A 57,671-nucleotide genomic window follows, 5' to 3' on the forward strand; every position below is an offset into this window, starting at 1 on the left:
AACAAAAGAAAGTTATCATTTGGGGAACTATTGGAGCAATTGCCATTAGAGCCCTCGCTACCTTAGTTGTCGTTTGGTTATTAAAAATACCTGGATTACTCCTAATTGGTGGTGTACTTCTTATTTGGATCGCTTACAAGCTGATCGCTGAGGGCAAAAATCATGATATTAAAGCCGAAGAAGGATTTTGGTCTGCTATTAAAACCATTATTATTGCTGATGCGTTAATGGGCATTGATAATGTACTCGCTGTTGCAGGAGCTGCCCATGGTAACTTTTCTTTAGTAATCATCGGATTATTAGTGTCTATTCCAGTAGTCGTATGGGGCAGTACATTAATTTTAAAATGGGTGGATCGTTTTCCTGTCATCATTACGATCGGAGCAGCCGTTTTAGCTTATACTGCCGCGAAAATGATTGTAGATGAGAAATGGTTCGCTGGATTTTTCGAAAGTAACCCTTTCGTTAAATGGGCATTTATCATTATTATCATCGTCGGTGTAGTTTTCTTCGGAAAGGCAAAACAAAAAGCAACAGCTGGTTCTGTCTCATAATGATGGTATATTTACAAATAAAAGGCGCTATTCATATGAATAGCGCCTTTTATTATTTATTTAGCTTCCCCTTCCGGAGTCGTTTTTACCTTCGTTTTGTTTTTATCACGGTTGTTATAGTTATACTTCGAACGATCTACTGGAGTGAATCCTTCCGGTGTGTAGAATCGTAATAAGTCACCATTTACGACTTGGTCAGAGTATTTTAGTGAGTTTTGAACCATTTGTTCATTTTTCTTTATTTCATCTGTAAATTCTACAGGTTTTCCAGTAGTTGTATCATAGTATTTGCCGTTTAGTGCAGTAACTGTTGGGCTTACGTAGTTACCGTTACGGAACGCAACGACTTGCTTATGATCTGGTGATAATAAATCAGAACCGAATTGAACATAATTCTTTGTATCTGTACCTAGTAAGTGTAATAGCGTTGGAAGAACGTCAATTTCACCACCGTATTGATGTTGTACGCCACCTTTCACTCCTGGTACACGAACGATTAATGGTACACGTTGTAACTGTGCATTTTCAAATGAGTTCATTTCTTTACCCATTACTTTTGACATTGCTGCATTATGATTATCTGAAATACCGTAATGGTCTCCGTACATAACAATAATTGAGTTATCATATAAACCAGATTGTTTCAAGTAATCGATGAAGCCTTTTACAGATTCATCTAAATAGCGTGCTGTTTGGAAGTACGTATCTACTGATGAATCACCTGTTGTTGCTGGTTCAATCGTTGCTTCTGCCTTATCGATTGGATAAGGGAAATGGTTCGATAACGTAATAAACTTTGTATAGAACGGTTGTTTCAACGTTTGTAATAACGGAATAGATTCATTAAAGAACGGTTTATCTTTTAATCCGTAGTTTACTACGTCTTTTTCATTCATATCGTAGTATGACGCATCAAAGAATTTATTAAAACCAAATGATTTATAAATATCGTCACGGTTCCAGAATGTTTTGTAGTTACCGTGGAATACTGCTGATGTGTATCCTTGTTGTCCTAAAATAGCTGGTGCTGATTGATACGTATTATGAGATTTCGTTGTAAAGACAGAACCTTGCGGTAAGCCAAACATTGAATTCTCTAACATAAACTCCGCATCAGATGTTTTCCCTTGTCCTGTTTGATGGAAGAAGTTATCAAAGTATAGTGTATTCGCATCTTTTGTAAATGAGTTTAAGAACGGTGTAACTTCTTGACCATTTAATTTGTAATCAATTAAGAAGTTTTGGAATGACTCTAAATGAATGTAAATTACGTTCATTCCCTTTCCTTTACCGAAATACTCAGGATTTGGACTTGCATAAGTTGATGTTAAATAATTTCGTACTTCTGTCATATTATCGCCATCCGCTAATGCTCGTTCTGTCGATGCTTTCGCACTTTGAATTCCATCATAAATTGTGTAGTTGTATGCACCTAAATATTTCACAATATAATTACGGTCAAACGTTCTTGTTAATAATTCAGGACGGTCAGACTCTGCAAGACCTAAGTTAACACTGAATAATAAAATACCTACTACAAATACTAGAGATAATTTATGCTTCGCAACACGAATTGGTTTTGGATTTGCAAATTTTGTTGCGACTAACACAATTAATATAATCGTGTCTAAGAAGTATAATGGATCATAAAGATGTAGCAACGCAAGAATACTACCACCTAAATCTCCAAAGTTATTTGTTTGTGTTAATGTCGGGAACGTAATAAAGTCACTGAAAAAGCGATAGTATACTACGTTTGCGTATAAAAGAATCGACAATAACAAATTAATGATAATTAACCAAATATAAGATCGTTTCCCTTTTGCAAATAATGCAAGTCCTAAAAATAGAACTGCTGAACTAAGCGGGTTAAAAAACAGCAAGAATTTTTGGATTGTGTTTGAAATTCCTAAATTGAATTCCGTTACATAAGCTGCATATGTTTTGAGCCACAATAAAATAACGGCAAACAGAAAGAATCCAAAATGATTGCTTAACACACTTTTGCTCTTTAATAAGAACTGTTTCATTTCTCCACCTCTTTTGATCATCCAAGGCTTATTTTTTTATAAGTCTGTCTCTCTATTCAAATTTTCTTCTTCAAATAGATTATCTTTATTTAACTATATGAAGAATATTAGTAATTATAATTTGAAGCTAGTATTTATTCAACTATTTCTTTCTAGACATTTTGACCTTGGTTTCTATTTAACAAAATAAATTTGTAACATTTCCTGTTTTCTCCCAAGATTCATCCACTAATTATGACACCCCATACTATATACCTTTATAAACTCATTCGCAAACTATTCTATCTCCAAATTTGGTACATATTTCACATGACAAAATAATACGATTTGATTATATTACTCCACTTACATTTCCCTTCTTCAACTAACTCTTTAAATCTTAAAGTCATTACATCCCTTCCATACATGAAAGAATTCTCCTGTTCATTAATATTATATTTGAATAATTATTCATTTGATCGACCAGCGATGTTACGTTTTCTCGACAAAAAACTCGCTCTAAAAAGAACGAGTTTTTTCATTATATATTATTGACCTTTGTACATTGCATCTACTTGTTTTTGAAGTTCCTCATTTTCTAAGAACTCATCATAAGTAGCCTCTTTATCAATTACACCGTTTGGTGTTACTTCGATAATGCGGTTTGCAATTGTTTGCACGAACTGATGGTCATGAGATGTGAATAAGATTGTACCTTTGAATGCAATTAAACCGTTGTTTAATGCTGTGATTGACTCAAGGTCTAAGTGGTTCGTTGGATCGTCAAGTGTGATTACGTTCGCACCACTTAACATCATTTTAGATAACATACAACGAACTTTTTCGCCTCCAGATAATACAGAAACGTTCTTCTTAACTTCTTCACCTGAGAATAACATCCGGCCTAAGAAACCACGTAAGAAGCTTTCAGACTCATCTTGTGGAGAGAATTGACGTAACCATTCAACTAAGTTGTAATCACTGTTCTCAAAGTACTTAGAGTTATCTCTTGGGAAGTAAGATTGAGAGGTTGTAACACCCCATTTGAATGAACCGCTATCCGGCTCCATTTCACCCATAAGAATTTTAAATAATGTTGTCATCGCAATATCGTTACGGCCGATAAATGCAACTTTATCACCTTTATTTAAAGTGAAGTACACATTATCTAACACTTTTTCACCATCAATTGTTTTAGAAAGACCTTCAACAGTTAATAAGTCATTTCCTACTTCACGCTCAGGTGTGAAGCCAACGAATGGGTAACGACGTGATGACGGTCTAATATCATCTAATGTAATTTTGTCTAATAATTTTTTACGAGAAGTTGCTTGTTTCGCTTTAGAAGCGTTTGAACTAAAGCGTGCAATGAAGTTTTGTAACTCTTTTACTTTCTCTTCTTTTTTCTTATTAGCATCTTGTGTTAATTTTAAAGCTAATTGGCTTGACTCATACCAGAAGTCATAGTTACCAACATAAAGTTGAATTTTACCGAAATCAAGGTCAGCCATGTGCGTACATACTTTATTTAAGAAGTGACGGTCATGGGATACTACGATAACTGTGTTTTCAAAGTTCATTAAGAAATTTTCTAACCATTGAATCGCTTTTAAGTCCAAGTGGTTGGTAGGCTCATCTAATAATAGAATATCAGGTTGACCGAATAAAGCTTGAGCAAGTAATACTTTTACTTTCTCTGCCCCAGTTAATTCTGACAATTTCTTATCATGAAGATCTTCACCAATACCTAAACCTTTAAGAAGAATTGCAGCTTCTGACTCAGCTTCCCAACCGTTAAGCTCAGCGAACTCACCTTCAAGTTCAGCAGCGCGCATTCCATCTTCATCACTAAAGTCTTCTTTCATGTAAATAGCATTTTTCTCTTGCATTACTTTGTAAAGTTGCGTGTGACCCATAATTACTGTTTCTAATACTGGGAACTCTTCATATTCGAAGTGGTTCTGTTTTAATACTGCTAGACGCTCACCTGGCGTAATATGTATGTCACCTGTTGATGGTTCAATTTCTCCAGATAAAATCTTTAGAAATGTAGATTTACCAGCACCGTTTGCTCCGATCAAACCGTAGCAGTTACCTGGCGTGAATTTTATGTTAACATCTTCAAATAATTTGCGATCCGCGAAACGCAAACTAACGTTACTTACTGTAATCATTTGTGTCCTCCTACTAATACCGCTTATTTCAGCGTTTTCTCACCGATTGTCTTAAAAAATCGCATATTACGACTCAATTATTGTAGACTATAGCTATTATATAGTAGAAGCTGGATGAATAGCAACGGTTGATTACCTTTCTACAATGAAATCGGATAGTTTTTGTCCCTTCCCCTAGCTATTGTATGTATATCATCGACCTCTTTCTCATATAACCTTTCACTGCTCATTCTGTAATATATCGGATTCATTTTCATCTGAAATATTATATACCGAAAAAACTGTAGAGAAATCATTCCCTACAGTCTCTTCTTATTTCGTATTTATTATTTTCTCTTTGTAACTCTTCATTTTACTCGTTAACCCTATTAACGCCGGTAATAATATCGGCATCACAATTAAAGCTAATAGAAGAAGTGCAACGCCAACTACTGATGCAACTTGTATAAGTGTTAATACACCTGATGGAATTAATGCTGCAAATGTCCCGCCTAAAATTAGCGCCGCTGATAATACAACTCCTCCTATATGACGAGATGCAGTTACAATTTTCGTTACCGAATCCCCTTCTATCTCGTTATAGCGCATCATTACGAAAATACTATAATCCACTCCTAAAGCGACAATCATAATGAAGCTAAAGAATGGAACATTCCAGCTTAATGAATCTACATGTAATACATGTGCACTAATTTGTTCGCTTATACCGAGTGATGCGAAGTACGCTAATAGTAATGAGCCAATAATAAATATTGTGTTTAGTAATGAGCGTGTAATTACGATTAATACAATCGCAATTCCAATTAACATAATTGTAGCTGTACGTAAGAAATCTTGCCCTGTTACTTCTTTTAAATCAACGTTTCTAGCTGTTGTTCCGCCAATTGCTGTTTTCGCATCATGTAATTCCGTTCCCTTTACAGTGCCATCGATTGTTTTATTGATTTCTTGAATAATTGGCATCGCTTCTTTTGAATACGGATTTACATCTAAAATGATAGTCATTTTAGCAATTTTTCTATCCTGTGACATGTACGTGTTCAATGCTTTTTGGAAATCCTCTCCCTCTAGCACTTCTTTTGGAATATAAAACTTCTCAGAGCTCTTCGATTCATTGAGCTCCCCTAAATATTTTTGTGCGTCATGCAGGCCATTACTTACTTTTCCAAGCCCTTCTGTACTTTTAGATAAACCGGATTGTAATTGCCCCATCTTTTCTTGCAGGTCTTTAAGGCCCGTTAAAAGTTGTCCTTGCCCATCGTTTATTTTCGTTAATCCAGATTGTAACTCAACTGATTTATTTGCAATTTGTTTTGAACCTGAAGAACCTTCATTTAATCCATTTTTAAGATCGGCTGCTCCCTTTTGTAACTTATTAACTCCATTGCTCATTTCTTTTAAGCCGTTATCCACTTTCAGTAACGATTGATTCGCTTCTTTAAATGAACTCATCGCCGTTTTGTGCTGTGTTGCTAATTGATTTAATTCATTTGAAAGTACGCTTAATTTCTTTTGAGCCTCTTTAGCAATTCCTATCGTTTGTTGTATGTTTGGATCATTCGCTAATTCTGGTTTCGTTTGAACGAAATTGGTCATTAACATTTCAATTTGTTCATATCCCTTTTTCGCACCATCAATCGCTTGAAAAATACTTCCGAAGAATTGATCGTAAGAGTTTAAACCTTTTTCTAACTGTGCATAACCAGCATGCAGCTGCGACGTTGCATTAGATAGAACATTTATATTTTCGTTTACTGAAGCTAAACCACTCTCAATTTGCTGTGCTCCTTGTGCACCGTCGTTTATGCCATTTGATAATTGATGTAAAGCTGTTCCTAATGCTGATACCCCGTTTTTCGCCTCGTTCGTTCCATCAATTAATTTTTGAACATTCGCAAGACTATTTGAATCATTACTTCCCATTTTATTTTTCGCATCTGTTAATCCATCATTAATTTCCTTTATGCCACCATCGGCATCTCCTAATCCTGTATTCAATTCTCCCGCTTGCTTATTTAAATATAATTCTTTTATCTTCTCACCAGTTGGACGTGTTGGTGCATATACTTCTGACACACCTTTAACTTTCGAAATTTTATCAGTTAATTCGTCTAAAATTTGTAGAGAAGTTCCTTCATCCAGCTTTTTATCAGATTGAATGACTAATGTACTCGGTGAAGAGAAACCAGGCGGAAAATGATCCTCTATTACGTTAATACCCATCTTGGATTCATACTTATTATCCACTTCAAATAAATCATTGTAATTAAGTGTATTAGAGTATTTTAATACGAAAGGAATCGATATTACGAATACGATGATTAAAGCGACAAATGGCCTTGCTACTGAGTTTTTCGCAAAGAATCCCCATAAGCGACTATCCTCATGACCTTTAAATGTTTTAACTGGATAAAACATTCCTTTTCCTAAAAGCACCATGAAAAATGGATTTAAAGTCGTTAATACGAGTAATAATACTAAAACACCAATTGCTACCGCTGAAGTCGATTGATATAATTTAAAACTTGCTAAAGCAAGTGATGCAAAACCAATTAGCACCGCTATTCCGCTATATAATACAGTTTTACCTGCTGATTTGAATGTTTCTTTCGTAGCTAAAAATGCATTTTCTTGTTTACTTAATTCTTCTTTAAACCTCGTATATAATAAAATGTTATAATCTGTTCCTACCCCAAACAGGACGACGACTACGAACACTTGTGTAAAGTTTGAGAATGGAAAATTAAATTGATCTACAAGCTGGGCAATAATCCCCATTGAAACTAAATACGATATACCAACTGTAAGAAGAGAAACAATTGGAACAACTGGTGAACGGAATACGAGGATTAATACTACAAGAATGAAAATGATTGAAATAACTTCTGTCTTTTTCACTCCCTCTTGAGAGGATTTAAGAAAATCACCCGCTATTAAGTCACTTCCTGTTAAATACGTTTTTACCCCTTTCGTTTGCACTTTTTCATGAAGATTATTTGAAACTTTTGATATTTCACCATGTTTTTTATCTATCGATATTTGCGTTAAAATAGTCGTATTATCTTTAGAAACTAATTGTTTCTCCAAGTCTTTATTGTCTAAATGTGAAACAACTTCCTTAATTCCTAATTGCTCTTTTTCATTTTGCAGGGCGTTGATTGTTTTTGTTATTTCCTTTTTTTGTTCATCTGTTAAAGCTGCCTTATTGCCACTATTAAAAACGGCTATAATTTCATACTTTTCAACCCCTTCTTTATCCATCTCTTTCATCATCTTGTCAGCAATACTGCTTTGCTTTGTATTAGGGATTGTAATTTTCCCTTTTTCTTTCACTAATTGATCCATATTAGGCATCGTTACGACCATTGTAATAGTAATAACTATCCATAATAGAAAAGATAAACTTCTCCAACTTTTTAACTTGCTCATTTGAATCATCTCCCGTTTTGAAAGTTTCACGTTAGTAACGGAATGAACGTTCATTCCTATTGTTCTATTACATTATTTTGTAAATTCTATTAAACTAGTCTTTCCGGAATGAATGTTCATTCCCTTAGTTACACAAACATCCTTTCCTACTCTCATTTTTTAAATCTATTTAGGAATGAATATTCATTCCTTTCCTTATAAAGCTATAGAATCAAATGATTCTAATAGCGTTCCAAGAGCTTTCTTCTAATTCTTTTACTAACTCTTTCGAGTATTCTAATTGCCCTGTTGCAATTACTTTCGTTAATTTTTCTAGCGGTTGATATACAATAATAATTAAAGCAACTGGAGGCAATGGACGAAGAAAACCTTTTGCGATTCCATCTTCAATAATATTCATAAAGAAGCCTATAAAATCATCAAATATTTTCTTACTCTGTTCATCAAGAAAATAACTATCACAGTGAGAATTTGTAAATAAAAAAGCATCTACATTGTTTCTCGCAAATTCAAATAAACGGTTGTACGTATGACTAAACTGTTCACGAATATTTGCTTCAACAGGAAAATCCGTTTTTATTATTTCAGAAAGCTGTAACATACTTTTTGAAAATAATGAGTTAACAAGTGCCTCTTTATTTTCAAAATAGCGATAAATAGTACCCGCACCGACTTTTGCCTTTTCAGCGATCATTGGAATTGTCGTACCATCGTAACCACGCTCTGCAAAAAGTTGCATCGCAGCATCAAAAATATCCTCTTGTTTGTTTTTAGCCATTTTTTCCACCTCTATTTCCAGGAATGAAAATTCATTCCGTTTTTAATTATAAATTACATGGATTAAAAGTCAAGTGCGTGACAAAGTATAGTTACGTTTTAGTGAAAAAATTATATCAACGATTATTAGAATATATCGGCGCATCTCCAATTATATCAGCGATTTTCAGGATATATCGACTTACCGACAACCAAAGAGAAAGCTGTCCCAAAAATTGTTTTTGGGCAGCCCAATTTTCTATTGAAAACTTAAAAGAAATCATAAATAAATGCTTCTCGTACCGGAACTATTTTCTCAAACGCTTGTATTTCCTCTTCACTTCCGCTAATTAATTCTAATTCATTCAGTTGTAACGGACGTTTATAGCCGAACATTATTGTAGATAACTCGTTTATATCCAGTTTGATGCCTTTATCTATTGTTTTCTCTTTTATTATTGTTATTTCATGATTTGCAAGTCTCACTGTTATGTTATTCCACGGAGCAAATGCGTCTGTAATGTTTAGGATCACTTCTTGCTGTACATTGTTCCAATTCAACTCATATTGTTTTAAGAACTGCTCTACATCTACAATTCTTCCCATAAAATATGGTTTTATTTCTGTCTTCACGCGTGGCTCTTGCAATGAATATAATAACGGTTCGCTTTCACTTACTGTCATTTCAATTTCTTTAATCATAGAATCATGCTGACAAATAAAGTTCCACAGACCATTTCGTGCTTCATTATGCAGTGGTACAAATTCTTCTACTGTCATTTTATAGTTTTCTATTTTGTATAACATGTAACCTGCTGCCTTTTTATTTTCATCATAGTAAATCGCTAATGTTAAATCATCATAAACCGCTTGTAACCACCAGTTCTTCTCTCGAACTAACATACATGAAAAACGTTCTGCAAATGCTTCATAGAGCTTCTCGACTTCTTCTGGATGATTTTCTTTATTAAAACGTTTCACAGTACCATTTACTTGTTTTTTCATCACTAAATCGCTCTTACTTATATGACATTTGAGTAGATTCGCACAAAGTTCCCAGCCGTATTTACGATAAAATGAAACAGCAAATGGATGTAACATAGAGACTGTAAAGCCATCTTTTTTCATTGTTTGAAGTGAATGTTGAAGTAGCTCTTTTACATACCCACTTCTTCTGTACTCTGGATACGTCGCTACTCCTGCAACGCCACCCATTTTAAATTTTTCTTTACCTATGTAAATATGAAACGGGATGAGGTGTAGTTTTGCAGCTAAGTCTTCCCCTTCCATAATGCCGTATATTTCATGACTTTCCTTCATTTTTGTAAGTTGCTGCTGTAATCGTTCCTCATCTACTTTATATTGAAAAGCGTATTCTGATAAACGTAATGCTTCTCTAAACTTATCTTCTTTTAATTGTATGACATTCATATAATTCTCCTCCATTCTCTGTTTGAATTGTATCATAATTCTTACTATTATAGTTCGATAAGTGAAATTACAAGGACGTTTTAACAAAAAAAGCAGATACATCACGTATCTGCTTTCCACCCTTTTTATTTAGCTAACTTTTGAAGTTCGTCAAAGAATGTAGGATATGATACACCTACTGCTTCTGCATCTTCAATAATTGTTTTTCCTTCTGCCAAACAGCCAGCAATTGCAAGCATCATTCCGATACGGTGATCACCATAACTATTTACTGTATTGCCTTTTAGAGCTGATTTTCCGTAAATGATCATACCGTCATCAGTTGCTTCTATGCGAGCTCCTAGTTTCGTTAACTCAGCAACGACTGTATCAATACGGTTTGTTTCTTTTACTTTCAATTCATGTGCATCTTTAATTACTGTAATTCCTTCTGCTTGTGTTGCCGCTAATGCGATTACAGGAATCTCATCGATTAATCTAGGGATAATATCTCCGCCAATTTCAATTCCTTTTAATGAAGATGTTTTGATTGTAATATTTGCAGCTGGTTCTGATGCCCCTTCATTAATTAGATCTACAGTGAACGTAGCACCCATTTTTTCTAAAACATCAATAATACCTGTACGGGTTGGATTCATTCCTACATTTTGTAATACTAGTTTACTATTTGGGATGATTGCACCTGCTACTAAGAAAAACGCTGCTGATGATACGTCACCTGGCACTTGAATGTCTGTTGCTGTTAATTTTTGTCCACCTGACAGCTTCACTGTTTTCCCTTCGCGAGTTACTTTAACACCAAATGCTTCGAGCATTCTTTCCGTATGGTCGCGTGAAATATGTGGTTCTGTAACAGCTGTTACACCTTCTGCACGAAGACCTGCAAGTAAAATAGCCGACTTTACTTGTGCACTTGCAACAGGAGAAATATATTCAATTGCTTTTAAATCGCCGCCACGTATTGTTAACGGTGTAAATGTTCCTTCTTCTCGGCCGTCTATGTTTGCGCCCATTTGTTTTAATGGGTTTGTTACACGCTTCATCGGTCTTTTTGCGATAGATTCATCACCTTGTACGCAAGAGAAAAATGGTGTGTTAGCTAATATACCTGACATTAATCGGATTGTTGTACCAGAATTACCAACATCTAATACAGCTTTCGGTTCTTGTAAACCTTCTAATCCTTTACCAACTACAGTAACCTCATCACCGTTTTGCGTAATTTCTACTCCCATTTCTTTAAAACATGAAATCGTACTTAAACAGTCTGCACCGGGCAAGAAACCTTTAATTATTGTTTTCCCTTCTGCAATAGAACCGAACATAACAGCACGGTGTGAAATGGATTTATCACCTGGGATTGTAATATTGCCATTCAATCCGTTATTAACAGGTTGTATTGTTCTTTCTTTCACGTTTTTCACCTTCTCATTTAAATTGTTTCATAAGTTTGGTATTCTTCTTCTCCAAGCGCTAGCTTTGCTTTCATACGATCTTCTTCCCTTTGGAAGCTAATACGTAATACCCCAAGCAGTCCTTCACGCGCTTCTAATATTTGCAAGTTCGTAATACTAATTTCCTCGCGCGCTAAAATACTCGTAATATGAGCCAATGCCCCCACCTTATCTAATACATCGACGTATAAGTCGTGATAGGCAGGAATTGCCCCTCTCTTTCTTACTGGTAAAGAATCACGGTATTCTTTCGCATCTGCAAAATAGTTTTGAATCTCGCCTGCATCTCCGGTAGAAACTGTTTTATATAAATCTTCCATTTCAGAGATCCACTCTTTTAATAATACCATTAAATGCTCTCGATTTTGCTTTACAATATCACTCCACATTTTTGGACTACTAGATGCGATACGTGTAATGTCTTTGAAACCTCCAGCAGCTAGTTGATGAATGAGCGGATTATCTCCTGCATGTTTCTCAACTTGCTTTACTAAACCTGCTGCGATAAGGTGCGGAAAATGACTAACGATCCCTGTTACATAATCATGTTCTTCCGTATTTAAAACAAGAAAATGTGACCCTGTTCCTTTTAACCATACTTTAAGGTCTTCCACTTGTTTATTTGGCACGTGATTCATCGGTGTTAAAATGTAAAATGCATTTTCAAATAAATGTGCCTTTGCACTTTCAACTCCCGTTTTATGAGAACCCGCCATCGGATGTCCACCAATGAAAGAAACATCCTTTGAAAATAAAGCTTCCGCTTCGTTCATAATAGACCCTTTTGTACTACCAACATCAGTCACTATAACATCTTCTCGTAAACGGAATGACGCAAGTTTGTGTAATAGCTTCTTCGTTTCTTCAACTGGAGAAGCAAAAACAATTAAATGTGCCTCTTCACATGCACGCTGTAAATCAACTCCTATTTCATCTACTACGTGTAATTCTTTTGCACGCTCTACTTGCTCTTTAAATATATCGTACCCTGTTATCGTTACATCGTGCTCTTTCTTAATTGCTAATGCGAGAGAGCCTCCTATTAAACCTGTTCCAATTAATACTACCTTTTTACGCATTTGCCTCATCTCGAGACTTATTTTTTTTATTTTCAAAGTGTTGTTTTAACACTGAAATCACCCCTTCATTTTGCTCCCTTGTTCCAACTGTAATACGGACACCATTCGGGAACGGACGAATAATAAATCCTGCATGTGCACAAGCTTCATAAATCTCTCCAGCATTATCTACCGGTAAGAAGATGAAATTAGTTTGTGACGAATAAAATGGTATACCGTTTTCCTTACAGAAACTCTCGTATTGCTGTAATCCTTCTGTATTCATGTGAACTATTTCTTTAATAAACTCGTCATCACCAAAAGCAATCGTCGCTGCTTTTTGCGCTAATGAAGATACGTTAAATGGTAAACGTACGACATTTAATTTCTCAATTAGCTCTTCCTGTCCGATCGCATATCCAACGCGGAAAGAAGCTAATCCGTATGCTTTAGAAAACGTTCTAAGTACAAGAATGTTTTTATGTTTTTCTAAAAGCGGTAATGTCTTAGGGAAATCTTTTGCTGTTACGTATTCATAGTACGCTTCATCAATGACAATTAACGTATTTTCACTAATGCCTTCAATAAATTGAGTTAATTTTTGCTCATTCACATATGTGCCCGTCGGGTTGTTTGGATTACAAATCCATACGATTTTCGTATTATTATTTACCGCTGACGAAATTTCGTCTAAATCGTATACACCTTTATTTAAAGGAATTTCTTTCACTTCACACCCTTCAATAATCGCATGATGGCGGTACTGCGGGAATGTTGCACCTGCTGTTACAATGTTATCTCCCGCTCGTAATACGGCGCGGCTTATCATTTGAATGATTTCATCTAAACCACTACCACAAAGTACTTGTTCCATTTGCACATGCAACTTATCTGCGATTGTTTGACGGAGCGTTGTAGCACCTCCGTCAGGATATAAAGCATGTTCCAACCAAGAGTTTTGCAACTCTTCTAAAACTCTCGGTGAACAACCAAATGGATTTTCATTCGATGCTAATTTCACAAACGAATGATCTCCGTACACTTCTTTCATTTGTTCTGGTGATTTACCTGGTTTATATGGTTGTAATGATGATAGTTGATCTTTTACTTGCACGTTAAACCCACCTTTTTATTAAAATTCTTTTGCGTAGTTATTGTGTTGCATAATGTTTTGTTTTAATAATTCCATACGATCTTTTCCGAATTGTTCGACTAGTGCATCTGCAAGTTCCCATGCCACAACAGATTCAGCTACTACACCCGCTGCTGGTACTGCGCAACTATCAGATCTTTCAATACTCGCTTGGAATGCTTCTTTCGTATCAATATCAACGCTTGCTAACGGTTTGTATAAAGTAGGAATTGGCTTCATCACGCCTCTTACGATAATTGGCATACCTGTTGTCATACCGCCTTCTAAACCGCCGGCATTATTCGTTTTTCTCGTGTATCCTTTTTCTTCATCCCACAGAATTTCATCATGCACTTTGCTTCCTGGTTGTCGTGCCGCTTCAAAACCTACGCCGATTTCAGCACCTTTAAATGCATTTATACTCATAATTGCACCAGCAAGTTTTGCATCTAATTTACGATCGTAATGAACGTAACTACCAACGCCAATCGGCATACCTTCTGCAATGACTTCCACAATACCACCGATTGAATCTCCACTACTTTTTGCGTTGTCAATCGCATTCATCATTTCTTGCTCTACTTCTTTATCTAAACATCGAACTGGTGAGTTTTCAGTAATTGTTTGAATTTCTTCAATTGATAAGTTTGAAATATGTTTTGCTTTTACTCCACCAATTTCAAGAACATGTCCTGCAATTCCCACGCCTAATTCGCTTAAAATTTGTTTTGCAACTGCACCAGCAGCTACACGAACTGTCGTTTCTCTTGCAGATGACCGCTCTAATACGTTTCTTATATCACGATGACCATATTTAATTGCTCCATTTAAATCTGCATGTCCGGGACGTGGTTTTGTAATTGTACGTTTCATGTCTTTACTTTCTTTTTCCGAAATTGGCTCTGCACCCATTACTTTCGTCCAATGTTTGAAATCATCATTTTTTACAATTAACGTAATCGGTGATCCAAGTGTCATCCCGTGACGAACACCACTTACAATTTCAACTGTATCTGTTTCAATTTGCATACGTCTTCCGCGTCCATGACCTTTTTGTCTTCTTAATAATTCTTTATTAATATGTTCTGCCGTAAGTGTCAAACCTGCTGGTACACCTTCTAAAATAACTGTTAACTGCGGTCCATGTGATTCTCCAGCTGTAATGTATCTCATTTCTCTTGCCCCTTTACTATTTTTTTGTACAAAAAAGTCCCTACTGAGCGCTCAGTAGGGACGATGTTTATCGCGGTACCACCCTAGTTGTAGACTTCTTTCGTCTACCTCTCTTCTTCTTTAACGATCGTTCGACCGTCTTACCCTCCAAAAGTTGTCGGGAAAGATGCTCCAAGGCTGTAATTCATGCTTACCTTTGTACTGATTCACACCGACCATCAGCTCTCTTTAACAGTGAGATAAGCACTACTGTTTCCTCTTCAATGCATATATGATATGGAATTAAGATAATTTATTTTTGAAACCTTTTAACTCATCCATGAATCTATGGAATTCTGGAATGTCCATTTGTTGTGCAGAATCTGATAATGCAACTGCTGGATCTGGATGAACTTCAGCCATTACTGCATCTGCGCCAATTGCAAGTGCCGCTTTCGCTGTTGGTAATAATAAATCTCTGCGTCCAGTTGAATGTGTTACATCAACGATAACTGGTAAATGTGTTTCTTTCTTTAAAATTGGTACTGCAGAAATGTCTAATGTGTTACGTGTTGCTCTTTCGTATGTGCGGATACCGCGCTCACAAAGAATAATTTGATCGTTACCTTGCGCAATGATGTATTCCGCTGCGTTAATGAACTCATCAATTGTTGCTGCTAATCCACGTTTTAATAATACTGGTTTGTTAACTTTACCTACAGCTCGTAATAAATCAAAGTTTTGCATGTTACGTGCGCCAACTTGAATTACATCAACGTAGTCTAATGCCATTTCAACATCGTTCGGATTTAAAATTTCACTAATAATTGCTAAGTCAAACTCGTCTGCTACTTGACGTAAAATTTGAAGTCCTTCTACTCCTAAACCTTGGAAATCATATGGAGAAGTTCTCGGTTTGAATGCACCACCGCGCATTAATTTTAAGCCTTGGTCTTTCATCGCTTGCCCTACTTGACGAACTTGTTCTAAGCTTTCTACTGCACAAGGTCCCATGATGAACGTTTGTGTTCCGTTTCCAATCAATTCACCTTTTACATCAACAATTGTATTTTCTTGTTTCTTTTTACGTGATACTAGTAACGCTTTACGGTTATCATCTTCTTGTAACTCTAAGCTTGCTTTGAAAATCGTTTTGAAAATATGTTGAACTGTTGATGTTTCGAATGGTCCTTCGTTATGCTCTGCAATCATATCAAGTACTTCACGCTCACGTACTGGATCAAAGCGTTTCGTGCCTTGTACTTGCTTTTGCTCTCCAATTTTTTGAACAATTTCACCACGTTTGTTTAAAAGGTGTAATAGTTGTAAGTTAATTTCATCTACCTGTTTACGTAATTGATCTAATTCATGATTTGCCATTTGGAAATCCTCCTCTAATGTTTTAAAAGTATAGTAAGAGAATAAAAAATTCTCTATTTTCTGAACTGACTAATTATACAAATTTATAGTGGAATCGATACCTCTTCTTATTTTAAACTAATAATTCGTACAAAGACATGAACTACTAGTTAAAAACCCACTTTTTTGTACAAAAAAGCCCTACTGATTCAATCAGTAGGGACGATATTTATCGCGGTACCACCCTAGTTGTAGACTTCTTTCGTCTACCTCTCTTCATTGTTAACGATCATCTGACCGTCTTTCCCTTCATAAAGACAATACTATCTTTACTACGAAAAAGATGCTCCAGGACTGTAATTCGCTCTTGTTTATGTACTGGTTTGCACCAACCACCAGCTCTCTGTTACAGGGAAACAACAACTACTGCTTTTCCTTTCAATGCATGACTATTTAATTTTCAAGTTGAACCACTAAAATACAAAAAGTCCCTACTGAATAAATCAGTAGGGACGATATTTATCGCGGTACCACCCTAGTTGTAGACTAACTTTCCGTCTACCTCTCTTCACTGTTAACGATCAATTGACCGCTTTTTCCTCATAAAGACAAACTATCTTTATTACGAAAAAGATGCTCCAAGACTGTAATTCATGATTATCCCTGTACTGGTTCACACCAACCACCAGCTCTCTGTTACAGTAAGACTAACCACTACTGTGATCTCTTCATTGCACTTTGTTTATTCAAATGTTTTTGAAATTGAATAAGTATGATTCGTATTATAGAACGCTTTTCAAAACACTGTCAACAACTTTTTATATATTTTTTTAAATTCCACTTTCGTCCTATAATTCTTTTTGTAAATCACCCATTACAATTCCTATGCGAATTATTTCATTTTCTAGTAAATGTAAAACATATTCCTCTACTTCATACTGAACTAATAATTCTTTTATTTGTATGATTTCTTTTTCAAATAAAACGGCTTCGTGACATGTTTGTAGTAAAATAAAAAACACATTTGCAAACATTTCTTTATGCGCTTTCATACTTTCTTTTTTATGAAGCATTTCAATCAATAACCGCTTCATTTCCTCACCTGTACATTTACCATGTACACTTGAAAATGCACGAGACATAATACATAATCCTTTTTCTAATATTTCATCCATGTATAAAATAATACGTAAAAGCATCACATATTCTCTCGCAGTTATCTCACCCATTTTTGGTCGTTCTCGCAAAAATACACTGAGCCAAGCTGTCCAAAACTTTTGTTGTTCTTTTACACTTAATGTTTTGACGTAATAGCATAAAAACTGCATAAACTTAATTTTATTTTCTTCATTTTCTAGTATGAGTAACGGGTATAACCAATTTGTTTTTTGCTCCCAATATAGTACACATTTAATAAATACAAAGCTAAGCCACTTCAAGAAAGCTTCCCTCGTATGCGGATGTAATACTTCCAAATGTTCTATCGCATACTTAATAAATCGCTTCATTTCTGTAAATAAAGGTAAATTTATTTGCGTGTAACATAAGCCGGCCCATGCATATTCCGTAATCTCATTTTGTTTTTTTAAATCTAAGTATGGTAACAAATATTTTCGGCACCATTGTTTTTCAATATGATATAGAAATGTAATATCTGCTATTAAACGAGCAAACATAAAGTTTGTTCGTTCCGAATTAACCCTTACTTGTTCTTCAAATAAAAATAAATATTCATATACATTACGATCGTATAAATGATCATATGATAACAACTTTAATAATACAGCCGTCATTTTTCCAACTGGATGCTGAATTGATTCATTATAAAAATCTTGTTTCCCAAGCTTAAAGTCTGTATCACTCTTCATAACTTGAGGAAACACTGAAAAAGCAAATCGTTTTACAACACGTATACTGTTCTCTTCTAACTCTTCTAGTCGATTACTAATTTCATATAGAAAACTACTAATTAACCAATGAAAAGCAGTATTTCTAACAAATTTCTGCAATAGCGGAATAATTTTTTGGATTTGCTCATTCGTCAATCCTCGATTATTTCGCCATTCTCTAATACAAACAAACCATACTTCATTACTTATTTCTTGCACTCCTACTAATTGGTATGCAAATGAAATACTCCATTCTGTGTTTAATTTACATGCTTTTGATAACATCTCTAAAAAATGGCGTTGTTCAAAAACACCATCTTGCGAAAATTGCTGAACTTGCTTCATAATTTCAACATCTTTCAGCTGCAATAATCCGTCAGCAGTTACATTACAAGTAATGCTTTTTGCTGTATCCTCTTTCTTTTGTACACTGTATCGTTCAGAATGAAAATGAGGATGCTTTTGCTTCATTAACTCATACCCATTTGCCGTAGATGGGCTATTTGAATCACACTTGAATAATAAGTCTAATACGAGATATGCATCAAATACCCTCTCTTCTGTAAGATGCTTTATTACAGTTCGAGTGACTTCTTCTTTTGTTTTTTCTAAACAATATGCATAATGCCTTTTTAAAAGTTGAAAAACTTCGTGTTTATAAGTGAAATCTAAAAGAAGTCCTTCATGTAACAACCATTTCATTTTGTCATCTACACGAACAAAAATATTTTTATTCATCGCATCAATTGCAATTCGCTTTTGAAGTACACTATTTGCTTCTATCATTTCTGTAATATAATAATCCGCTTTTTTCTCATTGTTTTCGCATAAATAAGTTAGACACTCTTTTACAATTCGTATTAAAAATGCAAGATCATTTTGATGAAACTCTTTCTCTACATTTTCCTTATTTCTTTTTTTCAGTGCCGTTTGTCTTAACGACAACATTCTCAATTTTTCTAATCCAATCATCATAATTGGAACAGCATAATAAGCGATATATGGCCTCATCTTTTCGTTCCAAATTTGCTCCACATGAGAAAATGTAGATACTGGTAAGCGACTCGATTCCTCGAGTTCTATTGATTCTTGCGTATCATTCCCCCATTTTCTTACACGTTTCAACTTCAGTTTTCCGTCTAAAATAAAAGTTAGTAACAATAAGGCAATTTCTTTATGCTCAGGAAAAGAACATTTTTGCAGTAACTTAGAAATCTTTTCTATAGAGCTACTATCTTTTTCAGCTGTTTCTAATAAAAGGAGTGTCCACCTTGCAAACAACAGCGGGTCCATCTTACTCTTCGTTTCGTTTAAGTAGTTACAAATTGTTCTCCATAATAACGGTGATATTTTAGAATAGTTTTTATAAATTAATTGAAATAATTCTTTCTGATGACTAAAAAGAAATTGTTCCACTAACCATTCTGCAAGTAATTCATCTACTTCATTATAGTTTGGCGTAAGCATAAACAAATTTTGTAATTTACCTTCTGCTTCTAACCATTCGACCCATTCATAATCATGAGCAAATTCCACAAAGTAACGTACTGTTTCAATTTTTTTAATCGATTGCTTTATGTATGATAATTGTTCCTGTTCTACTGACGGGGGAACCGTTACAATATCCCGAATACGCATTCTTTTCGTAATATAATTATCACCCATTAATTCAGCCCAGCGTTTTACTGCTTTTACGAGGGGTTGATGGTTATTCACCTTATTCGGATACACAATTGGTCTTATCCCTAAATGTTCCCAATGGTACGTATTTTCTCCTTGTGCGACAAAAGCAAATCGTCTTGTACTTGGTGGTAAACCAGTTGCTAAATATTTCATTACTGGGTCATTATGACTATATCCAATGAATAAAACGGTGTAATTTGAGAATAGATCAACTAAAAATCTTCTCGCCCACCCTTCCGTTAAGTAAGCCCTTCCAAAATCACCATCTGTTAAAATTAAAGCCTCTTTCTCCTGTTCTACATTACCATGTATATAAGCAAGACCTTTAAAAGCTCTCCCAGTCGGTAAAGCTGGAGCGTAATAAACATTGATATCTCTATTTATTTCTTTAATTGCTGTTGTAAAATGTTGATCAAAATTTGTTGTTACAATGCGGATATCTGTATCTAAAGGAAATAGCCTTGGAATTGCATAATGCAATGGATTCGGTTTTGATTTCTCTATATGAACAAGATCTCTTGCGACTTGATGTACATCTTTTGTTTTCGCAATTTTACCAAGATAATAATCATGTGGTTCTGTTATTTCACGTTTTTCGACATATAACGTTTTTGCAATTTCATCAACTAAATCATCAAAATTCGGTAAGTTTGATTTCCCTTTCATAGAAACTCCCGCTCCAACAAATAATACTAACTTTCCTTGCTCAAGGTGATCAATTAACTCATCTGGAATTTCTACTTCTGAAGTAATCCACATCCTGGATTCCCCCTTACCTAAAAATGTCATACACTCTCATTTTACTATAACATTTTTTCGTTGTTTTTATAATATTTAGACTAAATTCCGAACATGAAAAAGTTTTATGTAAATAAATCCGTTACAATGTATGAACTCCAGAATTTATTGAAAAACTATGTATAAATCGGAGGTGTAAATTTTGAATGATTTCACAGTAGTGCTTATCAAGTTTATATCGTGCATTATCGCATTTAGCATTGGGCTTGCTTTATTTTTCCCTGCAACGTTTGTTCAAATTATTTCATTCAGTCTCTTTGTTACAATCGTATCCTACATGTTCGTTGATAAAATCATTTTAAATCGAATTGGCAATACTGGTGCCATTATGTCGGATTTCTTATTAACATATTTAAGCGTATGGATTTTCGGTAATATTTTATTAGACAACTATATGCAAATTGCATGGGGCAGTATCCTTTCTGCCATCGTCTTCACTTTATCTGAAGTAATCGTTCATCGCTTCTCTAACTCTCATACAAGGCACAACAATGATAACATTCGTATTAATCGCCGCTTTGCATATGGTACAGAGTTTGCTGAAGAACAAAATATATTGGATAAAGATAAAAAAAAGTAACGTTTTAATGCAGGAGCGCCCTTTTTAATTATGTGGTGCTCCTTTTTTTATTTTTTCATTATGGTACGTGAAATTATATAAGTGATTATTTCAAAATACCGACCTACTAACAATATTTGACGCTATTTTTTCTAATAAAAAACTGCCTCTTATTTAGAGGCAGCCACTTTTAAGTCTTTTACTGCAACAACATCCGCAAACGCTCCCAATACTGCGTTATGATGTTTCACAATATCTTCAGCACGTAACACTTCTGTATTAAATGTACTATGTGCATCACTCACTAACGTTACTTTATATCCTTCACTACATGCTCTGCGCGTTGTCGTATCTACACAATACTCTGTTTGCATTCCCGAAAGAATAACGTGTTCAATTCCTTTCTCTTGTAACACTTCGCTTAAGTTTGTATTATGGAATGAATCTGGAGTCGTCTTTTCAACTATATGATCTCCTTCTTGCGGAGCGATGGCCGCATGGATTCGCCATCCATCCGTACCTTTTTCTAACGGATGATCTTTAGGACCGTTATGTTGGATATAAATAACTGGAATATCATTTGAACGACATTCCCTAATAAGCTCTTGCAATGTTTGTAAAAACTTTCCCCCATTATGTACTGGCATTCCAGCTGTATACATACCCGCTTGCACATCAATTACGATTAATGCTTTTTTCATTTCACACATCCCCCTTTGTTTGTATAAGCCATTATTATTGTTTATATTCCATCATCCAACAATCTTCTAATTTCCCCTCATGCAACTCATGTTCCTTTAAAATCTTTACTTTTTTAAATCCACTTTTTTCATAACACTTTATTGCTCGTTCATTATTTACTTTCGGATCCATTGCAATTGCTTCTGCTCCCATTTCACCCATAATATATGTAATTGCTGCCTGAACGAGTTTTGTTCCAATTCCCTTTCCCCAATAGGCTGGTTCACCGATAAATTGGTCCATACCCCATACATTTTGTGATTCTTTATAGCCATATAACGCTTTCCACTCTGAATCCACTGGGTACATTTGTATGTAACCAATCGGAATGTTATCAAATTCTATTAAACATCTTTTTTCATTACTGTTTGGACTATGTATAAAATGATCAAGCACCTTTTCTACAGATTGCGGATTATCTCGTCCTTCGTAATACCGCAGGACTGCTGGGTCCATTAACCATTTAGAAATGATAGATGCATCATCTTCCATTACGTATCTAATCAATAAACCTTCTTTTTGAAAAAGCATATTCTACCTCTATTATTCCTTTATATTTTTTCTTGCTGTTACATCTTTCATTGCACCTACTAATGCATATGGTAGTAATGTAATCGCAAAAAATGCTGTAAATACGTTAAATTGCGGGATTGTATAGAGTGTGAACCATTCAGTGAAAAATTGAGAATTTAATATTCTATTAAAAAACTCTCCGCCTGGCCTAAAGTTTGGTACCCACCCAGTTATTTCACACAAAATAAACAGTAACTGAACAATAAAAAATGCCCCTAGATAACGAAACTTACCCCCCTCCTTAAATATCCATCATATTGATTATACACTTTCCTCACTTTATTTGTTAAAATTTTCTATATAATTAATACTGTTGGGGGAATACATTATGTCTAATCCTATATTTACATCCACTTTAATCATTCTTAGAGGAAACTCCGCAAGTGGTAAAACAACGATTGCAAAACAACTACAAGAACATTTCGGACAAGGGACACTTTTAGTATCACAGGATGTTGTACGTAGAGATATGCTTAGAGTACACGACACAATGGGTAATTTATCACATGATTTACTATTTGAAATTACGAAGTACGGAAAAGGAAAATGTGAATTTGTTATTTTAGAAGGTATATTGAACAGTCATAGGTATGGTGAGATGTTAGAAGAATTAATTCGTTATTTTGATGAAAATGCATTTGCATATTACTTTGATTTATCATTAGAGGAAACTATTAGACGACATAACACAAGGGACAAACGACACGAATTTGGTGAAGATTCCCTACAAAAATGGTATAATCCGCACGATACTATTAAGGTTGCCAGAGAAACTATTTTTACAGATAACTTTACGCAAAAAGATATATTTGATGCAATTCTTAATGATGTTGCGATCAAAAAACAAGCCTAACATATTATGTTAGGCTTGTTATGTATTTTGTATTTCAGTTTTTATAATTGAACAATCTATACATAAATAATAGTATATATTCATTTCCCCAAACTGGAAATTAACTACTGAAATAAGTCCACGTTCCTCAATATCTTGAGTAATTGTAGCAACATATTTCATCTCTTTCGCACAAGTTGGACACGCCAAATCCTTTGGAAGATCATCATATAACGGTACCCCTAATAATCTACATACATATTCAGAACCGAACAAGTCAAAAGCTTCCCAGTAACTATCTTCATCTGTAGGTATATCTTCATTTTTCATATTTATAAGCTTTACCGTTGTTTTTGGTAATAAAACTGGTAACTTATATTCCTCTTCCATTATCCATTCTTCTGTATTTTGCTGCTGTATGATTTGAACAGTTTTCCCTCCATCACTTAACTGAAAATATTGCGGTTCCCATACCATCGCGCAGTTTAAACATGAAACGAATGGTAAAATATTTAGTTCATTACTTTTAAGTTCAGCAAGTCTCCCATCTTTTAAATCAAAACAGAGAATTTGATGCATCTTTTCACCGCATAACTTACATACTGGCAAATTACAATCTTGACCGCCAAAATAATGATTATATGAACCTCTTCCTTCAATTACTCTATACCCTTTCCTTTCTTTGCAATGTGCACCATATAATTCTGTTGTCATATTCTATCCTCGCCTTTTATAAGAATGATTCACAAAATGATAATAATTAAGACTAAAAAACATCGTCTTCCTGAATAGTTTCCATAATAAATTCTTTTAAACTCGGAGATATTTCTTCCATTTCGTCATCCGCGTGATACCAAATGTATATTTCATCATCCATTTTTCCATTATTTATTTTAAAGCACAATTTATCCCCTGAACCATCGTCACCAATTATGATAAGGTTTTCTGGCATATACTCATCTCTCATGTCAACATTTTGTCTAACTATATCATCCCAAGTTTTCGTTACATTTCTATTATCTTTAATCGGATATAGTATCCATTCCCCTATTTCAGCATTATTAACTAATTTAATAAGATCCCTATATTGATTTGGGAAAGCAGCACCTAACTTTTCTTCAGTTTCTTTTATTTGCAGCTCCAATACACCTTGTTTCTTTGTTTCAATATATTCTCTTACTTCTTTCATGAAATACACCTATCCTTTGAACTTAATTACACTATTATGAGTGAAAGTGTTTAGTAAACGATTTGATCCAATTTATACATTTCATTATACGTTAATCCTTCGTTTTCAACATACTACTCTTCTCTACTTCTCAATAAACTTCTGTTCTACTTCCTTACCTCATTCTTAATAGTTTTATTTTCTAAACATCATACAATTTTTATGTTTTGTTACAGATTTAGTAATAAGCCATTTAAAAATCCTATTATCCTTCTACTAAAAAAATAAAAGCCAGCCTCAATAAAGAGAACTGACTTCTATTTGGATAATTATTGTTACTATAAAATTTTCACTTTAACAGTTTGTCTTCCCCAATTCATAGCTTTACTTTTTGAACCCATTAAAACATCAATACGATTACCTTTAATTGCACTTCCAGTATCACCAGCGATAGCTTCTCCATAGCCTTCTACCCATACTTTAGATCCTAATGGGATTACTTTCGGGTCAACTGCGATAATTCTCATATTCGGATTTGCCGTTAAATCATGCCCCATCGCAGTTAAAACGCGTCCACCATATGTACCATTTTCACTTGGATCAGCAGTATACGCTGTCGCTACTACCGTTAATTCACGTTTAGCAGACTGTATGTTGTTTTTAGATGCTTCTTTCGCTCTCTCTTCTTCTTTAGCTTTTGCTATTTCTCTTGCTTTTTCTTCTTCTTTAGTTTTTGCTATTTCTCTTGCTTTTTCTTCTTCTTTAGTTTTTGCTATTTCTCTTGCCTTCTCTTTTTCTTTAGCTTTTGCTATTTCTCTTGCCTTCTCTTCTTCTTTAGCTTTTGCTATTTCTCTTGCCTTCTCTTCTTCTTTAGCTTTTGCTATTTCTCTTGCTTTTTCTTCTTCTTTAGCTTTTACTATTTCTTGCGCTTTCGGTTCTTCTTTGACTTTTGCCTCTTCTTTAGGCTTTACTATTTCTTGCGCTTTCGGTTCTTCTTTGACTTTTGCCTCTTCTTTAGGCTTTACTATTTCTTGCGCTTTTACTTCTTCTTTGACTTTTGCTTCTTCTTTAGGCTTTACTATTTCTTGCACTTTCGGTTCTTCTTTAACTTTTACTTCTTCTTTGACTTTTACCTCTTCTTTAGGCTTTACTATTTCTTGCGCTTTCTCTTCTTTTTTAACTTTTACTTCTTCTTTGACTTTTAACTCTTCTTTAGGCTTTACTATTTCTTGTGCTTTCGTTGTTTCTTTCGCTTTTGCTACTTTCTGCGTCTTTACTTCTTTCTTTTCTTTAACTGATTTTTGTCCTTTCGCTACTTGCTTCGTTTTCTCTTCAGTTTTCTTTTCAGTTGGTGCTGTACTTGATAGGAAAGAAACGTTTGCATAAGCAGTTTTTCCTTTATACTCAAATTGCAGCCATCCGTCTTTTACTTGATGCGTTGATTCAATTACATCATCTTTTTTTAGTCTGCCAAGAATTTCTGAATCCGTGTTTGCTTCAGTACGTACATTTAACAAATTCGCCGTTACATGATACACATCTTTTGTAAACTCCGAACTTACAAACACTTCTTTACCGTTCAATTCAATTTTTGACCAGCCATCTTCGGTATTTATGACTTTTAACTCTTGCCCATTCTTTACTTTTTCGACCACTTTTGATTCTGTAGTCGGTTTTTCACGTACGTTAAGTACATCTGCTGTTACAATTGTTTCTGCGGTAGCAGTTGTGGTAAACGCCCCCAATCCAAAAACAGTTGCTGTTGCTGCGCCAATTACTTTTTTCATATTAACCTCCATTAAATTTTTTTGAATTTTATCAAATGCCTCCGTAAAATTGTATAATTTTACATAATATCAAAACATTTGCAACAGTATATTAATATTGTTTAATATACTGTTATTAAAACTCCTTACTCCAATACTATCAAATTCTCATTTCTAATTCTATATATTATAAATCTCCTTATCTTTTATAAAAGCTCCATACCCTTCTTCACACTAAATAGTTGTGGCAATTCCCGCCAAAAATAAACTTACGATTGCTAAAATTTGAGTAGCAACAATAGCCCCTCTTAAATGAAACTTATAATCTTTATATCCTTTCATACCTTCCGTACTAGGAATCACAACAAACCTTGGAGTAATCCAGCAAAAAATTAGCAAATCAATTATAAGTAAATCTACTAAATTGAAAATCATTAAAATACCAAAAGTGTGTAAATAGGCATCCATATACATTAACTTTTCATGCTTATGTAGTATATATGTAGAAACGAAAGGACTACCGAAAAGAATAGTATTATATACAATATTAAAATAAATGCTTTGCTTTTTTTCATGAATCGATTTTGGAAAAACTACTTTTTGAATATCTTTCGGATAATCAGTTAACGATAGTCGAGGATTATAATATAAGGACCCTAAAATCATTACAGATAGTACAATAGACATGATGACACCAACGTACATCATTTGCTCAAATTGATTCATATGCTGTATTCACCCTTTTCTGTAATTACTATGATAGTCATTCACTTAATTACATATTGTATGTACGTACATAATCAAAAATTAACAACTAGCTTTAATAGCGAAGCAAACAGATGTAAACGTACTAAAAGCAATTATCGATCCGAATAATATCCCTTCTCGCAAAATTTTACTAAGTGTAGGTTTTACATCGGAGAAAGTTTGTGAGATTGATGGATTACCTAGGGAAATTTTGAGCACATACATATAATTCCAAAAAGGCAGCGCTACTTATGTAGCACTGCCTTTTTCTTTATTGGAATAATCCTTTTCCTTTATTCATTTACTTATAAAGTATTGTCAGTTCTTCTTTATGTTCTGTATTTCCACATTATAAATATTTCACGTCAAGGAGAGATGACTGAAATGAATAATCAAAAAATTGAACTTACTGGTCGTATCGTTACACCTAATGATCCTGATTATAATTCAGCGCGTGAAGAATTCAATACATTCTTCAACAAATTTCCGTTAATCATTGTTTTTGCTCAAAATACGCAGGATGTAGTAAACGCTGTTCGCTGGTCAAGGCTACATAACGTTCCTATACGCATGCGCTCTGGACGTCATAATTATGAGGCATTATCCGTCAGTAATGCTGGTCTTGTAATTGATGTAAGTGAAATGAAACAATTAGAAATAGATCACAATAATGGAACTGTAACTATCGGGACTGGATGGAGAAATATTTCTTTAATTGAAACACTTGCAGCTGAAGGGTTAGTTGTGCCGAGTGGTGTTTGTCCTACTCCCGGGATTGCAGGTGTTACTTTAGGTGGCGGACATAGTATTCTCTCTCGTCCGTTTGGATTAACTCTCGATCATTTACTTGAATTAGAAATGGTAGACGCGAATGGTTGTATAATACGCGCTAACGCCAAGTGTAACTCCGATCTCTATTGGGCTTCGCGCGGTGCTGGTGGTGGTAACTTTGGAATATGTACTTCGTTTAAGTTTCGAACACATAAAATTAATACGGTAGGATTTGCAGAAATAAGCTGGGGGATATCAGATTTAAAACCTGTATTAACCTCTTGGCAAGAATATACGCTACCTTGCGCTAATAAACGATTTACAACTACTCTTTTTATGTCTGCAGGATTAGAACCATCATTATTAATGCAAGGTGTATTTCTCGGTTCTGTACAAGAATTGCAGTCGCTACTACAGCCATTACTAGAAGCTGGTTCACCAATGCAAGTAACTATCGAAGAAATACCATGGGCAGAAGCAGCAGCGAAAATAGCTGAAAAGCAACCTGCAACACCTTTACCATTTAAAAGTGTTGGTCCATATGTATATGAACTATTACCAGAAGAAGGACTATCCATTATCGATCACTTTATTAATAATGCACCTCCTTTTTCCACCACCTCCGTATTTTTCCACGGATTAGGCGGTGCTGTTGCTGAGGTGCCAAATGAGGCAACTGCTTACTTTTACCGAAAAGCACTATCAAACATGTCAATATTCGCTACTTGGGAGCAACCAGAAGGTGCCGCTGGAAGTATTCGATGGGTTGAAGGCTTCCGCTTAGCGATGCTTCCATTTACAAAAGGTGTCTACGTTAATACGCCTGACCTATCCATTAAAAATTGGCCAGATGCATACTTCAGTTGCAACTTTGACCGATTAATGGAAGTAAAAGCGAAATATGATCCGAAAAATATTTTTAACTTTCCGCAAAGTATTCCGCTTTTTTAACTGTTTGAATTTTTTTCCAAACCGCTAAGTAAACATTCATTTTATATTGTTTACTTAGCAGTTTAGTATAAAGACTCTTTTGTTTACATAATAATATTACAGATTATAAGATATTACTTTTTTACTTCTCTTTTTACTTATAATGACTCTTCCTATATTAAAAGCAAAAGCGATAAAAAAGATAATACTACCCATTAGAAATACTTCATTATAACTACGAATAATTCCTTGCTTATATTTCTCCTTTAATTGCTTGTAAATCTTGCTCTCTCCATCAGTTTTTAATAATATCTGTTGTTTTTTATTTATGGCTTGCAATACTTGTTCCCTTTCTAAATTTGACAAATCACTTTTTTTAATTGCGGTCACTACTTCCCTATTTACTTTCTCTTTTTCAACTAACAACTGATGATTCAGAAACATCACGAGTATCGCTACTCCAACAATACTTCCAACTGTTCTAGAAATATTACATATACTTGCAGCAACACCTGACTTTTCAATCGGCACACTTAAAACCGCTATTGTTGTATATGGCGCTAATGTGCAACCAGTTCCAATCCCAACGATTATTAATCGCCAAATATAATCCCATGTAGTAAAGTTTGAATCTATTTGACTAAATAAATATGATGATAAAATAAATGTTAGTAGCCCCATGCTACCTACTAATGAACTTCCCCGCTTCGCTGCAATTGGTGTTACTATTGCTGTAACAAGCATTGAAACAATCGCTAGCGTGCTAATTATTAAACCTGACTGTAATTCAGACATACCTCCTACTTGGACAAAATAAAAAGCAAGTATAAACAAAAAGTTCATTAATCCCATTCCAACAAAAAATAAAGAAAAATTTGCGATTGAAAATTCTTTATTTGTGAATAACTTTAATGGCAACATTGGATTTTTACTTTTCTTTTGAATGATAAAAAATAATATAAAACCTATGAGTGAGAGCATAAAAAGAAGTATTAAGCTTATCGTGCTTAAATGATTTGTATTTAATTGTATGAGTGCATATACAAGTAAGCATAGTGCAGATGCAGAAGTAATCATACCTGCCCAATCTATTTTAGAGCTTGCAGCATGATCATATGATTCCTTAATACAAAGAATCACGAAGATGAAAGATAAAATACCAACTGGTATATTAATAAAAAACACCCAACTCCAATTTAATTTGTCAGTTAAAACACCTCCAAGTGAAGGGCCAATTGCCGCTGCTAATCCCCCAAAAGCTCCCATGATGCCTCCTATCATACCTTGTTTCTCTCTCGGTACTAAATTAAGGCCTAGTGGCATAGCAACTGGTACGATAACTGCGGCGGAAATTCCTTGTATTATCCTAAAAGCTACTAATGTATGAAAAGAAGTGGCTATACCACACATAAACGAACTAACAGAAAATCCCAATAAACCAATAATATACAGCTTCTTGCGACCAAACTGATCCGCCAAACGTGCTGCAATTAATAAACACGATACAAAGGCAACATTATAACTATTAGCAACCCAAGAAATTGTATCAATTGAAGTATGAAATGTCTTTGTCATTTCTGGTAATGTGATATTCACAATATTTGAATCTAAAATCGCCATAAAAAAGCCTGCAATTAAAGCTATTAATGCAAATGTATTCCTCATTTCTGCCACCCTTATTCGTTTTATTGATTTAAAATGCCACTCACAAATAAATTTACACATGTCTCTATATACTCTTCTAATTGAATTTCTTCTTCTGATATACTTACATTCATAATGTATAAAAACAATTGTCCATAAAACATATTCGCTACCAAACGGTAATTACAGGTAGAAATGTGTCCCTTCTCACCAAGTTGCTTTAAATATTTTTCTAAGTGATTCACTAGATGTGAATTCAACTCATGTAGTAATGCTTTCATTTCACTATTTTGTCTTGATTCTATTAGCGCAGCCCAAATATAATTTAGCTTTGGCAAATTGATTTGAATGTATGTTTCCGCCACTTTCGTCAAGTCCTTATGTAAATCACCAGTAAATTGCTCTTCTATTTCCTCTAACAATGCCACTGGTGTCGTCCGTAAAATAATGCTCTCCCTAAAAAGATTTTCCTTATTTTTAAAATTACGAAATATCGTTAACTCGCTTACCCCTGCTTTTTCTGCTACTTCACGAATTGTTGTCGCTGTATATCCTTTTTCACCAAACAATAACGTAGCAGCTTCCATAACTTTTTCTCGCGCTGTTAATTTACCCATCTTTATTCCTCCATTCAATATGTAAGTAAGTGATTACTAACATATTACCATAAATGAATAATGAAAGTAACTAGTTACTTTCATTATTTTCATTAACTATTCAATCATCGAAAGTAAAACGTTCTCAAGCTCTTTTTTAGACAGCATACTATCATTTATATACACTTGATATGCATTTCTCCCTTCCCTTGCTGGCACAACTATTTTCATAGCCCTTACATTCGATTCTTTATACTCACCGAATGTAACGTCATAGCCATTTAATTTATATTTCTTTATATCTCCAGTAAAATCAGGCCTTCTTTCAGATGGTTTATCAAATGGTCTATCAATAAAGTAATCTTTATATTCTCCTTCAACAATTTCTAATTGATGAATTGTAAAACCTTTTTGTACAACTTCTACTAATTCACTTCGTGTTTCTTTATGTAAAATAGCTTCATCCATTATGTAAGGCCGATCTTGTTCATACATTTTCTTCTTTTCAAAGATTCGAAATCGTCGCCACGATTTACGACGCCAATCCTGTACTTCCTTGACAACTAGTCCATGTAACCAAAAACGAAATGAACGATTTATATCATAGTTTGTTATGGACTTCCACATATTGATGTACACTTCATTAACTATATCGTCTACATCTTGGTTTTGACTTCCTACTAAAAATACTACTGTTCTATAAATATCTTTACATGTATATTCATAAATAATCTGAAAGGCTTCTTGGTCCCCAGACCCCATTTTATATAGCCATTCCTTTAATTGTACTTCATCCAAAGCTCCGTTCCCCTCTCATGATCCTTCACACTATATTCGCTCGTTTTTCACAAAAGGTTCATTTTACATGAAAATTTATTTATTACAATAAAAATATAAGGTATATTTTTATGAAAAGGAGGAATTCAAGAATGAATACAGAGGATAAAATTTACGCTGAAAAAGTGTTAAAAAATCTCTTTATCGGATCACAAGTTGATGGATTACAATTTGGTATTTCTTCAGGCGCTATAAAGATTCAATTTACAAACTTTCACGACTCCGTTGATTATGACGAGCAATTATATATCAATATCGAATCAAAATGGTGTTTATTTAATAAACCTCAAAAAAGATACCCATTAAATGAAGATGAATTTGAAGTTTATTCTGAGGAAGAAGAATATGAAAGAATATTTAAGATAAGAAGACAAAAAGTTACCGATATACAACTTGGCTTAGAAAGCCCTCATTTAATTATTACATTAGATAGTGGACAAATTATTTTTTTAAATGGTTTTCATGATTATTATGAATGTTGGCATGCTGGTGTCCTATGTGAGCAATGGCTTGTAGTCGCTGCACCTGGGAATGAAATCGCCACTTGGGCTCCTGATGCGTTTATCGATAAGTAAACTGTCTTCACGAAGAAGAAACGAAGATATTTTATGAAGTACTATACTAATGAACTACATAATCATTTCTATTACACGTAAACAAAATGACCATTTTGCTTTAATAGAACTCACTTTATTAAAGTTGAAAGGATGATAATGATGGCATGTGTCCATGATTTTGGAATAATTGACGAATTTAATTCTCAAAAAAGTTACAATGATTATACACCAGAGAAATATCATTGTATTTCTGTTAATGATGATATTATCAGTAGTTTAAATCAAAATTTATCAATTATGAAAACTTACTTTCATACAGTCAAAAATCAGGAATACGGTTTAGCTTATTGTGGTATTACAATTATCCCTCCTGAATCTTTAGCAATTTTCTATGAAACAGTTACATCTTCAAAGTTCTTCAGAAAATCTGATGAGCTGAATGAGTTAGCTTCAAAAATTGTACAAGCTGCAGCAGAACAGAAGTACATGATCCATTATGGGGTTTAAATGTAATTCAAAAAATGCTTAGGATTTCTCCGAAGCATTTTTTGTATGTTACTAATACATTTATTCCTTAACCATTTAGTCAATGCTTGAGCCTATGGTCCCTTCTTTTACAAGTGAGGGCGCCCCTATTAATCTAAATAAGCGTCTCATTTCCAATCTTCCAGCTAAACCATCTCCCATGCCCTTCTGTTTCTCCAACCGTTTCACGATATTCGTTTCCGTTAATATAATAATCAATATGAAGGTCACGATCCCACATGTTATTATACAGGTGGAATACATCACGTTTTGCGCCAATTTCTTGTATTTGTTTTTCTAACTTATGTTTTACTTGTTCTTGTATTTGATTTGCGACGTGTGTATGGAAAATACAAATAACAGCTTCTTCACTTATTTGTTCAATAATAGATGATAATAGCTCTACACCGTCTCCTTCTATTAATTGGACAGATTCATTTTTCACTAAAGATGCAGCTTGATCAAACATCTCAAGCCTTTCTTTATGCTCTGGCCAAATTAAAGCACGTAACCATAAATAATCTTCCTCATCATGTAAATCATTCACATGTAAGTCCAGTCCGATTCTTTCTACGACAGATGGGCTTTCTTTTAGAAAATGCGGTACATTCTCCCCTCTTATTTCAGAAGTTACATGCACATTTGAATTTATATTTCCGTACATTTCATCCGTCCCGTACGAATAACAATATTGGTCCCAGAACAGTTGCAACCCAGAACTTGTCCCAATTTCAATTAACGCTAACGGCTTCTTCACTTTGTTAAATATGTAGCAGAAACTTGGGTATAAGTATGCGCACCGTCTTACTTCATTTGTTTGAACGAGTTTCGTTTGTAACAAAGTAATGATTTCTTCTCGGTACTCTTTACAGAAATCTTTAAAATGATTAAAAGCTTTATCTAAATTTGTATCAGCATTTTCAACTAAACTACTATAATACGTTTTTAAATGATGTTCTTTCCCTGCTAGCAATAAATAATGTACTGCACCTAATAGTAAGTTTGGGACTGGTTGACCTACCTGAGCATAGGACGATAGTGTAAGTACTTCCTCATCTTCAGCAATTTTCATTGATAAATATTCATATAAATCACTTGACCCTTTACATTCCTTTATTGAAAAGTTTCGAAATAAGCTTGAAATTTGTTCTTTTGTACACATTAGAGTCCCTCCTTTTTTTTTCAGAATAATCTTACCATTACAGAAAGAATAATCCCATAAAAAGGTACTCGATTTAGTCACTTAAGGATACGTAAGCTTTTTCGAGATAATTTCAAACTGTAATTTTTTTCTATTTATCACCTTAAAAGAGCTTGTTAAATAAGATTTTTAGCGAATAAAACGTTAAATAGTTTAAAATTATCAGATAACACTAGATATTTTAGTCTATTAATTATTATAATAGAGTATGAGATGGTTATATAATTGAGACAAAAAAGGTATACACCTAGGTGGGGCCTAGGCGGTGTTTCTCTTTTACGGCTTAGACATAGAAAACACCTACACTTTTTTGCCAATATAGGGGATGGAGAGATTATCATGAGCAACATGCAGCAAAAAACAGACGTTATCTTAATTGGTGCAGGAATTATGAGTGCAACGTTAGGCTCATTACTAAAAGAATTAGCACCAGAATGGGAAATTAAAGTTTTTGAAAAACTCGCAAGTGCCGGGGAAGAAAGCTCTAACGAATGGAATAATGCAGGTACTGGGCATTCTGCGCTATGCGAACTGAACTATACTTCCGAAAAAGCTGACGGATCTATAGATATTAGTAAGGCTGTAAAAGTGAATGAGCAATTCCAGCTTTCAAGACAATTTTGGGCATATCTTGTAAAGAGCAAATTAATTCGTAATCCACAAGATTTTATTATGCCACTACCTCATATGAGTTTAGTACAAGGGGAAAAAAATGTTGAGTTTCTAAAAAACCGTTTTGAAGCGCTTTCAAAAAATCCACTGTTTCAAGGAATGGAATTTTCTGATGCTCCTGAAACATTAAAAAAATGGCTTCCACTCATTATGGAAGGTCGCACATCTAATGAACCGATGGCGGCAACGAAGATTGACTCTGGAACAGATGTTAACTTCGGTGCATTAACACGTATGTTGTTTGATTACTTAAAAACAAAAAATGTCGAGCTAAACTACAAGCATAGTGTCGAAAATATTAAGCGCACGAAAAATGGTTTGTGGGAAGTAAAAGTACACGATATGAATAGTGGTAAAATTGAGCATCATACTGCTAAATTTGTCTTTATTGGCGGCGGTGGCGGTAGCCTACCTCTACTCCAAAAGACTGGTATCCCTGAATCAAAGCATATCGGTGGCTTCCCAGTAAGTGGACTATTTATGGTATGTAAAAACCAAAAAGTTGTAGAGCAGCATCATGCGAAAGTGTACGGTAAAGCTAAAGTTGGCGCTCCGCCAATGTCTGTACCTCATCTAGATACGAGATATATAGACAATAAAAAAGCTTTACTGTTTGGACCATTCGCAGGCTTCTCACCTAAATTCTTAAAAACTGGCTCAAATCTTGACTTAATCGGTTCTGTAAAACCGAATAATGTCTTAACGATGTTAGCCGCTGGTGTAAAAGAAATGGGACTTACAAAATACTTAATTCAGCAAGTTATGTTATCACATGAAAAACGTATGGAAGAATTACGCGAATTCATTCCGAACGCGAAAAGTGAAGATTGGGATATTGTAGTTGCTGGACAACGTGTACAAGTAATTAAAGATACTGATGCTGGCGGTAAAGGAACACTTCAATTTGGTACAGAAGTAGTAAGTGCAGCTGACGGCTCAATCGCCGCATTACTAGGCGCATCACCAGGTGCTTCTACTGCTGTTCACGTCATGCTTGAAGTATTAGAAAAATGTTTCCCAAGCCGCATGGTAGAATGGGAAGAAAAAATAAAAGAAATGATTCCTTCATATGGCATTTCACTAACTGAAAATCCAAGATTGTTCCAAGATCTTCACACTTCTACTGGTCGTACACTTGGATTAAACGAAAAAGAAACTGTTCATAATTAATGCAGAAATAAAAAAACGTCCGATATATTCGGACGTTTTTTTGTCTACTAAAAATTATACTTATCAATATTATCTTTCGTAAATACAACTCGTTCTGGTAATACGATAATTCCGTTCCCTTCTGCCTCATAATCATATCCTTGAATGGAGTTTGGCTCTACTTTCACTTTTCCAATTCCTTTTACTTCGAAGCTATCCCCTACTTTTAACTTCTTCCCTTTTACAACAATTTCATTTGCTACATACGTTGCGAGAGCACCTTGTTGTTTTACATCCCATAAACCAAATTGTTGTACTGTTCCTCGTTTTACATAATCACGCATAACGTTCGGTGTAGAAAATCCAGTTACCACTACTTTTTTATCCATTTTTAAGTTTTCAGCTGCCTGCGCCATTGCTGGGAGTGCTGTTGCATCTGGACAAATAACTGCGTTAATATCTGGATACGTTTTTAATATGTTCTCCCCTACGGATAAAGATTTTTGTGCATTATTTTCACCATACTGCGTCGTTACAATTTCCCAGTTCGGATATTTCTTTTTAATAATTTCTTTCGCTTTCGTTACCCATTGGTTTTGATCCGTTACTGTCGGGCTAGAATAAAAGAATGCTACTTTTCCTTTATCTCCAATTTGCTTAGAAGTCATTTCTATTAATAAGTTAGCAAGTTGGTCTGGTGTTCCTTGGCTTATATAAAAAGAACGATCTTTCGGATTCACATCAGAATCCCATGTTAAGACGGTCATTCCTTTTTTCTTAGCACGTTGTAGTGATTGCGATAAACCATCAACTGATGTAGAGGAAACCATAAGTGCATCATAGTTTTGGTTAATAAAATTATTTATATACTTTACTTGCCCTGATACACTCGCTTCAGACGGCCCATCATATTTCACTTGTACGCCTAGCTTCTCTCCCATCTCCTTTGCTCCTTCACCTCCCGATGTGAAGAAACCAACTCCTGTTAATTTCGGAATAAATGCAAATTTCACATCATCAGCCTTTTTCTTATCTGCCGTTTGGCTAGAACACGCAATTAAACCGATTAAACAAATACATACAATCAATACAATCCCTAGTTTTCTCTTCATGACATTTCCCCCTTATGCAAACTCTGTCTTTTCCCCGCTAAAAATTGATGTAATTTGAAATGTCTCATAATAACTGAAAGAATAAGGATAATACCTATTACTACATTGGATTGTTCATTTGTTAAACCCGTCATTTGCAAGCCATACTGCATGAGCCCAATGAAAATACTCGCCAGTACAGTACCGAAAATACTTCCTTTTCCACCTGTAATAAGTGTCCCGCCTAATACAACTGCTGTAATAATTGGTAATATTGTTTCGCTTCCTATATCAGCACGTGCAGAACCGAAATATGCAGTTAAGAAAGCTCCTCCTAATCCACCTCCTAACCCAGAAAGTATGTAAGCAATGATTACTACTTTCTTCGTCTTAATCCCGGTGTATTTTGCTGCATTTTCATTCGCGCCTGTTAATTTTACGTGGCGCCCATATATCGTTCGGTGAAACAAAATCGTGCATACAATTGTTAATAAAATAAGTAGCCATAATAAATTGGGTATTCCTATAAAACTACCATTTGCTAGTTGTACATAAGTATCAGGTAAGCCGCTTATCCCTTCATATCCAGAAGCACCTGCCCCTCCTGAAATGACGAGTGCAATTCCTCCGTATAAAAACATCGTTCCGAGTGTAACGACTAGTGGTTCTACATCTGTCAATTTTATAATAAGCCCATTTAAAGCTCCTGCTAAGCAACTGACTATAAGTGCCATTATTACTGCTAGTAAAATATGAATTCCATTCATCCAAAACACACCAATTAAAATCGAGGTTAGCCCCATAATTGATCCTACAGATACGTCAATTCCTCCTGTTACAATAACGAAAGTCATTGGAATTGCCGCGATTGCTATGAATAGAAAATCATTTGTACTAAAAAGGAGATTACTAATATTTAAGAAATTGCTGTTTATAAAACTAAAGAGAATGAATTCTATAAGAAGTAATATGATTAACACACCTTCCCATCTGTAAAAATACTTCATAGATTCATTCTCCTTTCTGCTTTCCACTTCTTCATGACGCTATCTAATATGATAATAAGTAATAGTAAAAAACCTGAAATAGCATTATTCCAAAATGCTGGTATTTTTAAAAAGATAAGTGAACTGCTTATCACTTCTAAAAACAATGCTCCTAGTGCAGCTCCAAATATAGAACCTGTTCCTCCTTTTAGATGAATTCCTCCTAGCACAGCAGCTGCAATCACCTGTAGTTCCATTCCTGTACCAGTTTGATTTGGAACGAACCCAATATTCATAACAAATATGCAACCAGCGAGCGCAGCGCTTATGCCTGAAATCATAAACGCATATATCTTCACTTTATTAACAGGTATACCAATAAGCCTCGCGCCATCTTCATTATCACCTACCGCATAAAAGTATCTTCCCAATGGCACTTCTCTTAAAAAAAAGTATAGTAGTAGTAAAATAATAAGAACGAACCATACAGTTATAGGTAAACCAAGAATGATGATAGATGACAGCTGCTTAAAATCGTTTGGAATATCTTCAATCCACTTCCCGCCTGTGAAAATTAACATTGCACCTCTAACAATTCCTAACATGCCTAATGTCATAATAATGGCTGGTACCCGAAACTTCGCAACTCCAATACCATTTACGAAACCGATAATGGCCCCAAGTATAATAACTACAAATATCGACAAGAATGCACTATACCCATTCGTTAACATCATTCCGCAAACTGCTGCACTTAATCCCATGCTTGAACCAACTGATACATCTATATTTTTCGTAAATAAGACGAACGATTGACCGATTGCTAGCACGACTAAAATAACGCTTGATTTCATCAGTAAAGATAACGAGGTAAATTGAATAAAACTAGGGTTTATCATCCCTACAATAGCTATATAAATTAGTAGTAACATTATGATAGACGTTTCGTGCCTTTTATACATACGTTTCATTCCGTTACACCTCCGTATGCAAGGCGTGTAACTTCATTCACACTCAGTTGTTCTTTTTCCATATGAGAAACAAATCGCCCATTTCTCATTACATATACACGGTTTACTAATTGGATAATTTCTTCAACATCTGAAGAGATTAATAAAATTGCGAGTCCTTCCCTTTTCATTTTTTTTATCGTCTCATACACTTCAAGCCTTGCTTTCGCATCAATTCCGCGAGTCGGCTCATCAAGAATAATAATTTTAGGATTACATGCAAGATACTTCGCAAGCACGACCTTCTGCTGATTACCTCCTGATAAAGATGCCAATTCTTTATTCATATTCTGTACAACAATTCGGAACTGTTCTATAAACGAATTAACTAAAGCGCTTTCTTTTTCTTGATTTATAAAAAAGCGATTATTTTGATATAAACTTGCTGCTGCAATATTTTCTTTAACAGAAGCAATTGAGAAAATTCCATTCCTCGCCCTATCCTCTGGCACATAAACTAGTCCTTCGTCTAGCCTTTTATGCAAAGAACACGTATCAATTGATTTTCCCCCCAATAAGATAGACCCTGATTTTATAGTTTTCAATCCAAATATCGCTTCTGCTAATTCCGTTCTGCCAGATCCTATAATGCCAGCAACACCTACAACCTCACCCGCATGTACAGTGAATGATATATTTTCGAATGCGTGACCATTTATATCAACCACTTCTAATATTTTTTTCGTCTTTGCTGTCTCTTGAACTACTTCTATTTTCTCTTTCTGTTTATATCCTTTTGGCAATAGTCCCTCCATCAGCATGTCATATGTATAGTCACATACATCACCTTGGCTTACAACCATTCCATCACGTAGTATTGCTACTTTGTTGGCAATTTCAAAGATTTCTGGAAAACGATGCGTAATATAAATCATCCCAATTCCTTTTTCTTGTAAACTTTTCATCAACACAAAAAGACTCTTAATTTCGTGTGTTGTTAATGTCGATGTTGGCTCATCTAGAATAAGAATCTCAGCTTCTCTTATTAATCCTCTAACGATTTCTACTAACTGTTGTTGCGCAATAGATAACGATTCTCCCTGTTCATTAAGATCAATATCCCAACTTAAACTGTCAATTAATTGCTGAACTTTTACTTTAAGCTTCTTTCTATTCCCCTTTAATCCAATACATATATTTTCTTCAATGGTCATATGCGGAAAAATGAGCGGTTCTTGTGGTATTAAATAAATCCCTTCTTGGTGTGCTTCTTTTGGATTTGCAAACTGCTGTCTCTTTCCTTTCACATACATTTCTCCACTATCATACGAATATAACCCCGTTAATATTTTCATTAATGTCGATTTCCCGGCGCCATTTCCACCAACTAAAGCGTATATATCACCATGCTCTACTTGTAAGTTCACTTCCTTTAGCACAAGTTGATTCGAAAACGCCTTACTCATTTTCTTCACTTGTAATAAGGGCACATTCTCCACATGATGTCACCTGCCTTTACCCAGAACATTTTTTGAGAAAATGATTATTTGTTCTACTTGTTTTGTAGCATTGTATATTCCTTTTTTTATATCTAGAACACTTTTTTCTACGTACTATTAATCGTTTCAACTGGAATAAACAAAATATATGGTACATATGTTTAAGCTGTGGTCAATTGTTGAAAGGGATGAAGAGTATGTCACAGCTGAACTTTGAAGAAAATTTATTAACTAAAGTAGCTTGGTACTATTATAAAGACCAATTAACACAACAGGAGATCGCGTCACTTCTTCATATTTCAAGAAATAAAGTCGTCCGGTTATTAGATAAGGCACGCAGTGAAGGTATCGTTACATTTCACGTAAAAGGAACCGGTTTGCATTGCTTGAGCATTGAACGTGACTTAATGAAAAAGTTCCACTTAAAAGATGCTTTCATTATCCCTACTCCAATAAACAATTATGCTACTTCTCTCGGAAAAGCCGCTGCACAATATTTAGAGACTCATCTCCAACAAGGTGATTTACTCGGCATCGGCTGGGGTGAAACGATAAGTAAAATGCTAGAAAACATTCATTTTGAAAGTTCTATTAATCTTTCATTCGTAACGCTAACAGGCGGAGTAAACCACTATCTTTCAAGAAAACAAAACTATTTACACTACATGCAAGGTGATCTTCATATTATTCCTACTCCTTTTCTAGCATCTTCTACTGAAATGGCACGAAGTATTTTATCAGAACCAAGTGTGAAAGATATGCTTCATGTCGCTTCACTTGCACATACAGCAGTTGTCGGTATTGGCGGGTTATCTCAAGACGCTACAATTGTAAAAGAAGAAAAATTAACGCTACGTGAAATGACATATATTCGAAGTCAAAACGGGGCGGGCGATATTTTAGGACAGTTTTATAATACGAATGGTGAGTTATTAGAGCTCTCGCATCATAATCGTCTAATTGGCACACCACTTATGATTCTTCGCAACATGAAGCATGTCATTGGTGTGGCTGGAGGTACACAAAAGATAGATGCCATTTATGGGGCTTTAAAAGGGAAATTTATTCATACATTAATTACTGATGAAGAAACTGCGCTCTCCTTATTAAGAAAGGAAGGTGATTCTTAATGTCTACTTTATTAGCTTTCGATGCTGGTACAGGAAGCATTCGAGCTGTTCTTTTTGATTTACATGGCAATCAAATTGCAGTAAGCCAAAAGGAATGGGTTCATAAAACTGATCCTCGTTACCCCGGTTCTATGAATTTTGATGTAAAAGAAAACTGGCAACTTGTACAACAGTGTACGAAAGAAGTTCTGCAAAAAAGTAATATACTTCCCTCTTCTATTCAAGCTATTAGCGCTACAAGTATGCGAGAAGGTTTTGTTTTATATGATAAAAATGGGCAAGAAATATGGGCATGTGCAAATGTTGATGGCCGTGCATCCGCTGAAGTTAGTGAGCTAAAAGAAATCCGCTCACATCTTGAAGAAGATTTATACAGAAAATCTGGGCAAACTTTTTCATTGGGTGCTTTACCACGTCTACTTTGGATTAAAAAACATGAACCAGACGTCTACAACAATATTCACTCCTTTACAATGTTAAATGATTGGATTTTGTATAAATTAAGCGGCGTACTGCAAATCGATCCTTCCAACGGTTGTACGTCTGGAATCTTTGATTTACAAAATAGAAATTGGGATAACAATGTCGCTAAAGAGTGTGGTATATCTTTGCCATTTTCACCAAAAGTAAATGAAGCTGGCACTGTGATTGGTAATGTTACAAAAGAGTGTGCAGCACTAACTGGTTTACTTGAAGGAATTCCTGTCGTCGCTGGCGGCGGTGATGCTCAAATGGCAGCACTCGGGACTGGAGTCGTAAAACCAAATCAAACTTTAATATGCGGCGGCAGCTTTTGGCAACAGGAAGTGAATATTACAGAGTCAACAACGGATCCAAATGCGGCAATTCGAGTAAATTGTCACGTCGTTCCGAACCTTTGGCAATATGAAACGATTGCCTTTTTCCCTGGCCTCGTTATGCGTTGGTTTCGAGACGCTTTTTGCCAAGAAGAAAAAAAGCTCGCTGAAAAACTCGGTTTAGACGCTTATGAATTATTAGAAGAACAAGCGAAAGACGTACCTGTCGGTTCATATGGTATTATCCCTACTTTTTCAAACGTTATGAACTACATTTCTTGGCGTCATGCCGCACCTTCATTCTTAAATTTAAGTTTAGACGCTGACAAATGCGGAAAAAAAGAAATGTTCCGTGCTATTGAAGAAAATGCAGCCTTCATTACACTTGGAAACTTAAAATTAATAAAAAATCTAACTGGCACATTCCCTTCTGAAGTTATTTTTGCTGGCGGTGCCGCTAAAGGAAAACTATGGCCACAAATTCTATCAGACGTACTCGGTATTCCTGTAAAAGTACCTGTTGTGAAAGAAGCAGCTGCTTTAGGAACTGCGATTGCTGCTGGAGTTGGTGCTGGCATATATTCATCTATGGAAGAAACTGCCGAAGAGTTTGTACAGTGGGAGCAAACATTCGAACCAGTTACTGAAAATCACGAACTATATAAAGAGTTCTATGAAACATGGAAAACTGTATATGACAGTCAGCTCGCTTTAGCTGATAAAGGGCTCACCTCACATATGTGGATTGCGCCTGGTGCACTGTAACACATTACATAAAGGAGTGAACTGTATGTTAAAAGCGAATGAAAATGACTTCTCCTATCGCTTCGGTGATAACGGGCCGAAATATTTAATACAAGGTCCAAATATTGATCTTGGCCTTGTTGTCATTCAACCGGGCCAGGAGTTTCAAAACCATTATCATACGACGTGCGAAGAGGTCTTTTATGCATTAGAAGGTGAAATAGATTTCTATGTGAATAATGAAAGAGTTCCAATTAAACAAGGTGATGTCCTGCAAGTTCGTCCTCATGAATCTCACTATCTTATTAACCATTCTGACAAACCTTTTAAAGCTGTTTTTATTAAGTCACCACATTTACCAAATAAAGATACTGTACAAACGGAAAATCCAACATTAACGAAGGAGTGATTTGGAATGACTTGGGGATTTAAAAATCGATTAAATACAATTTTACCTGATGGCAGAGCGGTAATGTTAGCAATAGATCACGGTTATTTCTTAGGACCAATTCACGGACTAGAACAACCACTTGAAACAGTTAAAAACTTACTTCCTTACACGGATTCTCTCTTTTTAACGCGTGGTGTACTTAGCTCCTGTATTCCTGAAAACTGCAGCACACCGATGGTTATGCGTGTATCTGGCGGTGCTACTGTCGTCGGTAAAGATTTAGCGAATGAAACAATTGTTACACCTGTAAAAGAAGCAGTGAAGCAAAACGCAATTGGCGTTGGCGTTTCTGTTTTTGTCGGATCAGACTATGAAACACAAACTGTTACAAATCTCGCAAATGTAGTCTCTGAAGCTCACGATTACGGCCTACCTGTACTCGGCATTACCGCAGTCGCAAAAGAATTACAAAAACGTGAAGCTCGCTTTCTAGCACTTGCTTCCCGCGTATGTGTTGAAATGGGTGCTGATATTATTAAAACGTATTACTGCGAAGGATTCGAAAAAATAACGAGCACATGCCCTGCCCCAGTCGTCATCGCGGGCGGCCCAAAACTAGATTCAATTGAAGACGCATTAAACATTACGTACAATGCGCTGCAAGAAGGCGCAATTGGAGTAGACATGGGCCGAAACATATGGCAATCCGAGCATCCAGCTGCGATGATTCAAGCAATACATGGCATTGTAAAAAATGGATTGAATGTGAAAGAGGCACTTGAACTTTATGATGATGTGAAGAATTAAAGTAAAAAAGACAGACTATTTATTAGTCTGTCTTTTTTACTTTACAGTGAAACTTTCTTAATCCGTCTTCTAATATGATACATATTTAAATTTTATACACCTTCAAATGATTACTCTTGATGATTACTATTAAGCTTTGAAACTTTCTTATCTTCTCTATAATCAAGACAAGACACTTCAATTAATAAGCCATTAAATACTGTAAAATAAAAACCATAACTACTACCTCTCATCGAATAAGGTTCCTTGTCTATTTCAATGCCGCCGGCTACTAAACGATTATATGCTTGATCCACTTCACTTGATGTATCCACTAAAAAACCAATATGAAAAGCTTCCGGATACGTAACTTCCTTATTCCCTTTAAATGCTTTTGGATCACTTAGTACAAGTATAAAACCACTCTCATCACTCATGACTACAAGTGCTTTCCCTTTTTGCTCCAAAAATTGAAAATCAAAAAATGTTTCAAAGAAATGTCTCGCTTCCGATAAATCATCAACACATAAATTTAAATGATTCAGCTTCATGTACTCATCTCCTTTTAAACTGAGGGTATATGGATTCATTTTTTTCATAACACTTAAATATGTAAGGGAAAATATTCAAGCGTTCCGTCTAAGACTATGCTTTATAAGTCTAATATTTTTTTCTATAGCCTAGAACGTTTTTTAAATGAATGAAAGATTTCCTATCATTCCCATCCCCCCCAGTAATAAAAAAGAGGATACATGTTTGCTTCTACAACATGTATCCTCTACTTATATATTACGACTGTTGATAAGCCGATTTCGATGATTTCACATAATAAACCGCATGATCCACATTAATAATATGATCTGGCTTTGGTTTACCACGTCCCGCTCTATGTCCAGCTAAGTGTTCTTCACTTGTTTCCCAGTTTTTCCATGCTTCTTCAGATTCCCAGCGAATCATAACGACTACTTCTTCGTCTCCTCGTCTTACTTTTTTCACAAGAACGCTCAAGTCGATAAAGCCTTCAAATTTTTCAATTATACCTTCTCCAGTAAAACGTTCTACAACTATATTTGATGTACCTTCTTTTACTGTAAATGTTTTCGTTTCGATAAACATATATCCCACTCCCTCTTTGTAATACGAATACTAGTATTCTTCTATTATAATTGATTATGATAATTATTTTCAATTGTAAAGTTTTAATTTTTTGAATTATGCTGATTTCTTTTCTATCGCCTCATCTAAAAATTTGAAATATGGAAGTAACATTCCTATTAAAGAAGTGACACATATAATTGCACCGATAATTAAATATAGCGCTCTTACTCCCCACATTTCACTCAATATTCCCCCTACTAACACACCTAATGGCATAGCGGATCGTATGAAAAATAAACGCACTGAAAATACTTGTCCTATCATATTATTTGGGACGATTTGTTGGCATATTGTTGTGTTATGAACATTGAAAAATGCAATACAAATCCCTGCTATTACTTCAATTAGTATTGCAATGATAATACTATGATTGAACCCTAGCGAAATGTATGTGAGTCCCCCTATAAACAATCCCCCAAGCATAAGTATACGCCGGCTTTTATATGTTACTTTTCCGACTAATACTGAGCCAATTACGTAGCCAAGTGGAAAACCTGCCATAAAATAGCCGTACTCTGCATATCCCGCTAACAGCTCGTCTTTTATATAAGGAAGATTTGTGACCATCGTTACCCCTACTCCAAACTGCACGAAAGTAAGAAATATACCGAGCCAAACGATGATTGGTTTTGTAAAAAAATATGTAAAACCTTGAAGAAATTGTTCTAGCCACGTTTTTCGTATATCTGTTGTAGTTCTCTTTTCTTTTATATAAAGTAAGAAAGCACCACTAACAAATAGACAAATACATACGAAAGATAATGTAAGTTCTGTTCCAATGAAATGAATGACTACTCCGCCTAATACTGGCGCAAGAAACATCATGAGACGAGTCATTCCATCAATATACGCATTTGCGTCTTGAAGTTGTCCTTGACTTACAATGCTCGGTGTAATTGCTTGACTTGCAGGTGTATAAAGAGGTGTAATAAGTCCCACTACAATTTGAACAACATAAATGTGCCAAACTTCTATACTACCTGTAACTAGCATCACCAAAGGTAATAAGAATACGGACGCCCGTATCCATTGTGAAAAAATCATAATCCACTTCCGGCTCCATTTATCAATAAATGGGCCACTTATTAATTGCAGTATGAGTGATGGGATGAAATATAATAGCCACATACTACTTAAAGCCATTTCCGATCCTGTTAACTCATATACTAGAATTGAATTACATAACGTTCCGAAAGCCCCTCCTAATTCAGAGATTGCACTACCAATCCACATGAAAAAGAACGAACGATTTTTCAATATATTTTTCAATTTCACACACCAACTTTTCTTTTATATTCCTCCCTTTATGTACATTCTCGTTGTTAATTATCTATTCAAAAACATATCTAATTCTTTCGCTAAAGACTGTACTGCTTTCTTTCTTAATACATATTTTCCGTCATGTATATCAACTAACTTCGCTGCACGTAACAATTTCAAATGATGGTGTACAGTCGATTTACCAAGCTGTAATCTTTCCGTTATTTCCTGTAATGTACGTTCTTTTTCAAATAACATTTTTACAATTCGCAATCTCGCCTCATCCCCAAGAGCCTTATGTTTTTGAACTAAAAAATAATTCGGTTCATACGGATCTTCAGGATGAATGCTTTCATTTGCAACTGGATAATGAAATACTTTCGTATCATCAATATCTGCTTCAATATTCCACGGTCTGTACGTCATTTGCGGAATAAGAAGTACGTGATGAACACTTGGCTCTGGCATATAGTTCACTCCGCCAGTCGCCCACTCGACAAACTCTTCCGGCTTCATCTTTTTATTCATTTCATTTTTCGCTTCATAATCTCGTTTTAATATAGAAAGTATTTGTTCTTCCTCTCTTTTAATAACACTCTCATACCAACCTGTCATAACAGCGATTAAATGCGATTTCAGCACTTGTACATCTACATTACATATAAAGCTAATATAAGTAGAAAAAAACTGATGATTATCTGTTAGTTCCTTTAGTTCGTGTATTGCACATACAACTCCCGTTGCAGCTAAACGTCTTTTCTCTTCATACTTCTCTCCTAAAAACGGTAAACATATAAATTTCAAATCTTCTTCTGAAAATGAATCAATTTTAAAATTAAACTGCGATAAATCTTGAAAATCCTCTTCATACAATAACTGGAGTAATGCTTTCCACGTATTATGTTCTTCTACAAACTGTAAGTGTTCTCTCATTTCTTCTGTTAATGCTTTCTTAATTTCTTCCCATTCACTTTGAGTCTTTTCAAGAGTATCAATTAACCTTTTATGAGTAATCGCTGCAATGCCAAGTGCACATTCGAAAAGTATCGAATATTTCACCTGAACGTTGTATGTTTCCCTTTTTCTGCTCGTTATGTGATAGACCTCCATTTTTATCCCCTCCTTGTTTGCTATATAACATATTCTATTTTTATCGAATTTTACCTTCTATATTTTTAGAACCGTTTTGCAACTTTAAAAAAACTTTAATCAATGAGCAAACAGAAAAAGGTTTATACTCTTTTCATTCTGACTCAATGAAAGCCTTGATTATTAAATATCATATTAAAAATGAGATTTTTTAATGGCTCAATTATACGTTGTATTTCACTCTCTTGTTCAACTATAGAGAAGGTTTATTGAAGAGAAAAGCGAACGCTTCAAGTACATGATGCCTTACAATCTTCATTAACCGCCCTTCAAGAAGCAGAACTAGATCAACTAAGTCCTTCTCTACCAGTTTGGCAACAATATATGAATATCCTTTTGCATGATGCTTATCATACAGGACAAATTATACAGCTTCGGAAACTTCAAGGTTCATGGCCAACTCACCGTTCTTATTTATAAAGTGAAATTTTAATCAGCTCTTACCAATCGGGATTTTGCGGGCAGCCCATCCCCACTTCACTTCTTTGCTTTCCCTGAATTTTGAGGTAAAAGTCTTACTGCCCGTTAATCCGGGATAAACGATGTTTAAAATCGCATACGTTTAATATCCAACAAAACAATTGAAAACAACTAATTGTTCGATAATTACTGCGATTGCTCAAAATAAAGCAAATTAAAATACATTGATTCCTAACATAACTTACATGCTTCATAACTTCTAATCATAATCCAAATTTGGAAGAATAGATGCTTTTTTATATACAAATAATAAGCCTCAAGGAGTTGTTGACATGCATTTCATATTGAATATGTTAGGGATTTTCGTTGTCATATTAATCGTTTTCTTATGTTCGCCTAATAAAAAACATATAAAATGGAGACCAATTGTAATTCTCATCCTATTGGAGCTTTTTATTACATGGTTTATGTTAGGCACAAAGCTTGGCAGTATTATCATTAATAAAATTGCGTCATTTTTCAGTTGGCTACTAGCATGTGCGAATGAAGGTATTCGATTTGCATTTCCTTCAGCTATGGAAAGTCAGCACATTGATTTCTTCTTTAGTGCGTTACTTCCTATCATTTTTGTTATTACTTTTTTCGATATTCTATCTTATTTCGGAATCTTAACTTGGATTATTGATAAAGTAGGTGCAGTTATTTCAAAGATTTCTCGTTTACCAAAGTTAGAAAGTTTCTTTTCGATTCAAATGATGTTTTTAGGAAACACCGAAGCACTTGCGGTTGTTCGTGATCAATTATCTGTGTTAAAAGAAAATCGATTATTAACTTTTGGAATTATGAGTATGAGTAGCGTTAGCGGATCCATTCTTGGCGCTTATTTATCAATGGTGCCAGCAACATATATTTTCAGCGCCATTCCATTAAATTGTATTAACGCATTAATTTTAGCCAATGTATTAAATCCTGTGGAAGTTTCGAAAGAAGAAGACGTTGTTTACACACCTTCAAAACATGAAAAAAAGGATTTCTTTTCTACTATTTCAAACAGTATGTTAGTTGGGATGAATATGGTTATCGTTATTTTAGCTATGGTAATTGGTTATGTAGCTTTAACAGCATGTTTAAATGGGATTTTAGGATTTTTTGTAACGGGGTTAACAATTCAAAAAATCTTCTCCATTATCTTTAGTCCTTTTGCATTTTTACTCGGTTTATCAGGCAGTGATGCTATGTATGTAGCTGAATTAATGGGGATCAAAATAACGACGAATGAATTTGTTGCAATGATGGATTTAAAATCAAACTTAAAGTCGTTACAACCGCATACGGTTGCGGTTGCAACGACATTTCTAGCTTCTTTTGCTAACTTTAGTACAGTAGGTATGATTTACGGAACTTACAATTCATTATTTGGCGGAGAAAAATCATCAGTCATCGGTAAAAATGTTTGGAAGCTTCTTGTTAGCGGGATGGCTGTTTCTTTATTAAGTGCTATGCTCGTTGGGCTATTTGTATGGTAAATAATTTTTATAATAAAAGACACCCAAGCCAATTGAGTGTCTTTTATTATTATTTTCGAATTTGCCCATTTCCACGAATCACATATTTTGTAGAAGTTAATGCTGGAAGCCCCATTGGTCCTCTTACGTGTAACTTTTGTGTACTGATACCAATTTCCGCTCCGAATCCAAATTCGGATCCATCTGTAAAACGAGTCGATGCATTATGATAAAGTGCCGCGGCATCTACAGAAGTAAAAAACTTGCTGACGTTTTCCTCGTTTTCAGTAATAATCGCTTCAGAATGCATAGATCCATACGTATTTATATGATGAATCGCTTCTTCAACAGTGGAAACCACTTTCACTGCTAGTGTGAGAGATAAAAACTCAGTTTCCCAGTCTTCTTCTGTCGCAAGTAAGATAGAAGGATCAATCGCCACTGCTTTATTATTACCACGTAGCTCCACTCCTCTTTCCTTCAAGGAAGAAAACAACTCGCTACCATATTGCTCTGCCCAATTCTCATGAAGTACAATCGTCTCAATTGCATTACATACAGATGGACGCTGCGTTTTTGCGTTTATAATAATATTAAACGCCATTTGTTTATCTGCTGTTTCATCAATGAATATATGACAATTTCCCGCACCTGTTTCAAGTACTGGAACAGACGCTTCTCTCACTACTGTATCAATTAATTGTTTACCGCCTCTTGGTATAAGAACATCCAAGTACTCGTTCAATGTAAACAACTGTTTTGCACTATCTCTCGTTGTATCTTCTATGAGCTGTACACTTTCTGAAGGCAAGCTAGTTTGCTTAAGCGCCCGGTGAATAACGCTAACGATAGCTTTGTTAGAATGTATAGCAGAAGAACTACCACGTAGTATTACTGCGTTTCCTGTTTTTAAACAAATTGTAGCAGCATCAACAGTTACATTCGGTCTTGCCTCATAAATCATTCCGACAACACCAAGTGGTACGCGCATCTCCTGAATAGATAGTCCATTTGGTCGTTCCCATGCACTTACACATTCTCCAATAGGATCACGTAATTCAATTAACTGCTTAATACCCTCTGTCATATCAACAATTCGTTGTTCATTCAGCAAAAGGCGATCAAGGAGTGAATGAGAAAATCCTTTCTCCTTACCTTCTTCAATATCCCGTTTGTTTTCTTCTAAAATATAAGCTGTTTCTACTATCAGCTGATTAGCAATTGCAGCAAGTGCTTCATTTTTTTGATCTGTAGTTTTAAGCACAAGTTCTCTAGCAACCTCTTTTGCTTTTATCCCCTTTGCCAACACTTCATTCATTTTTATTTCCTCCTTTTTAAAGTGAAACCCAATGATCCCTATGGATGACTTCATAACTATGTCTCTCGCCTCTTACTTGAATATCTTGGCTTTGCATACCTTTTACATCTCTTAGTTCCTCTGCACTATATGTGCATTGTCCTTTTCCTATTACGCGCCCTTGTTGCGTTACAACCTCTACAACTTCACCCACTTGGAAAAATCCTGATACATTCGTAACACCAGCTGGAAGTAAACTCTTCCCATGCTGAATGATGGCAGTAGCTGCCCCAGCATCTACTTCAATTTGTCCGCTAACAAGCGAATGCAAGGCAATCCATTGCTTGTTCATCTTCATTTCTTTTTGAGGAGCATTACCAACATACGTTCCATCACCCTTACCCTTCAAAACATCTACAAACTTTTCCTGTCCACGTCCTGTTCCGATAAATACACTCACACCAAGAGAGAGTGCTGTCTTTGCAGCATCGATTTTTGATTTCATACCGCCAGTCCCAAGTTTTGAGCCTGCATCTCCTGCAAGAGAAGAAATTTCTTCCGTAACTTCAGGAAGAAAATAATATTTTTTTGCATCCGCATTTTTCTGAGGATTTTTGTCATATAACCCGTTCACATCCGTAAAGATCATAAGCATATCCGCCGAAACAAGCCCGCTTACTAAAGCTGACAGCATATCATTATCACCGAACGTTAGCTCCTCTAAAGAGATGGAATCATTTTCATTAATAATTGGAAGAGCGGAACGGTTTAATAATTCTCCTAACGTAGCGTAAGCATTACTATATTGTTCTTTTCTAGAAAAATCACTTCTCGTCAGCAAAAGTTGCGCAGTAACGATGCCATATTTACGGAATTCCTCCGTGTACGCCTGCATTAACAAACTTTGTCCGACAGCTGCTGCAGCCTGTTTCCCTTTAATCGTTACAGGTCTGCTAGGATATCCTAGCGCTGAAAAACCTGCAGCGACGGCTCCAGATGTAATTAACACAACCTCGTGCCCATCTTCTTTCAACCGAGCCAATGCGGCAACGTGATCTGAAAGCTGTTCTGTAGAGATGCCTCCATGACTATCTGCCAAGGAACTACTCCCAATCTTTACAACAATTCGTTGTTTTTTCACTTTTTTATCCCCCAAGTCTAAAATCAAAGTTTTTTTATAAATTACACTTCATTCACTTTGTAACTATATCTATTCTCATCAATGCTGCACTGAAGTATTTAAGAGCAAAATAAAAATGACCGCTTCGCCCTTAATAAAATAAAAAGGACGAAACGGTCATTGTTCCGCGGTACCACCTTAATTGATATACATAGATATCCACTTGGTGCCTATAACGCAGGCGAACGCCTAAACTTTCATTTAAGACTCAGGGATAGGTTCGATATATTCTATACGAGGAATCTTTCAGCCGGTGAATTCCACTCTCTTTCGCAAGAAGACATATGTACTAATTCCCTTCAACGATTTTCAATCTAATTTTTTTATATTATGCGATATAGTTCGATTCGGTGTCAAGAGGTATTTTTAAAAATAAATAGAGCCACAAGTTATTTGTATGAAATTATCGCCCTACTGAATGAAAATACAAAATGATATAAGTTTAACTCATATTCATAAACATAAAACCTTACATTATAGTGTATATATTTACATAATGTCGAATATAATTAATTTTTGTCTTTTAGTGTTGCAAAAAGGAATATATTCTCTTAGAATGTTTCTTTATATTGCACAGGGATGTTATTCTTATTCTAAGAAAATAATATCAAACCGATATAATTGATTATAAAAGGAGCAAGATTGAGTTATTATGGATAAACAAATTGGATTCATCGGTTGCGGAAATATGGGAATGGCTATGATTGGCGGAATGATAAACAAAAATATAGTGTCTTCAAATCAAATTATTTGTTCAGATTTAAACACTGCTAATTTAAAAAATGCTAGTGAAAAATATGGGCTAACTACAACTACCGACAACAATAAAGTAGCTAAAAATGCTGATATTTTAATTTTATCAATCAAACCAGACCTATATTCATCAATAATTAATGAAATAAAAGAAGTAATCAAAAACGATGCTATCATCGTTACGATCGCTGCTGGAAAAAGTATTGAAAGTACTGAAAATGCCTTTAATAAAAAAGTAAAGGTTGTAAGAGTAATGCCTAATACTCCTGCTCTTGTTGGAGAAGGAATGTCTGCATTATGCCCTAATGAAATGGTGACAGAAAAAGATTTAGAAGATGTACTAAACATTTTCAATAGTTTTGGTCAAACAGAGATCGTAAGTGAAAAATTAATGGATGTTGTCACATCCGTAAGTGGTTCTTCACCAGCTTATGTATATATGATTATAGAAGCGATGGCAGATGCTGCTGTACTAGATGGTATGCCAAGAAATCAAGCATATAAATTCGCTGCTCAAGCTGTGTTAGGCTCTGCAAAAATGGTACTAGAAACAGGAATACATCCAGGTGAATTGAAAGATATGGTTTGTTCTCCTGGCGGAACGACAATAGAAGCTGTAGCAACATTAGAGGAAAAAGGATTACGAACAGCGATTATTTCAGCTATGCAGCGTTGTACGCAAAAGTCTGTTGAACTATCTGGTCAAACTAAAAAATAAAACTATAAAAGAGATTACGTTAGCTATGAATTCACATAATTTTAATTAAAAATTCACTACATGATAAACGGCCAAACTCATATAAAATTGAGCTTGGCCGTTCTACTTTTTAATTATATTAAAATAATTTGATTTGACTCTTCTTTAAAGGTTCTGTTTTATCCCTTACCTATTCCCTACTATGATTGTGTAATTTTATTAGAAACTAATAATTTTTCAATGCATTTCGGTAACATATCTAATAGTGTTTCAAATGCGTAGTTTACATCTAGACGTTCTGTCCATTGATGTGCATCTTTTCCTACCGGTCCCATATTTAATACTGGAACATCAAACTCTTCTAATTCCTGAAGCGGAATTGAATAGCCTTTATCCCATAATGGCATATTGTCTACAAGCGAACTCATTGAATCCAGTGGATACTGCAAGCCTACATAGCTTAAATCTGAAATCCCCCCAAAATAATTTTGGTTTTCAAATGTAATTTTATGATTGTAATGTGCGTACTTTTCCATTTCTACAACTACCTCTTTTATTAAAGGATTGTTGCGTGAACTCACAGCTGGATAGTACGGCGGAGCGAAGAAAAGTACAATCATCGGTGCCTTTTCTTTACATAAAATCGCTAATTTATCTACTAAATCAATCGTTACCGCACGATCATCTTTCTCTCCTCTATTTTTTATAATATTAGATTGAATATGATCTATTTTTTCTCGTCCATGTTGCTCAATTGCATATGTGATAAGCTCTTCATAAGTTAATACATTTACTTTGAGATTAGGTGGTATAAATGGATTATATTTAGAAAAACGATATGCATGTTTTTCATACGACTCTTCTATTTTCTCTGCTACTTTTGTTACTTTTTGACGTAACAATGAAACTACATCTGTCATTGATTTTTCTAATAAAAACAAATTAAATAATGTGACTGCACGATGCGGAATTTGTACAGAATAATCCTCTTTTAAGTCCCTTTGAAGTAAGTTAGTTGGCGGCGGACTCGCTTCCCCTTCTACAATATCACAAAGGTCTGTGTTTAACTCTAAGTCTGCTGTTATTAATGAAGCCATATAAATCCCATTTAAACCTGCAAAAGGTTCACCTACATGTGTCTCTTTTCCGTAGCACAGAAAACCAGGTAACACTTTACCAATAGAGCCAGTGTAAATATACTTATTTTGGTCACCAGGATGTCTTGAAAACATAGGCTCTGAGTTTAAGACCGTTTTATAATCTAAGTTATGCTCTCTTGCTAAATCTAACAGTCTCGGAACAGCGGCCCTCATCCCTACCGAATTCACTTCCTCATCTGGTACAGCCAATAAAAGAACATTCCCATCGAATCTTCCTTCACATGCTTGTTCAATCATTGCCATTTGTAATGCGAGGCCACATTTCATGTCCATTGTTCCTCTACCAAACAGCCAATCTCCATGTTCTATATCTTCACGTACATGGTCTGGAAGTTCATCTTTATGAGAATAAAACATAGATGTTAACTTTTTAGGATTAAATGCATCTTCTTTCCACACTCCGTAATCTTGTACATCTACAACATCAAAGTGACTTACTAGAATTACAGTATTTTTTGTACTATCGCTTTTCTTTACTAGTGCTGTAACAAAAAATCGTCCGTCCCCTGTCGGATTTTTTTGTAAATGATGCTTGTTTTCTTTGAAGTACTGTAAATCAGATAACTGTTCCACAACAAAGTCTGGCAATATTACTTCAGCTTCTGAACCAGTAATACTAGGAATTTTAACAAGACCGCTTAATAATTGAATCAATTGTTCTTTTGATTGCCACTTTGACATATAAATCCCCCTATTTTTCCACATTATGAAAACCAATTCCAGTATATGAATAAAAAATGACGACAGCTATCAAAATTATAGTTCTGATGTACTGCCGATTTTTATTGATATTTCATGAGCTGCTTGTTTTACCTTGCTAATAAGAAAAGATAGTCGATCATCATTAATACGATGACTAATTAACCCAACACTTAATGCTCCTACTACTTTATGATTAAATCCGATAATAGGTGCAGCTACTGAAGCTGTCCCTTCTGTTTTTTCACCATAACTGACAGCATATCCTTCATTTTTTATTTGCTTTATTTGATTAAGAAGAATTTGCTTTTGTTCTGGTAATGAAGAAAGTAAATGCTCTACAATATGTTCCATTTCATTCGTTTTCATATTGGCAAGCATCGTTTTATTTGCGGCACCAATTGAAAGTGGAATTTGTTCCCCTAGATTATCAATAACTCGAATTTTTAAAGGACTATCAATTCTTTCAATGATAATAGAATGTGTTCCGTTTGGAATATTCAAATAGACACTTTCTTCCACTTCAGCAGCCAAACGTTTCATCACTTCTCTTGCAACAGATCTATAGTCTACCTTCTCCAATTGACGCAACCCTATTTCCATCCACATTGGTCCAATTTTGTACTGTTTTGTCTCTGAAATTTGTGTAACTAACCCATGCTCCATTAGAGAGTTAAGTAATCTATGTACTGTACTAACCGGGAGATGTGTTCCATCAGCTATATCAGAAATAGCCCAGTACTCTTTTTCATTTGTAGAATTCAATAATTTAATAATACTTATCGCTCGATCAATGGACTGTACCATAACTCGCCTCAACTTTACTCGTAGTATGTTAGTACGTTTAATTAACTATCAATTTAGCAAACATTCGAAATGAAATCAATATATTTATTCAATTTTCTAACAATAAAAATATATCACTAACAACGAATTGAAAACGCAAACAAAAAAATATTGACTTTTCTTTTTAATTATCTGAAAATTATAACAAGATTTCACATCACGGAATACATTCCATAATACGGAAAAACATCAAACTTTATTCTATCAACTACGAAAGTGAGGAAAACAATGGCGCAAGTAAACAATACAAACAATGAATTAAAACGTACGATGAAAAGTAGACACTTATTCATGATTGCACTCGGTGGTGTGATTGGAACGGGGTTATTTAACGGATCTGGCTTTATAATAAGTCAAGCTGGACCTGGTGGATCCGTACTTGCCTTTATGGCCGGTGGATTATTAATGTATTTCGTTATGCTATGTCTTGGTGAACTCGCTGTAGCCATGCCTGTTTCGGGTTCTTTCCAGGAATATGCCACTAAATTCATCAATCCTGCAACTGGCTTTACAATCGGATGGTTGTACTGGTTAAGCTGGGCGAATACGACCGGTCTTGAATTTACAACTGCCGGTATTACAATGCAGCGCTGGTTTCCTGATATTCCTGTTTGGGTTTGGTGTTTAATATTTGGCGTTACAATCTTTACTATTAACGCATTATCTGCTCGTAGTTATGCAGAAACAGAATTTTGGTTTTCAAGTATAAAAGTATCTGCCATTATAGCTTTTATAATTCTTGGTGGCGCCGCTATGTTCGGCTTTATTGATTTAAAAGGCGACGAACCAGCTCCACTCCTTTCAAATTTCGTAAATCATGGTGGTTTATTTCCGAATGGACTTGCAGCTATTCTATTAACAATGGTTACAGTCAATTATTCCTTCCAAGGTACAGAGCTTGTCGGAATCGCAGCAGGTGAAAGTGAAGATCCAGCAAAAACTTTACCTCGTTCTATTAGAAATATTATATGGCGCACAATGTTTTTCTTCGTCTTAGCAATCTTTGTTCTTGTTGCTTTAATTCCTT

47 protein-coding genes, 3 pseudogenes and 4 other annotated features (2 of these 54 cut by a window edge) are annotated in these 57,671 nt (G+C 35.0%); of the genes and pseudogenes, 16 read left to right on the forward strand and 34 right to left on the reverse strand.

The features are described 5' to 3' along the window. Nucleotides 1-554: the 3' portion of a TerC family protein gene (locus BHV55_RS14570; RefSeq protein WP_048567567.1), read on the forward strand. Its footprint begins 121 nt before the window's first position; 554 of the gene's 675 nt are visible here — the last part of the coding sequence; its start codon lies beyond the left edge, outside the window; its stop codon occupies nucleotides 552-554. A gap of 56 nt (nucleotides 555-610) precedes the next feature. Here BHV55_RS14570 and ltaS read toward each other — a convergent pair whose 3' ends face one another. The 11 genes from ltaS to BHV55_RS14625 form a co-directional block, all read right to left on the reverse strand. Next, on the reverse strand, nucleotides 611-2,584 hold the full coding sequence (gene ltaS / locus BHV55_RS14575) for a lipoteichoic acid synthase (protein WP_000808774.1): 1,974 nt from the start codon (nucleotides 2,582-2,584) through the stop codon (nucleotides 611-613). A 527-nt stretch (nucleotides 2,585-3,111) separates the two neighbouring features. Continuing rightward, nucleotides 3,112-4,737 (reverse strand): ABC-F family ATP-binding cassette domain-containing protein, encoded by a 1,626-nt coding sequence (locus BHV55_RS14580; RefSeq protein ID WP_000633864.1) that lies wholly within the window; start codon nucleotides 4,735-4,737, stop codon nucleotides 3,112-3,114. Between the two features lie 312 nt (nucleotides 4,738-5,049). Next, on the reverse strand, nucleotides 5,050-8,166 hold the full coding sequence (locus BHV55_RS14585; RefSeq protein ID WP_000040300.1) for an MMPL family transporter: 3,117 nt from the start codon (nucleotides 8,164-8,166) through the stop codon (nucleotides 5,050-5,052). Between the two features lie 211 nt (nucleotides 8,167-8,377). Next, nucleotides 8,378-8,944, reverse strand: a complete 567-nt coding sequence (locus BHV55_RS14590; protein WP_001107303.1) for a TetR/AcrR family transcriptional regulator — start codon at nucleotides 8,942-8,944, stop codon at nucleotides 8,378-8,380. 248 nt (nucleotides 8,945-9,192) lie between these two features. Then, a complete protein-coding gene (locus BHV55_RS14595; RefSeq protein ID WP_048567565.1) occupies nucleotides 9,193-10,353 on the reverse strand; it encodes a GNAT family N-acetyltransferase in 1,161 nt (386 codons plus the stop codon). A 125-nt stretch (nucleotides 10,354-10,478) separates the two neighbouring features. Continuing rightward, entirely contained in the window at nucleotides 10,479-11,768 is a 1,290-nt protein-coding gene (gene aroA / locus BHV55_RS14600; protein ID WP_070757946.1) for a 3-phosphoshikimate 1-carboxyvinyltransferase, read from the reverse strand. A gap of 17 nt (nucleotides 11,769-11,785) precedes the next feature. Beyond that, nucleotides 11,786-12,886 carry a prephenate dehydrogenase gene (gene tyrA / locus BHV55_RS14605; protein WP_001228131.1) on the reverse strand — a complete coding sequence of 367 codons (1,101 nt, stop codon included), beginning with the start codon at nucleotides 12,884-12,886 and terminating at the stop codon, nucleotides 11,786-11,788. After that, on the reverse strand, nucleotides 12,879-13,979 hold the full coding sequence (gene hisC, locus BHV55_RS14610) for a histidinol-phosphate transaminase (protein ID WP_070757948.1): 1,101 nt from the start codon (nucleotides 13,977-13,979) through the stop codon (nucleotides 12,879-12,881). The genes tyrA and hisC overlap by 8 nt, the downstream gene beginning before the upstream one ends. 18 nt (nucleotides 13,980-13,997) lie before the next feature. After that, nucleotides 13,998-15,170: a chorismate synthase gene (gene aroC, locus BHV55_RS14615; protein WP_001269428.1), complete on the reverse strand. Its 1,173-nt coding sequence runs from the start codon at nucleotides 15,168-15,170 to the stop codon at nucleotides 13,998-14,000. Between the two features lie 53 nt (nucleotides 15,171-15,223). Beyond that, nucleotides 15,224-15,443 (reverse strand) — a binding site (T-box leader). A gap of 9 nt (nucleotides 15,444-15,452) precedes the next feature. After that, the gene (locus BHV55_RS14620) at nucleotides 15,453-16,529 is read right to left on the reverse strand and encodes a bifunctional 3-deoxy-7-phosphoheptulonate synthase/chorismate mutase (RefSeq protein WP_001273575.1); all 1,077 of its coding nucleotides are present in this window, start codon (nucleotides 16,527-16,529) and stop codon (nucleotides 15,453-15,455) included. Between the two features lie 194 nt (nucleotides 16,530-16,723). Continuing rightward, nucleotides 16,724-16,959, reverse strand: a binding site (T-box leader). Between the two features lie 54 nt (nucleotides 16,960-17,013). Then, nucleotides 17,014-17,249 (reverse strand) — a binding site (T-box leader). 107 nt (nucleotides 17,250-17,356) lie between these two features. Further along, nucleotides 17,357-20,839, reverse strand: coding sequence for a DUF4020 domain-containing protein (locus BHV55_RS14625; RefSeq protein WP_070757950.1), 3,483 nt, complete (start codon nucleotides 20,837-20,839; stop codon nucleotides 17,357-17,359). 181 nt (nucleotides 20,840-21,020) lie between these two features. On the opposite strand from BHV55_RS14625, the gene BHV55_RS14630 reads away from it, so the two are divergent. Further along, nucleotides 21,021-21,458: a YndM family protein gene (locus BHV55_RS14630; protein ID WP_000997702.1), complete on the forward strand. Its 438-nt coding sequence runs from the start codon at nucleotides 21,021-21,023 to the stop codon at nucleotides 21,456-21,458. Nucleotides 21,459-21,607: 149 nt separating this feature from the next. Here BHV55_RS14630 and BHV55_RS14635 read toward each other — a convergent pair whose 3' ends face one another. The 3 genes from BHV55_RS14635 to BHV55_RS14645 are packed head-to-tail and all read right to left on the reverse strand — an operon-like array spanning nucleotide 21,608 to nucleotide 23,000. Continuing rightward, nucleotides 21,608-22,138: a cysteine hydrolase family protein gene (locus BHV55_RS14635; protein ID WP_000709536.1), complete on the reverse strand. Its 531-nt coding sequence runs from the start codon at nucleotides 22,136-22,138 to the stop codon at nucleotides 21,608-21,610. A gap of 34 nt (nucleotides 22,139-22,172) precedes the next feature. Next, complete coding sequence (locus BHV55_RS14640; protein ID WP_000898764.1) at nucleotides 22,173-22,709, reverse strand: GNAT family N-acetyltransferase; 537 nt, start codon at nucleotides 22,707-22,709, stop codon at nucleotides 22,173-22,175. A gap of 12 nt (nucleotides 22,710-22,721) precedes the next feature. Next, nucleotides 22,722-23,000, reverse strand: a complete 279-nt coding sequence (locus BHV55_RS14645; protein ID WP_033667163.1) for a YfzA family protein — start codon at nucleotides 22,998-23,000, stop codon at nucleotides 22,722-22,724. Nucleotides 23,001-23,079: 79 nt separating this feature from the next. Between BHV55_RS14645 and BHV55_RS14650 the strand changes: the two genes are divergently transcribed. After that, nucleotides 23,080-23,604: a kinase gene (locus BHV55_RS14650; RefSeq protein WP_000070080.1), complete on the forward strand. Its 525-nt coding sequence runs from the start codon at nucleotides 23,080-23,082 to the stop codon at nucleotides 23,602-23,604. Between the two features lie 18 nt (nucleotides 23,605-23,622). Here the strand turns inward: BHV55_RS14650 and BHV55_RS14655 are convergent, their stop codons facing one another. The 4 genes from BHV55_RS14655 to BHV55_RS14670 form a co-directional block, all read right to left on the reverse strand. Continuing rightward, a complete protein-coding gene (locus tag BHV55_RS14655) occupies nucleotides 23,623-24,297 on the reverse strand; it encodes a hypothetical protein (protein ID WP_000206086.1) in 675 nt (224 codons plus the stop codon). Nucleotides 24,298-24,349: 52 nt separating this feature from the next. Next, complete coding sequence (locus tag BHV55_RS14660; protein WP_000665936.1) at nucleotides 24,350-24,772, reverse strand: SMI1/KNR4 family protein; 423 nt, start codon at nucleotides 24,770-24,772, stop codon at nucleotides 24,350-24,352. 317 nt (nucleotides 24,773-25,089) lie between these two features. Then, entirely contained in the window at nucleotides 25,090-26,538 is a 1,449-nt protein-coding gene (entB, locus tag BHV55_RS14665; RefSeq protein ID WP_070757952.1) for a cell wall-binding protein EntB, read from the reverse strand. Nucleotides 26,539-26,751: 213 nt separating this feature from the next. Beyond that, entirely contained in the window at nucleotides 26,752-27,243 is a 492-nt protein-coding gene (locus BHV55_RS14670) for a hypothetical protein (protein ID WP_001071232.1), read from the reverse strand. Between the two features lie 85 nt (nucleotides 27,244-27,328). Here BHV55_RS14670 and BHV55_RS14675 point away from each other — a divergent pair. After that, a pseudogene (locus tag BHV55_RS14675) lies at nucleotides 27,329-27,493 on the forward strand (GNAT family N-acetyltransferase); the annotation flags it as partial. Between the two features lie 155 nt (nucleotides 27,494-27,648). Next, nucleotides 27,649-28,986 (forward strand): FAD-binding oxidoreductase, encoded by a 1,338-nt coding sequence (locus BHV55_RS14680; RefSeq protein ID WP_048567556.1) that lies wholly within the window; start codon nucleotides 27,649-27,651, stop codon nucleotides 28,984-28,986. A gap of 96 nt (nucleotides 28,987-29,082) precedes the next feature. On the opposite strand, the gene BHV55_RS14685 is transcribed toward BHV55_RS14680, so the two are convergent. From BHV55_RS14685 to BHV55_RS27495, 3 genes and pseudogenes are all read right to left on the reverse strand, one after another. Further along, the gene (locus BHV55_RS14685; RefSeq protein ID WP_048567555.1) at nucleotides 29,083-30,630 is read right to left on the reverse strand and encodes an MFS transporter; all 1,548 of its coding nucleotides are present in this window, start codon (nucleotides 30,628-30,630) and stop codon (nucleotides 29,083-29,085) included. Nucleotides 30,631-30,650: 20 nt separating this feature from the next. Then, nucleotides 30,651-31,226 carry a TetR/AcrR family transcriptional regulator gene (locus BHV55_RS14690; protein ID WP_048558456.1) on the reverse strand — a complete coding sequence of 192 codons (576 nt, stop codon included), beginning with the start codon at nucleotides 31,224-31,226 and terminating at the stop codon, nucleotides 30,651-30,653. Between the two features lie 327 nt (nucleotides 31,227-31,553). Further along, nucleotides 31,554-32,003 (reverse strand): annotated as a pseudogene (locus BHV55_RS27495) (sigma factor); the annotation flags it as partial. A 131-nt stretch (nucleotides 32,004-32,134) separates the two neighbouring features. Between BHV55_RS27495 and BHV55_RS14700 the strand changes: the two are divergent. Beyond that, nucleotides 32,135-32,617: a hypothetical protein gene (locus tag BHV55_RS14700; RefSeq protein WP_070757957.1), complete on the forward strand. Its 483-nt coding sequence runs from the start codon at nucleotides 32,135-32,137 to the stop codon at nucleotides 32,615-32,617. A 138-nt stretch (nucleotides 32,618-32,755) separates the two neighbouring features. After that, the gene (locus BHV55_RS14705) at nucleotides 32,756-33,106 is read left to right on the forward strand and encodes a hypothetical protein (protein WP_002152719.1); all 351 of its coding nucleotides are present in this window, start codon (nucleotides 32,756-32,758) and stop codon (nucleotides 33,104-33,106) included. Nucleotides 33,107-33,239: 133 nt separating this feature from the next. On the opposite strand, the gene BHV55_RS14710 is transcribed toward BHV55_RS14705, so the two are convergent. Next, nucleotides 33,240-34,286: a DUF2332 domain-containing protein gene (locus BHV55_RS14710; protein WP_070757959.1), complete on the reverse strand. Its 1,047-nt coding sequence runs from the start codon at nucleotides 34,284-34,286 to the stop codon at nucleotides 33,240-33,242. Nucleotides 34,287-34,664: 378 nt separating this feature from the next. Here BHV55_RS14710 and BHV55_RS14715 point away from each other — a divergent pair, with 378 nt between their 5' ends. Further along, a complete protein-coding gene (locus BHV55_RS14715; RefSeq protein WP_000069138.1) occupies nucleotides 34,665-36,167 on the forward strand; it encodes a malate:quinone oxidoreductase in 1,503 nt (500 codons plus the stop codon). Between the two features lie 47 nt (nucleotides 36,168-36,214). Here BHV55_RS14715 and lsrB read toward each other — a convergent pair whose 3' ends face one another. Genes lsrB through BHV55_RS14735 form a run of 4 tightly spaced genes read right to left on the reverse strand, consistent with a single transcriptional unit; the run spans nucleotide 36,215 to nucleotide 40,672 of the window. Next, nucleotides 36,215-37,258 (reverse strand): autoinducer 2 ABC transporter substrate-binding protein LsrB, encoded by a 1,044-nt coding sequence (gene lsrB, locus BHV55_RS14720; RefSeq protein WP_000823656.1) that lies wholly within the window; start codon nucleotides 37,256-37,258, stop codon nucleotides 36,215-36,217. Then, nucleotides 37,255-38,244 (reverse strand): ABC transporter permease, encoded by a 990-nt coding sequence (locus BHV55_RS14725; protein WP_000873530.1) that lies wholly within the window; start codon nucleotides 38,242-38,244, stop codon nucleotides 37,255-37,257. Before BHV55_RS14725 ends, lsrB begins: the two co-directional genes overlap by 4 nt. Next, a complete protein-coding gene (locus BHV55_RS14730; RefSeq protein WP_070757961.1) occupies nucleotides 38,241-39,194 on the reverse strand; it encodes an ABC transporter permease subunit in 954 nt (317 codons plus the stop codon). The genes BHV55_RS14725 and BHV55_RS14730 overlap by 4 nt, the downstream gene beginning before the upstream one ends. After that, nucleotides 39,191-40,672, reverse strand: coding sequence for a sugar ABC transporter ATP-binding protein (locus BHV55_RS14735; RefSeq protein ID WP_000432630.1), 1,482 nt, complete (start codon nucleotides 40,670-40,672; stop codon nucleotides 39,191-39,193). Before BHV55_RS14735 ends, BHV55_RS14730 begins: the two co-directional genes overlap by 4 nt. Nucleotides 40,673-40,851: 179 nt before the next feature. Between BHV55_RS14735 and BHV55_RS14740 the strand changes: the two genes are divergently transcribed. Genes BHV55_RS14740 through lsrF form a run of 4 tightly spaced genes read left to right on the forward strand, consistent with a single transcriptional unit; the run spans nucleotide 40,852 to nucleotide 44,541 of the window. Further along, the gene (locus tag BHV55_RS14740; protein WP_002005323.1) at nucleotides 40,852-41,802 is read left to right on the forward strand and encodes a sugar-binding transcriptional regulator; all 951 of its coding nucleotides are present in this window, start codon (nucleotides 40,852-40,854) and stop codon (nucleotides 41,800-41,802) included. Then, a complete protein-coding gene (gene lsrK, locus BHV55_RS14745; protein WP_070757963.1) occupies nucleotides 41,802-43,364 on the forward strand; it encodes an autoinducer-2 kinase in 1,563 nt (520 codons plus the stop codon). Before BHV55_RS14740 ends, lsrK begins: the two co-directional genes overlap by 1 nt. A 25-nt stretch (nucleotides 43,365-43,389) precedes the next feature. Further along, nucleotides 43,390-43,752 carry a cupin domain-containing protein gene (locus BHV55_RS14750; protein ID WP_000909986.1) on the forward strand — a complete coding sequence of 121 codons (363 nt, stop codon included), beginning with the start codon at nucleotides 43,390-43,392 and terminating at the stop codon, nucleotides 43,750-43,752. Nucleotides 43,753-43,758: 6 nt separating this feature from the next. After that, a complete protein-coding gene (lsrF, locus tag BHV55_RS14755) occupies nucleotides 43,759-44,541 on the forward strand; it encodes a 3-hydroxy-5-phosphonooxypentane-2,4-dione thiolase (protein ID WP_000219782.1) in 783 nt (260 codons plus the stop codon). A 110-nt stretch (nucleotides 44,542-44,651) separates the two neighbouring features. On the opposite strand, the gene BHV55_RS14760 is transcribed toward lsrF, so the two are convergent. From BHV55_RS14760 to BHV55_RS14775, 4 genes are all read right to left on the reverse strand, one after another. Next, on the reverse strand, nucleotides 44,652-45,071 hold the full coding sequence (locus tag BHV55_RS14760; RefSeq protein ID WP_000773087.1) for a VOC family protein: 420 nt from the start codon (nucleotides 45,069-45,071) through the stop codon (nucleotides 44,652-44,654). Between the two features lie 238 nt (nucleotides 45,072-45,309). Continuing rightward, entirely contained in the window at nucleotides 45,310-45,636 is a 327-nt protein-coding gene (hmoA, locus tag BHV55_RS14765; RefSeq protein WP_000469498.1) for a heme-degrading monooxygenase HmoA, read from the reverse strand. A 96-nt stretch (nucleotides 45,637-45,732) separates the two neighbouring features. After that, complete coding sequence (locus tag BHV55_RS14770; protein ID WP_083320230.1) at nucleotides 45,733-46,953, reverse strand: MFS transporter; 1,221 nt, start codon at nucleotides 46,951-46,953, stop codon at nucleotides 45,733-45,735. A 51-nt stretch (nucleotides 46,954-47,004) separates the two neighbouring features. Continuing rightward, nucleotides 47,005-48,048: an ArsR/SmtB family transcription factor gene (locus tag BHV55_RS14775; RefSeq protein ID WP_000454579.1), complete on the reverse strand. Its 1,044-nt coding sequence runs from the start codon at nucleotides 48,046-48,048 to the stop codon at nucleotides 47,005-47,007. Between the two features lie 258 nt (nucleotides 48,049-48,306). Between BHV55_RS14775 and BHV55_RS14780 the strand changes: the two are divergent. Both BHV55_RS14780 and BHV55_RS14785 read left to right on the forward strand, forming a co-directional pair. After that, a pseudogene (locus BHV55_RS14780) lies at nucleotides 48,307-48,507 on the forward strand (DinB family protein); the annotation flags it as partial. Nucleotides 48,508-48,839: 332 nt separating this feature from the next. Beyond that, complete coding sequence (locus BHV55_RS14785; RefSeq protein WP_000545484.1) at nucleotides 48,840-50,033, forward strand: NupC/NupG family nucleoside CNT transporter; 1,194 nt, start codon at nucleotides 48,840-48,842, stop codon at nucleotides 50,031-50,033. Between the two features lie 49 nt (nucleotides 50,034-50,082). Here the strand turns inward: BHV55_RS14785 and BHV55_RS14790 are convergent, their stop codons facing one another. Continuing rightward, the gene (locus BHV55_RS14790; RefSeq protein ID WP_070757965.1) at nucleotides 50,083-51,330 is read right to left on the reverse strand and encodes a glutamate-5-semialdehyde dehydrogenase; all 1,248 of its coding nucleotides are present in this window, start codon (nucleotides 51,328-51,330) and stop codon (nucleotides 50,083-50,085) included. Between the two features lie 16 nt (nucleotides 51,331-51,346). Continuing rightward, nucleotides 51,347-52,450: a glutamate 5-kinase gene (gene proB, locus BHV55_RS14795; protein ID WP_000744736.1), complete on the reverse strand. Its 1,104-nt coding sequence runs from the start codon at nucleotides 52,448-52,450 to the stop codon at nucleotides 51,347-51,349. A gap of 140 nt (nucleotides 52,451-52,590) precedes the next feature. Beyond that, nucleotides 52,591-52,801 (reverse strand) — a binding site (T-box leader). Between the two features lie 340 nt (nucleotides 52,802-53,141). Between proB and proC the strand changes: the two genes are divergently transcribed. Further along, the gene (proC, locus tag BHV55_RS14800; protein WP_000360729.1) at nucleotides 53,142-53,960 is read left to right on the forward strand and encodes a pyrroline-5-carboxylate reductase; all 819 of its coding nucleotides are present in this window, start codon (nucleotides 53,142-53,144) and stop codon (nucleotides 53,958-53,960) included. A gap of 179 nt (nucleotides 53,961-54,139) precedes the next feature. On the opposite strand, the gene BHV55_RS14805 is transcribed toward proC, so the two are convergent. Next, the gene (locus tag BHV55_RS14805; RefSeq protein WP_139147427.1) at nucleotides 54,140-55,804 is read right to left on the reverse strand and encodes a M20/M25/M40 family metallo-hydrolase; all 1,665 of its coding nucleotides are present in this window, start codon (nucleotides 55,802-55,804) and stop codon (nucleotides 54,140-54,142) included. A gap of 51 nt (nucleotides 55,805-55,855) precedes the next feature. Beyond that, complete coding sequence (locus BHV55_RS14810; RefSeq protein WP_000250750.1) at nucleotides 55,856-56,605, reverse strand: IclR family transcriptional regulator; 750 nt, start codon at nucleotides 56,603-56,605, stop codon at nucleotides 55,856-55,858. 267 nt (nucleotides 56,606-56,872) lie between these two features. Between BHV55_RS14810 and BHV55_RS14815 the strand changes: the two genes are divergently transcribed. Then, nucleotides 56,873-57,671, forward strand: partial view of an amino acid permease gene (locus BHV55_RS14815; RefSeq protein ID WP_000079967.1) — the 5' portion only. 626 nt of this gene lie beyond the right edge of the window; the window shows 799 of its 1,425 coding nt (coding positions 1-799); it begins with the start codon at nucleotides 56,873-56,875; its stop codon lies off the right edge, out of view.

It is taken from the genome of Bacillus sp. RZ2MS9, assembly GCF_001816185.2.
GTDB classification, from domain to species: domain Bacteria; phylum Bacillota; class Bacilli; order Bacillales; family Bacillaceae_G; genus Bacillus_A; species Bacillus_A cereus.

What these genes read in the sequence shown, in the direction of transcription:
- ltaS (WP_000808774.1), bottom strand. Translation starts at nt 2,584, where the DNA reads ATGAAACAGTTCTTATTAAAGAGCAAAAGTGTGTTAAGCAATCATTTT.
- BHV55_RS14580 (WP_000633864.1), bottom strand. Translation starts at nt 4,737, where the DNA reads ATGATTACAGTAAGTAACGTTAGTTTGCGTTTCGCGGATCGCAAATTA.
- BHV55_RS14585 (WP_000040300.1), bottom strand. Translation starts at nt 8,166, where the DNA reads ATGAGCAAGTTAAAAAGTTGGAGAAGTTTATCTTTTCTATTATGGATA.
- BHV55_RS14590 (WP_001107303.1), bottom strand. Translation starts at nt 8,944, where the DNA reads ATGGCTAAAAACAAACAAGAGGATATTTTTGATGCTGCGATGCAACTT.
- BHV55_RS14595 (WP_048567565.1), bottom strand. Translation starts at nt 10,353, where the DNA reads ATGAATGTCATACAATTAAAAGAAGATAAGTTTAGAGAAGCATTACGT.
- tyrA (WP_001228131.1), bottom strand. Translation starts at nt 12,886, where the DNA reads ATGCGTAAAAAGGTAGTATTAATTGGAACAGGTTTAATAGGAGGCTCT.
- aroC (WP_001269428.1), bottom strand. Translation starts at nt 15,170, where the DNA reads ATGAGATACATTACAGCTGGAGAATCACATGGACCGCAGTTAACAGTT.
- BHV55_RS14620 (WP_001273575.1), bottom strand. Translation starts at nt 16,529, where the DNA reads ATGGCAAATCATGAATTAGATCAATTACGTAAACAGGTAGATGAAATT.
- BHV55_RS14625 (WP_070757950.1), bottom strand. Translation starts at nt 20,839, where the DNA reads ATGTGGATTACTTCAGAAGTAGAAATTCCAGATGAGTTAATTGATCAC.
- BHV55_RS14635 (WP_000709536.1), bottom strand. Translation starts at nt 22,138, where the DNA reads ATGAAAAAAGCATTAATCGTAATTGATGTGCAAGCGGGTATGTATACA.
- BHV55_RS14640 (WP_000898764.1), bottom strand. Translation starts at nt 22,709, where the DNA reads ATGCTTTTTCAAAAAGAAGGTTTATTGATTAGATACGTAATGGAAGAT.
- BHV55_RS14650 (WP_000070080.1), top strand. Translation starts at nt 23,080, where the DNA reads ATGTCTAATCCTATATTTACATCCACTTTAATCATTCTTAGAGGAAAC.
- BHV55_RS14655 (WP_000206086.1), bottom strand. Translation starts at nt 24,297, where the DNA reads ATGACAACAGAATTATATGGTGCACATTGCAAAGAAAGGAAAGGGTAT.
- BHV55_RS14660 (WP_000665936.1), bottom strand. Translation starts at nt 24,772, where the DNA reads ATGAAAGAAGTAAGAGAATATATTGAAACAAAGAAACAAGGTGTATTG.
- entB (WP_070757952.1), bottom strand. Translation starts at nt 26,538, where the DNA reads ATGAAAAAAGTAATTGGCGCAGCAACAGCAACTGTTTTTGGATTGGGG.
- BHV55_RS14670 (WP_001071232.1), bottom strand. Translation starts at nt 27,243, where the DNA reads ATGAATCAATTTGAGCAAATGATGTACGTTGGTGTCATCATGTCTATT.
- BHV55_RS14680 (WP_048567556.1), top strand. Translation starts at nt 27,649, where the DNA reads ATGAATAATCAAAAAATTGAACTTACTGGTCGTATCGTTACACCTAAT.
- BHV55_RS14685 (WP_048567555.1), bottom strand. Translation starts at nt 30,630, where the DNA reads ATGAGGAATACATTTGCATTAATAGCTTTAATTGCAGGCTTTTTTATG.
- BHV55_RS14690 (WP_048558456.1), bottom strand. Translation starts at nt 31,226, where the DNA reads ATGGGTAAATTAACAGCGCGAGAAAAAGTTATGGAAGCTGCTACGTTA.
- BHV55_RS14700 (WP_070757957.1), top strand. Translation starts at nt 32,135, where the DNA reads ATGAATACAGAGGATAAAATTTACGCTGAAAAAGTGTTAAAAAATCTC.
- BHV55_RS14705 (WP_002152719.1), top strand. Translation starts at nt 32,756, where the DNA reads ATGATGGCATGTGTCCATGATTTTGGAATAATTGACGAATTTAATTCT.
- BHV55_RS14710 (WP_070757959.1), bottom strand. Translation starts at nt 34,286, where the DNA reads ATGTGTACAAAAGAACAAATTTCAAGCTTATTTCGAAACTTTTCAATA.
- BHV55_RS14715 (WP_000069138.1), top strand. Translation starts at nt 34,665, where the DNA reads ATGAGCAACATGCAGCAAAAAACAGACGTTATCTTAATTGGTGCAGGA.
- lsrB (WP_000823656.1), bottom strand. Translation starts at nt 37,258, where the DNA reads ATGAAGAGAAAACTAGGGATTGTATTGATTGTATGTATTTGTTTAATC.
- BHV55_RS14725 (WP_000873530.1), bottom strand. Translation starts at nt 38,244, where the DNA reads ATGAAGTATTTTTACAGATGGGAAGGTGTGTTAATCATATTACTTCTT.
- BHV55_RS14730 (WP_070757961.1), bottom strand. Translation starts at nt 39,194, where the DNA reads ATGAAACGTATGTATAAAAGGCACGAAACGTCTATCATAATGTTACTA.
- lsrK (WP_070757963.1), top strand. Translation starts at nt 41,802, where the DNA reads ATGTCTACTTTATTAGCTTTCGATGCTGGTACAGGAAGCATTCGAGCT.
- BHV55_RS14750 (WP_000909986.1), top strand. Translation starts at nt 43,390, where the DNA reads ATGTTAAAAGCGAATGAAAATGACTTCTCCTATCGCTTCGGTGATAAC.
- lsrF (WP_000219782.1), top strand. Translation starts at nt 43,759, where the DNA reads ATGACTTGGGGATTTAAAAATCGATTAAATACAATTTTACCTGATGGC.
- BHV55_RS14760 (WP_000773087.1), bottom strand. Translation starts at nt 45,071, where the DNA reads ATGAAGCTGAATCATTTAAATTTATGTGTTGATGATTTATCGGAAGCG.
- hmoA (WP_000469498.1), bottom strand. Translation starts at nt 45,636, where the DNA reads ATGTTTATCGAAACGAAAACATTTACAGTAAAAGAAGGTACATCAAAT.
- BHV55_RS14775 (WP_000454579.1), bottom strand. Translation starts at nt 48,048, where the DNA reads ATGGAGGTCTATCACATAACGAGCAGAAAAAGGGAAACATACAACGTT.
- BHV55_RS14785 (WP_000545484.1), top strand. Translation starts at nt 48,840, where the DNA reads ATGCATTTCATATTGAATATGTTAGGGATTTTCGTTGTCATATTAATC.
- BHV55_RS14790 (WP_070757965.1), bottom strand. Translation starts at nt 51,330, where the DNA reads ATGAATGAAGTGTTGGCAAAGGGGATAAAAGCAAAAGAGGTTGCTAGA.
- proC (WP_000360729.1), top strand. Translation starts at nt 53,142, where the DNA reads ATGGATAAACAAATTGGATTCATCGGTTGCGGAAATATGGGAATGGCT.
- BHV55_RS14805 (WP_139147427.1), bottom strand. Translation starts at nt 55,804, where the DNA reads ATGTGGAAAAATAGGGGGATTTATATGTCAAAGTGGCAATCAAAAGAA.
- BHV55_RS14810 (WP_000250750.1), bottom strand. Translation starts at nt 56,605, where the DNA reads ATGGTACAGTCCATTGATCGAGCGATAAGTATTATTAAATTATTGAAT.